Consider the following 55,314-nt stretch of genomic DNA (forward strand, 5'->3'; position numbering starts at 1 on the left):
GTTAATGAGAACTTTCGGAGTGAGGCCAAATCGTGTCATTTGTGCAACAACGTTCGGGGATAGCGTCCGGACTGGGCTTCTGCCGATACGATCATGGTTGAACGCCGCCGCCGCCTGGGTAAAGGTCACGTTCGAAGGAGCGGCGCGGTGCGCATCTTTTTCGGTAAGTGGGGATGGGGCAGGGAACGCTGTCCTTCAGCAAAAAATACCCAGACCCGTTTTTTAACTTTTGACTGGAGGTCAGAAAATGAACATCAAGAGCCTTCTTCTCGGCTCAGCTGCGGCCCTGATCGCAGTTTCCGGTGCTCGCGCCGCCGACGCGGTGACCGTCGCCGAGCCGGAACCGGCTGAATACGTCAAGATCTGCGACGTGTACGGTTCGGGCTACTTCTACATCCCCGGCACCGAGACCTGCCTGCGCATCGGCGGCTATGTCCGTTATGACATCGGCGCTGGTGATATCGGCTCATTCGACGGCGCTCAGGCGACCGATCACGAGGATGGCGACACTCAGGACACCTGGGCCAAGCAAGCCCGCTTCACGCTGAAGACCTGGACCGGCCAGGAAACCGAGCTCGGCACTTTGAAGACCTACACCGAGACCCGCTTCAACTTCGGCAACACCCGGTCGAGCGGTCTCGCTACTGCTTATTATGACCCCGCTGACGGCCTCTATCACGGTGTCGCCGGCGCTGGCGCTTTCAACAAGGGCGTCTCGCTGAACTTCGCGTGGATCCAGCTCGGTGGTCTCCGTGTCGGTAAGGACGAATCGGCCTTCGACACGTTCATCGGCTATGCCGGCAACGTCATCCAGGATACGCTGGTCCCATACGGTGGTTTCGACACCAATGTCGTGCAGTACTACTTCGACGCCGGCAACGGCTTCTCGGCGGTGGTCTCGCTCGAAGAAGGCTACGGTCCCTTCACAATCGATAGCTACGTCCCGCATGTCGTTGGTGGCGTGAAGTGGACGCAGGGTTGGGGTGCCATCACCGGCGTCATCGCTTACGACAGCAACTATGAAGAAGTCGCCGGCAAGGTCCGCTTGGACGTGAACGCCACCGACGCTCTGTCGCTGTTCATCATGGCCGGCTACGGCACCGACGACAACCTCAGCGACGACAGCTGGTTCATCCGTGGTAATGGCCGCGGCTTCTACAAGCTCTGGGGCGGCAACTGGGCAGTCTGGGGCGGCGGCACCTACAAGTTCAACGAGAAGACCTCGTTCAACCTCCAGGTGTCGGCTGACGAAGACAAGAACGTGGGCGTTGCTGCTAACATTGCCTATGACGTGGTTCCTGGCCTCACGGTCACGGCCGAAGTCGACTACGTCCATGCCGGCAGCTTCCCGGAATCCAACTGGACCGGCGCTGACAAGGAGAACAGCGTCGGTGGTATCCTCCGCTTCCAGCGCTCCTTCTAAGGGCTGGACTGCTACAACTGGAATCCGGCCCGGGCATATCTACGCCCGGGCCGTTTTGCTTTCGCGATGGATCAACGCAACGAAAGGATGGGGGTGAAAACGGTAAGCTGATCGGGTCTGTAGAGCGACTTTGTGGGATCCGCCGTGGCGGATGGGGTCGGAGGCCAGACTCGAAAACTCTTGAAAGGATGCTCCCGAGCGGTTAGGGCTGGTCCCTTAACCACAGGGGGTGTGGCTAAAAATGTCGAATGAAGCGATTCAAGAGGGGGAGCCCTCTGGTCATTTTGCGGTATTTTCTTCTCAGAATTCGAAGTTTAGGTACACCTATAACAAGATCCGGGAAGTAAAATCGTACAGGGTCAGTGAGCTCTTTACAGCATACCGGGATATACTCTGGGATGATGGGCGGCATAAATACAATGTCAGCTCATTCATTGGTGAAATAGACGAGATCCTTCTGGGAGAGCGTTTCAGCACCTTTGACCAGAACACCCTGGACAATCTTATCGGTACCTTGCGCCAGCGCGGGAACAGCAACGCAACCATCAATCGCAAGATGGCTGCACTCAGCAAGCTGCTGCGCAAGGCTCATAAGATGGGAGATATCCACAGCCTGCCCGAGTTCCGCCGCCAGAAGGAGCGGGCGGGACGGATTCGTTTCCTCGAAAGGGACGAAGAGACAAGGCTGTTCGCCGCCATCAAGAGCCGCAGCGAAGATGCTTACAGACTTTCCGTCTTCCTGGTCGACACCGGCTGCCGTCTCGGCGAGGCGCTCGGCCTGATCTGGAACGACATCCAGGAACACCGCGTCAGCTTCTGGATCACAAAGTCGGGCCGCAGCCGCACCATCCCGATGACCGAACGGGTCAAGGAGGTGATCAAGCTGCCGCCGACCACCGAAGGCCGCCGGCCAAAGGGTCCGTTCACCAAGCTCACCCAGGCGCAGTACCGCGCCATCTGGAACGAGGCGAAGGCCGAAGTCGGTCTTGGCGCCGATGAGCAGGTGGTGCCGCATATCCTGCGCCACACTTGCGCTTCGCGACTCGTCCAGGGCGGCATCGACATCCGGCGCGTGCAGATGTGGCTCGGTCACCAGACGCTGTCGATGACCATGCGTTACGCGCACCTCGCCACCAACGACCTCGATGGCTGCGTCGTCGTGCTCGAGAAGCCGCGCGCCGAAGAGGCGCCGCGCCCGGCGGAGAACTCGGTGTTTGCGTCCCCGTTGACCACGCCTTCATCCGCCAAAGCCGCCCGCAAGGAGAGCGGCTCGGAGCCGGCGAAGGCAGGCCGCAAGAGCTCGAAGGGCAAATAGGCGGCACGCCACGCGCCGGGAATCTATATCAAAAACAAGCCAGGGGCGGAGTTAGTCTCGGGCTTTACTTTGCGTGGACTTGGCTTCGGCGCGATCGAGGAAATCCGCAATCTTCTTCGGCAGGTTGCCGGTTTCCAGGAAGGGCGCGTGTCCCTGGCCTTCGACCGTGATGGTCTCCATGCCGGGATGACGCTCTGCCATCTCCTCGAGCGTCGCGGTGGAGAGAAGCGTCGAATTGCCGCCGCGTATGGCGAGCAACGGCACGGCGGCAAGCGCGTTGAACTGTGGCCACAGATCTGGCAGTGGCTTGCTGAAGTCGACTTTGGCCAGGGTCTCGACCAGGGCAGGATCGAAATCGGGCACCAGCCCGGCATCCGTGTCGCGGCAGATGGCGCCAACCATACGCGCCCAGTCGGCATCGGTGAGCGCAGGGAAGCCGGCACCATGCACGCGCCGCTGCATGTCGACCGCCTCGGCGAATGTCTTCGGCCTCGGCGCGCGATCGAGATATGAGCGGATATGGGCCAGACCTTCCGCCTCGATCACCGGGCCAATATCGTTGAGGACAATGGCTTTCAACGCAGCCGGCTTCAGCGCGCCGAGCACATGGATGATCAGTCCGCCGCGCGAGGTGCCGATGAAGCCAGCCTCTTCGATACCCAGCGCCAACAAACCAGCGAGCACGTCGCCGGCTTCGACCCCGACATTATAGTGGCTGATATCGGGATCGTAGTCGGATCGGCCACGGCCGCGATAGTCGAAAGCGACGACCTTGCGCCGCGTCTTCGCCTTGCTGGAGAGGTAAAGCGCGATCTCATGGAAGTCGCGCGCATTGCGGGTGAGGCCGGGCAGACAAACGACCGGCCAGCCACCGTTCGCCTCGCCATAAATCCGTGCATGCAGTTTCAGCCCATCGGGTGCGGCATAGAAGAAGTCGGAGAAACCGTCGTACGCCACCCGGTTGCTGCTCCTCGCTGAGGTGACCGACAGCTACAGGCGGGGGCGGCCGCGGTCAAATGATGGGAAGGCACGCTACACAACTTTGCCACGCTGGCGGGACAGCATCTCCTCTGTTCTGTCGGACATCTCCCCGCAAGGGGATTGACTGTCATCTAAGCTTTTACCCATCGCCAAAGCGGCATGAACGAGCCGGCAGCGAAACTGCCAATCTCCAAGTGCGGAGGCTGTCCGGCAGGACAGAGGGGGCGCGAAGGATCGCCAACCTGAGGCTTGCATACGCCCCTCGGCGATCAATTCCGCCCGTTCACCAGATCCCCGACGATGTCGTATTTGCCGGAAATACGCATCTTGTAGACTTCATAATTCTCCATCACGCGCTGCACGTAACTTCTTGTTTCCGTGTAGGGGATCCGCTCGACCCAGTCGACGACGGCGTCCACGTCCTTGCCGCGCGGATCACCGTATTTCGCCACCCACTGGGCGGCGCGGTTTGGGCCGGCATTGTACCCCGCGAAGGTCAGCACATAGGAGCCGTTGAAGCGGTCGAGCTGCTCGCCGAGAAAAGCTGACCCCAGCGTCGCGTTGTAACCGGCATCGGTCGTCAGCCGCGTTTGCGAGAAGGTCATGCCGGCCTTCTTCGCCAGTTGCTTGGCGGTACCCGGCATCAACTGCAAGAGGCCGCGCGCGCCCGCGCTGGAAATCGCCGCGACATTGAACTCGCTCTCCTGGCGGGCGATGGCATAGGCCAGCGCCTTGCCGGAGCCGGAGATATCGGCCGAATCGGGAATGACACCCAACGGATGCGAAAGCGCACCCACATCGATGCCGCGCTGGGCGGCGATCTTGCCGACCTTCAGCGCCATGAAATGGTTGCCCTGTTTTTCGGCAAGCCCCGCCAGCAGCGCAAGCTCGCCGGGGCTGGTCAGCTGCCCCGCGAGGTCGCGGTAGAGCGTCTCGGCATAGCGGTCATACCCTGCCTCCTGCAGCCGCTTGATCGCTTTCACCGCCTCGCGGCCCTCGAAGCTTTGGCGGTCGGCCGCGCTGGGCGTGGGATGGACGATGCTCAAGGTTCTGAGGCCCACACGCTCGCCGGCAAGCTGGCCGTAGAAGGTGGTGCCGTAGCTGGCGGCCCGGGTGAAATAGTCCTTGGCGCTGCCCGGGCCGCCGACTTCCGCGGCGCGGCCAAGCCAGTAATAGGCGCGCGACAGCGACACCGGTCCCTGGGCGAGCTCGGCGATGCGTGAAAAATGCGAGGCGGCTGCTGCCGGGTCGTTGAGACCGCGCAATGCATACCAGCCGGCATGGAACTCGGCTTCCGCGGCGCTGGCCGCGCTTTCGGCCGCATGCATGGAGGCAATCTTGTAGGCGGTCTTTATGTCGCCCTGATCGACCAGCTCGCGCGAAAGAACGCGCCGCTCCACCCACCAGGCATCGGGATCGACCAGCGCGTCGCGATTGGTCGGCGCCTTCATCACGACTGCCGCGGCATCGGCAAGTTTTTGCTGCTTGCGCAGATATTCTGCCTCGGCGAAGAAATAGCCGGCCGAACGCTGCGCCGCCGGCACCGCCTTCAACAGTTTCGCCGCGTTTTTTTCGCCTTTATCGACCGCCACCCAGGCATCCGCCAGTTGCTGGGCGCCGGCAATGCCGGCGACGCGCAGCGCCGAGGACGGCCGGTCGGCATAGAACATGCGCTCCATGCGATAGCGATGATCGGCCGCAGGGATCAGCGTGCCGAATTCCTTGATGATGGAAGTTTCGTCCTGGGCATCCAGCTTCTCCGTGCGCCAGAAGGGCACCAGCACCGCGCGCGCCGCCGCTTGATCGCCCAGCGCCACCTGCGAGCGGGCAAGGATGATCACGCCTTCCGGCGTCAGCGGCTGGCTGCGGCCGAAGGCCCGCACCACCACTTGCGGCGGCGGGTTCTCGCGATAGAGCGCGCGCTCGCTGTTCCTGCGCAGCGCGATCGTGCCCGGCCATCCAGGCAGCATCTTGGCGGCATCGGCGATTTCGCCGCTCGGCACCTGGTCGCCGCCATACAGCGCGATCGCCCAGGCCAGAATGTGCCGGTCGAGCGAAGTGGAGGGCAACGTGTCGCGGGCATTGCGCGCCGCGGCGATGTTGTTCACCGCGAGCGCGTCGAGTCCGCTCTTCAATTGCCCGATGCTGGACGGAGGCTGAAGCTGCTGCGCCTGGTCCGCGGCCGACGGCGAGCCCGGCGCGGCAATCGCCGCCGTCACGCGCACGTCGACGCTGCCGCCGATCGCCATACCCGGTATCAGCGCGACGGCCGCGCTCAAAAGCGCGAACAGATGAGGCCGACTTGTCGGCATTGTTCCACCCCGGCACATTGTCAGCAGGCAGGGCCTTCGAGGCCGACCCGGAGCCTAAACTTAGGTCGTGAAAGGCTCGTAAACAAAAGGTTATCGAGGCCGTTCGAATTACGCTTGCTGGCACTACAGCAATGCTTGCCGCTGAACCGTGTCGAGACTATGGTGCGCGGCTTCGCTTTCGATTAGAAGGCGCGGGAATTTACGCATCGACAAAACGCTGATGCATGTCGCCCAAAGTGGGCACCCGGCTTTGGGAGAACGACATGCTTGGACCAACAAAGTCCCAAGGAGTTTGGACAATATGCTGAGAGGCTCCATGACTGCGCTCGTGACACCGTTTGAAAAGAGCGGGCGTTTCGACGAGAAAGCCTTTCGCGCGTTTGTCGAATGGCAGATCGCCGAGGGCACCAAGGGCCTCGTGCCCGTCGGCACCACCGGCGAGTCGCCGACGTTGTCGCATGACGAGCACCGCAATGTCGTCAAGGTCTGCATCGAGGTCGCCAGGGGCAGGGTTCCAGTTGTGGCCGGTGCCGGCTCCAACAACACCGAGGAAGCCGTCGGCCTGGTGCAGTATGCCGAAAAGGCCGGCGCCGATGCAGCCCTGGTCGTCACGCCTTATTACAACAAGCCGACCCAGCGCGGCCTCTACGAGCATTTCGCAGCCGTTGCCAGGGCAACCAAGCTGCCGATCATCATCTACAACATCCCACCGCGCTCGGTGATCGACATGACCCCGGAGACGATGGGCAGGCTGCGCCACGACTTCAAGAACATCGCCGGCGTCAAGGATGCGACCGGCAAGGTCGAGCGCGTCTCGGAACAGCGCATGACCTGCGGCAAGGATTTCATCCAGCTTTCCGGTGAGGATGCGTCCGCGCTCGGCTTCAATGCGCATGGCGGCGTCGGCTGCATCTCGGTGACGTCGAATGTCGCGCCGCGCCTTTGCGCCGAGTTCCAGGAAGCCACGCTCTCCGGCGACAGCGCCAAGGCGCTAGAACTGCAGGATCGTCTCCTGCCGCTGCATAAAGCAATTTTCGTGGAGCCCGGCGTATCCGGCGCCAAATACGCCCTGTCGAAGCTGGGCAAGGTCGAGAACGTGGTCCGCTCGCCGCTGGTGACGGTCGAAGCTTCGACCGCCGAGAAGCTCGACGCGGCGCTGAAGCACGCCGGCTTGATTAATTAGGGATGAGGCGCCACCTCTCCGCATTATGAATCAAGTCAAGAAAGCCGACCCCAACAACAGGACGGTCGCCGAAAACCGCAAGGCGCGCTTTTCCTACGAGGTGCTCGACACGATCGAGACCGGCTTGGTGCTGACCGGCACCGAGGTCAAGTCGCTGCGCCAGGGCCAGGCGAACATCCAGGAAAGCTATGCCTCCGCCGAAGGCGGCGAGATCTGGCTGATCAATTCCTATCTGCCGGAATATCTGCAGGCCAACCGCTTCAACCATGAGCCGCGCCGGCGCCGTAAGCTGCTCGTCAGCAAGCGCGAGATGGCCAAGCTTGCCCAGAGCGTGGAGCGCGAAGGCATGACGCTGGTGCCGCTGAAAATCTATTTCAACGATCGAGGCCGCGCCAAGCTCCTGCTCGCCATCGCCCGCGGCAAGAAGCTGCACGACAAGCGCGAGACCGAAAAGCAGCGCGACTGGTCGCGCGAGAAGGGACGGCTCCTTAAGGAGCGCGGATAGAGCCACCGTCGATATGCGGGCAAGGCGAGCAGCGAGCCAAGGCTTGAGGAACGGCTTGATTGCCCTGGCCTTGGCTTTCGTGGTTCTGGCGCTTGCCACATGGGCAGAGGGCTTTTTCCGACCCCGTGCTTTCCCGCCGGATCGCAGCGAATTCCCCATAAGGGGCATCGATGTTTCGCATCACCAGGGCAGGATCGACTGGCCGCGCGTCGCGGCCGACGATGTCGTCTTCGCCATCATCAAGGCGACGGAAGGTGGTGACTATGTCGATGATGCCTTTGCCGAGAATTTGCGCCAGGCCCGCGCGGCTGGCCTCGCTGTCGGCGCCTATCATTTCTTCACCTTCTGCCGCCCGGGTGCCGACCAGGCCAGGAATTTCATCTCGGTCGTGCCGCGCGGCGAGCAGCTCTTGCCGCCGGTAGTCGACATCGAGTTCCACGGCAATTGTCCGCGACGCCCTTCGCCCGCCGAGCTGAATGCTCAACTGCTGGCATTCCTTGGCCCGGTCGAGGCGGCTTACGGCAAGCCGGCCATTCTCTATATTACCGATGAGACGGCACCGACCTATGCCGCTCATATCGCGGTTCGCCAGCGCTGGCTGCGCTCTGTGCGGGGGCCGCTGAACGACGACGACTGGGTCTATTGGCAATATCTCGACACAGGCCGTGTCGACGGCATCGACGGCGACGTGGACCTGAATGTGCTGAAGGGCGGGCCGGCGAGGCTGTCGGAGTTGTTTGCCGCGGCGCCGGACCCTAGCTCTTCAGGAAGGCTGCTATCTCCTTGAAGACATCGACGAACATCGCTTCCGTCAGGACACCGGTGTTGGTGTTGTAGCGCGAGCAGTGATAGCTGGAGAACAGCGTGATGCCGCCGGCCTGCTGGCGTCCGCCGTGGCGGAACGGAAGGGTGGCGACTCGCCCGCCCAGCGCCCGCACCGTCGATTGATGCGCGATCGAGCCCAGCGTCAGGATGGCCCGCAGGTTGGCAAAGCGCGCGATCGTCGGTTTGAGGAAGGTGCGGCAGGTGGCGATCTCGGCGCCCACCGGCTTGTTTTCCGGCGGCACGCATCGCACCGCATTGGTGATCGCGGTGCCGACGAGCTCCAGCCCGTCATCGGGCCTGGCCTTGAATTCCCCGCGCGCCAACCCTTGGGCGATCAAAGTTGCGTAGAGCAGGTCGCCGGCATAGTCGCCGGTGAAGGGACGCCCGGTGCGGTTGGCGCCGCGCAGGCCGGGCGCCAGCCCGACGATGAGGAGCCTGACCGAGTCCTCGCCCTCCGGCGGCAGGAAGGTCGGCACCGGTGCATTGAACCAGCCCGGCTCGCGCTGGCGCCAGGCGGCGATGAAGTCGTGCAGCCGCGGGCAAAGCGGACAATCGCGGTCAGGCTCGGGGGAGGGCGCGGCGCTCAAGGCTGCCGCGCTCAATAATCGTCCTCGTCGGCTTCAGCAGGCTCAGGCCGGCGGACCGGCCGTTCCGATGGATCGCGGCCGACTTCATTCTTCAGCGTCATGAGGTCGATGAAGTGGTCGGCCTGGCGGCGCAAGTCGTCGGAGATCATCGGCGGCTGCGAGGCCATGGTCGAGATGATCGACACCTTGCGGCCACGCCGCTGCAGCGCCTCGACCAGCGTGCGGAAGTCGCCGTCGCCGGAGAAGATGACATAGTGGTCGACGACATCGGCAAGCTCCAGCGCATCGACGGTGAGCTCGATGTCCATGTTGCCCTTGATCTTGCGCCGGCCGGTCGAGTCGGTGAACTCCTTGGCTGGCTTGGTCACCACCTTGAAGCCGTTATAGTCCAGCCAGTCGATCAGCGGCCGGATCGAGGAATATTCCTGATCCTCGACCAGCGCGGTGTAGTAATAGGCCCTGAGCAGGTAGCCGCGTTTCTGAAAGCTCGACAGAAGCTTGCGGTAGTCTATGTCGAAGCCCAGCGCCCGCGAGGTGGCGTAGAGGTTGGCGCCGTCGATGAAAAGAGCGATCTTTTCACGGGGATCGAACATTGAAAAATATCCCTTTTCAAAAATTTCTGTCGTCTAAAAGGACGTGACGGGTAGGCCCGATAATAGTCCCTCTTCCCGCCCCTTTCGAGATAACGCCAGATTTATGGATATCCAAGGGCAGGGCGCGCATTGCAAGCAATTGTGATCGGCACCAGGTAAGCAAGGCGAAGTCCGATATTGAGCCGGGCAGGGGCTCGTGCTTCGGCGGTGCCCGCCATAAAGCTTGTATTTCGGCGGCGTCCTTGTTATGGAGCCCGCCAGTTTTCCATCAAATCCACGCATGAAAGGGGCAGTCCATGGCCCGCGTAACCGTTGAAGATTGCATCGACAAGGTCGACAACCGTTTCGAGCTCGTGCTGCTCGCCGGCCACCGTGCCCGCCAGATCAGCCAGGGCGCGCAGATCACCGTTCCTCGCGACAATGACAAGAATCCGGTCATTGCGCTGCGCGAGATCGCCGACGAGACGCTGTCGCCGGACGACCTCAAGGAAGACCTGATCCACTCGCTGCAGAAGCATGTGGAGGTCGACGAGCCGGAGGCCGAGGGCGAGGCCATCGCCGACCAGACCGGCGCTGCCACCGCTGGTGCCGACACCGACGATGCCGAAGAGAACATCGCCTTCGACCGCATGAGCGAGGAAGACCTGCTCGCCGGCATCGAGGGTCTGGTGCCGCCGGAAAAGAGCGACGACTACTAAGCTCTTGGACACGGGCCTGGATCAAGCATCCGGGACTTCCGTATCGTCAGTTTCGTGGCTATCTATGGGATGCGTCGCACGCCGGTGCGGCGCATCAATCATTTCATCACCGCGAGATTTCGCCCATGATGCGTCAGTATGAGCTTGTCGAGCGCGTGCAGCGCTACAAGCCTGACGTCAACGAGGCGCTGCTCAACAAGGCCTATGTCTACGCCATGCAAAAGCATGGCCACCAGAAGCGCGCCTCGGGCGATCCCTATTTCTCGCATCCGCTGGAAGTGGCGGCCATCCTCACCGAGATGCATATGGATGAGGCGACCATCGCCGTTGCCCTGCTGCACGACACGATCGAGGACACGACCGCCACTAGGGCCGAGATCGATGAATTGTTCGGCCCCGAGATGGGCAAGCTGGTCGAGGGACTGACCAAGCTGAAGAAGCTCGACCTCGTCTCCAAGAAGGCCGAGCAGGCGGAGAACCTGCGCAAGCTGCTGCTGGCGATCTCCGAGGATATTCGCGTTCTGCTGGTCAAGCTCGCCGATCGCCTGCACAACATGCGCACGCTCGACCATATGCCCGAGTCCAAGCGCCTGCGCATCGCCGAGGAGACGATGGACATCTATGCGCCGCTCGCCGGCCGCATGGGCATGCAAGGCATGCGCGAGGAACTTGAGGAGATCGCCTTCCGCTACATCAATCCGGAAGCCTATCGCGCCGTCACCGCGCGGCTCGCCGAGATCTTCGAGCGCAACAAGGGGGTGCTGGACGAGATCGAGAAGGCGCTGTCCGGCCTGTTCGAAAAACACGCGATCAAAGCCGGCGTCAAGAGCCGGCAGAAAAAGCCGTGGTCGGTGTTCCGCAAGATGGAGGCCAAGGCGCTCTCCTTCGAGCAGCTCTCCGACATCTTCGGCTTCCGTGTGGTCGTCGACACCGTCGAGGACTGCTACCGCGCGCTTGGCGCCATCCACACCACCTGGTCGATGGTGCCTGGCCGCTTCAAGGATTACATCTCGACGCCGAAGCAGAACGACTACCGCTCGATCCACACCACCATTGTCGGCCCGTCGCGCCAGCGCGTCGAATTGCAGATCCGCACCCGCGAGATGAACAAGATCGCCGAATACGGCGTCGCCGCGCATTCGATCTACAAGGACAGCGGCGGCAAGCCGAACGGCGCAGCGCACGCGATCTCCAAGGAGACCAACGCCTATGCCTGGCTGCGCCGCACCATCGAGCAACTGGCCGAGGGCGACAATCCCGAGGATTTCCTGGAAAACACCAAGCTCGAGCTGTTCCAGGACCAGGTGTTCTGCTTCACGCCCAAGGGCATGCTGATCGCCCTGCCGCGCGGCGCCACCCCCATCGACTTCGCCTATGCCGTCCACACCGATGTCGGCGACACCTGTGTCGGCGCCAAGGTCAACGGCCGCATCATGCCGCTGATGACGGAGTTGAAGAACGGCGACGAGGTCGAGATCATCCGCTCCAAGGCGCAGGTGCCGCCGGCAGCCTGGGAATCGGTCGTCGTCACCGGCAAGGCGCGCGCCGCCATCCGCCGCGCCACCAAGAATGCCATCCGCAAGCAATATTCCGGGCTCGGCGCCCGCATCCTCGAACGCGCCTTCGAGCGCGCCGGCAAGAACTTCACCAAGGAAAGCCTGAAGCCGGTTCTGCATCGCCTGGCGCGCAAGGATATAGAGGACGTGCTGGCCTCTGTCGGCCGCGGCGAGCTTGCCTCGACCGATGTCATGAAAGCAGTCTTCCCCGACTACAAGGACGAGCGCGTCACGGTCGCGGCGCCCAAGCAGCGCGAGGAAGGCTGGTCCAAGATCCGCAACGCCGCGGGCATGCTGTTCCAGATGCCCGGCCGCGCCGCGCGCAAGGGCAAGGACCAGCAGCGCGACGGTGCGGTGCCCATCCGCGGCGTGCGCGGCGACCTGCCGGTGCGCTTCGCGCCGGAAGGGGCGGTGCCCGGCGACCGCATCGTCGGCATCATTCAGCCAGGAACCGGTATCACCATTTATCCTATCCAGTCGCCGGCCCTGCAGGCTTTCGACGACCAGCCCGAGCGCTGGATCGATGTGCGCTGGGACATCGACGAGCGCACCAAGGAGCGCTTCCCGGCCCGCATCTCGGTCACAGCCATCAATGCGCCGGGCTCGCTCGCCGACATCGCGCAGGTCGTCGCGTCTAACGATGCCAACATCCACACGCTGTCGATGGTGCGCACCGCGCCCGATTTCACCGAGATGCTGATCGACCTCGAGGTTTGGGACCTGAAGCACCTCAACCGGCTGCTGTCGCAGCTCAAGGATAATTCGAGCGTCAGCGACGCACGGCGTGTGAATGGGTGAATAGTAAATAGTGAATAGTGAATTAGGTTGCCTATCACTACCATTCACCATTCACTCATCGCTATTCTATTCACTACTCATTACTCACCACTCGCCAAGAGCATGGAGCGAACAATGAACACCGATGAAGTGCTGGGCATTTTCCGCGAGGCCGGCGCGGTTTTCGAGGGGCACTTCATCCTGACGTCCGGACTGCGCAGCCCGATCTTCCTGCAGAAGGCGCGCGTCTTCATGCATGCCGACAAGACCGAGCGCCTGTGCAAGGCGCTGGCCGAGAAGATTCGTGAGGCGGTGCCGGGCAGGATCGACTATGTCGTCGGCCCGGCGATCGGCGGCCTGATCCCGGCCTACGAGACCTCGCGCCATCTCGGCGCGCCGGCGGTCTGGGTCGAGCGGGAAGGGGGCGAGTTCCGACTGCGTCGCTTCGAGATCGCAAAGGGATCGCGCGTCGTCATTGTCGAGGACATCGTCACCACGGGTCTCTCGATTCGCGAGACCATCGACTGCCTGCGCCAGCTCGGCGCCGAGGTGGTGGCGGCCGCCTGCATCATCGACCGCTCGGCCGGCAAGACCGATGTCGGCGTGCCGCTGATTGCGCTCGCCGAATATGAGGTGCCGGCCTACCCGCCCGACCGCCTGCCGCCGGAACTTGCCGCCATCCCTGCCGTTAAGCCGGGAAGCCGAAATATCTGACCTGGCGATGAATGAAAACAAGCACCTGAGGGTGCCGGTTGAATCTCTTTGCCAGCGAAGCGCGCAGAGGCCCCATGATAGCCGGCATCGATCATTTCGTCCTGACGGTCCGGTCTGTCGAAGCGACTTGCGACTTCTATCAGCGCGTGCTGGGCATGGGGCGGCTGGACGAGCCGAGCCGGCCGACCGCGCTTCTGTTCGGATCGCAGAAGATCAATCTGCACGAGGTCGCTCGCACCTTTGAGCCGAAGGCGAAGGCGCCGACGCCGGGCTCCGGCGATTTCTGCCTCATTGCTGCGGTGCCTCTTGCCGACATCCGCGCCAGCCTCGAAGCCAACGGTGTGGCGGTCGAAGTCGGACCTGTCGAGCGCACCGGTGCTCGCGGCAGGATGATGTCGGTCTATTTCCGGGATCCCGACGACAACCTGGTCGAGGTCAGCGAATATCGAACTTAGCTGAAAAGCCCAGGCTGACCGCGTCCGATACCTCGGCGCCGCGGTCGCGCAAGGACGAATGGCCAAACATGCTTTGCCCAGTCTTCCTCAGTTTCGCCAGAATGGCGCTCATGTAAGAGCCTGCGGCAGACCATCGCGGCGACGTTTCGCTGTTCCGTGGTCTGGCAATCGCCGCTATAGCAAAGTTTTGTTGCCTTCCTGCGCCGGTGAAGCGCAAGATAATGTTGGCGCGACCCGGCTGGCAGGGAAGCGTGTGTTGGACCAGGAACCGAAACAGAGTGCTTTTTCGACGCCGAGAGCCTGATGGCCTCCTGGAGCGGGTGCGTACTTACCTATGGCCGCGCCGCTCGTTCTCGCGCTCCGTTCAGTATTTCTCCAAGCGCATTCTGCGGCTGAAAGCGACGCCCCATTCGGTGGCCGCCGGAGTCGCGGCAGGCGTTTTCGCCTCCTTCTTCCCGCTGGGCTTCCACTTCATCATCGCCGCCGTGCTCTGCTGGGTGATCGCCGGCAATCTGGTGGCGGCAGCCCTCGGTGCGGTGTTCTTCGGCAATCCGCTGTCCTTCCCGCTGCTCTGGGGCGCGTCCTGGGAGACTGGCAAGCTCATCCTGCATGAACATCTGCCCAGGCATGGGCCGCCGGAGCATCTCGGGGAAATGATGCACACGCTTTCCTTCGCCAAGCTGTGGCACCCGATCCTGGAGCCGATGCTTCTCGGCGCGGTGCCCCTCGGCTTGGTCTTTGGGCTCGTCTTCTATGGTGTCACGCGGTGGGGCATGACCGCTTTTCGCGCGCAACGGCAGCGGCGAATGACCGAGCGAGCCAGGAAGGCCCGGCAGGGCGGACGGGAAGTTCCCGCGGAATGATCATCGGCATCGGCAGTGACCTGATCGACATCAGACGTATCGAGAAGTCCCTGGAACGGCACGGCCAGCGCTTTATCCAGCGTATCTACACCGAGGTCGAGCAGGCCAAGTCGGAGAAGCGCGCGGCCCGTGCCGCTTCCTACGCCAAGCGCTTCGCCGCCAAGGAGGCCTGCGCCAAGGCGCTTGGCACCGGCATGGCCGAGGGCGTCTTCTGGCGCGACATGGGCGTGGTCAACCTGCCCAGCGGAGCGCCCACCATGGCGCTCACCGGCGGCGCTGCCGCCAGGCTGGAAAAAATCCTGCCCAAGGGCCACCATGCGCTGATCCACCTCACCATCACCGACGATTTTCCACTTGCTCAAGCCTTTGTGATCATCGAGGCAGTGCCCGCCGAACAAGCGCCACATTGATTCCATCTGACCACGGGCGGCATGACGTTGCCCAGCGCGCGCCGAGACTCTATACCAACCAACGCACAATCGAGGACGACATGAGCGTGGCTGAAAAATCGCAGAAGAAATCCGGCGGGCTTGGGGAAACCTTTTCCGTCATCATCCAGGCTCTGCTGCTCGCGCTTGTCATCCGCACGCTGCTGTTCCAGCCCTTCTCCATCCCCTCCGGCTCGATGCGGCCGACGCTGCTCGAAGGCGACTATCTGTTCGTCACCAAATGGGCCTATGGCTATTCGCGCTACTCGCTGCCCTTCGGCCCCAATATTTTCTCCGGCCGCATCTGGGGCTCTGAGCCCAAGCGCGGCGACGTGGTGGTGTTCAAGTTCCCGCCGGATCCGTCCGTCGACTACATCAAGCGCGTCGTCGGCCTGCCCGGCGACAAGATCCAGGTCAAGGACGGCCAGCTCTTCATCAACGGCACCGCCGTGCCGCGCGAAAAGGTCGGCCAGATCGACAATCCCGACATCACCGAGGTCGACCGTCCCGTCGACGTCTATCGCGAGACGCTGCCCAACGGCGTCACTTATCACACGCTCGATCTGACGCCCAATTCGATCGGCGACAACACGCGCGAGTTCGACGTGCCGCCCGGCCACTATTTCATGATGGGCGACAATCGCGACAATTCCTCCGACAGCCGCTTCACCGTCGGTTTCGTGCCGGCCGTGAACCTCGTCGGCCGCGCCAACGTCATCTTCTTCTCGATCGCCGACGGCGCAAGCCCGTTGGAAATCTGGAAGTGGCCGTCGCTGATGCGTGCCGGCCGCCTGTTCCATCTCGTCCACTAAGGTCATGGCGGCGACCAAGCGTTTGACCGCCGATGCCCTTGCCGAAGCGCTTGTCGAGCGCACCGGCCACGCCTTCGCCGACCGCCAGCGTCTGCAGCGCGCGCTGACCCATGCCAGCGCGCGTTCGACGCATGCCGGCGTCGACTACGAACGCTTCGAATTTTTGGGCGACCGCGTTCTCGGCCTGGTCGTGGCCGACATGCTGCTCGCTGCCTTTCCGGATGCCGCCGAGGGCGAGCTGTCGCTTCGCCTCAACGCGCTGGTCAATGCCGAGGCGCTCTCCGAGATCGCCGAGGAGATCGGCCTGCCGGAGCTGATCCGCGCCGGCTCCGACGTGCGCAATCTCGAAGGCCGCAAGCGAACCAATCTGCGTGCCGACGCGCTGGAGTCGCTGATCGCCGTGCTTTATCTGGATGGTGGCCTTGAGACTGCCCGCGCGTTTATCCATCGCTACTGGCAGCCGCGCTCGCAGGCGATCGGTGCTGCCCGCCGCGACGCCAAGACCGAGCTGCAGGAGTGGGCGCACCAGGCGGCGTCGGGCGCGGTGCCGGCCTACCGGGTGGATGCTCGCGAAGGGCCCGACCACGACCCGCTGTTCACCGTCAGCGTCAAGGTCGGCTCTTTCGCGCCGGCGATCGGCAGCGGCCGTTCCAAGCGGGAAGCGGAGCAGGCGGCGGCGGCCGCGTTGCTGCTGCGCGAAGGCGTATGGAGCGCTGCATGACCGCCACCGAAACCTCCGAAACGCCTCCTACGCGCTCAGGCTTCGTCGCCCTGATTGGCGCGCCCAATGCCGGCAAGTCGACGCTGGTCAATCAGCTGGTCGGCGCGAAAGTGTCGATCGTCACCCACAAAGTGCAGACCACGCGAGCCATCGTGCGCGGCATCGCCACGCATGACAACGCGCAGATCGTCTTCGTCGACACGCCCGGCATCTTCAAGCCGAGGCGGCGGCTGGACACGGCCATGGTCACCACCGCCTGGGGCGGCGCCAAGGATGCCGATGTCGTGGTGCTGCTGATCGATGCCGAACGCGGCATCAAAGGCGACGCCGACGCGATCCTCGACCGGCTGAAGGACGTCAAGCAGCCGATGCTGCTCGTCCTCAACAAGGTCGACCGGGTCAAGCCGGAGACGCTGCTTGCTTTGGCCGCGGCAGCGAACGAAAGAGTGCCGTTCAAGCGCACCTTCATGGTCTCGGCGCTCACCGGCTCCGGCTGCAAGGACCTGCTCGATTATCTTGCCGAGACCCTTCCAGCCGGTCCCTGGTACTATCCGGAAGACCAGATCTCCGATCTGCCGATGCGCCAGCTCGCGGCCGAGATCACGCGCGAAAAGCTTTATCTGAGGCTCCATCAGGAGCTTCCCTATTCCTCGCATATCGAGACCGAGAAGTGGGAGGAGAAGAAGGACGGCTCGGTGCGCATCGAGCAGGTCATCTATGTCGAGCGCGAGAGCCAGAAGAAGATCGTGCTTGGCCACAAGGGCGAGACGATCCGCGCCATCGGCCAGGCCGCGCGCGCCGAGATCGCCGAGATCCTCGAGCAGAAGGTGCATCTTTTCCTGTTCGTCAAGGTGCGCGAGAACTGGGGCGACGACCCCGAGCGCTATCGCGAGATGGGATTGGAGTTTCCCAACTGATGCATGTCGCCCCAAAGCGACGCGGTTTTGGGATAACGACATGCACAGCCCGAAGATGGATATCGACACCGCTCTCGTGCGGCGGCTCGTCGACGCGCAGTTTCCCGAATGGCGGCATCTGCCTGTGAAGCCGGTCGCGTTCGGCGGCTGGGACAACCGCACCTTCCATCTCGGCGACACGATGGCGGTCAGGCTGCCAAGTGCTGCTCCCTATGCGCTGCAGGTCGAGAAGGAGCATCGCTGGCTGCCCAAGCTCGCGCCGCTTCTGCCGCTGCCGATTCCCGAGCCGCTCGCCATGGGCGAGCCGGCGGCGGGCTATCCCTGGCACTGGTCCGTCTACCGCTGGATCGAAGGCGAGACGGCGAAAACCGGGCACATCGCCGACCTTCGCGCGTTCGCGGTCTCCCTGGCTGAGTTCCTCGTTGCCCTGAAACGGATTGATCCGACCGCCGGCCCGGCACCTGACCAGCACAATTTTTATCGCGGCGGCCCGCTGGCCGTCTATGACGGCGAGGCGAGACAGGCCATCGCCGCGCTTGAAGGCCGGATCGATACGCAAGCCGCCACTGCCGTCTGGAAGGCGGCGCTTGCTGCCGGCTGGCACGGCTCGCCCGTCTGGTTCCACGGCGATGTCGCCTCAGGCAACGTGCTGGTCGAGGGCGGCCGTCTGAGCGCTGTCATCGACTTCGGCACGTCGGGCGTCGGCGATCCCTCCTGCGATCTGGCGATTGCCTGGACGCTGTTCGAGGGCGAGAGCCGCGAGGCATTCCGCGCGCGCATCGCCGTCGATGACGCGACCTGGGCGCGCGGACGCGGCTGGACGCTGTGGAAGGCGCTCATCACCGTTGCCGGTCACGACGCCAACCAGGCCGAGGTCGGGAGGCAGCGCCGGGTGATCGACGAAGTGCTCGCCGATCATCGCAAATGGGGATGACGGCGCCGAGCAGGCGCTCTCACCGGTCGAGTATCCATGCAGTGGCAAGTCGCTTCGCAGGCCGCCGTACAAAGCTTTCCGTGCCGTAATAGGCAACGATCGCGACCGCGATGACCGCCCAGATCGCGACGCCGAGCCATTGCTGCTGGATATAGTCGCCGTCGACGAACGCCTTGGCGAGGAAGCGTACGCTGTTCTGGTGTGAGACATGCATCAGGATGGCCAGCAATACGCTGCCCGTGTTCTGGTAAAGCCAGGTGAAGACGATCCCGGCCAGCACGACGTTGATCGTGCTGTAGAGGCTGAGATCGCCGAGCAGGCCGAGCGGCAAGTGCCAGATTGCCCATATCACGCCGAGGATCAGGCTGCCGGCGAGCGCGGGGCGACGGCCAAGAAGATGCGGGGTCGCGAAGCCGCGCCAGCCGGGTTCCTCGCCCAGCGGACCGCTGAATACGGCATAGAGCGCGATCATGGGCGCCACCTCGGAGAAGGTAGGAATGTTCCCCCACGACGGCTCCGCCGAACCGAGGAACGGATTGATCAGGATCGAGGCGAGCTGTGTCCCGAACGGCAGGCCGACCGCCACCAGATACCAGATCGGGCGAACGCGCCATTTCACCATCGAGGCGAGGATGGTCTTCACCGCGCCCCAGCCGCCGGCGAGTGCCGCGACGGTGAAGCCCGAGATTGCCGGTCCGAAGGTGAACCAGGGAATGCTCTCGCCATGCGACAGATAGAAGGGAATGAACGCCAGCCATGTCAGGCCGAGCGCCAGCGAAAAGAAGATGGTCAACTGGTGCCCGCGCACCACGCCCAGGAAGGAGCTCATATCGATCCTCTCATCGGGCCATTGTAGCGAGAGGTCGCCTGCCCGAGAGGTCGACGCTTCGGGAAATAGCCAGCCGAGCCGCTCGGCGGTCTGCGCCGGTTCACCCGGTCAACGCGCCGATATTTGGCGCTGGCGCGGCCGAAAAATCCCGAACGGTTTCTGAGAATTTTCCGATATTGCCGCCGCGGCGGCAGCGGCGGATGTTGCCTGCCATCACTGTCAGGACAGATTATGGGTCACGGGCGGCAATCTTGATTTCGCCGCCCAACAGGTGAAAAGCTCGACGTATGGAATGGCGCGACGAGGGAATCATTCTCGGCACCCGCAGGCATGGCGAAACCAGCGCCATCCTCGAGGTGATGACGCGCGCCCATGGCCGGCATCTCGGCCTGGTGCGGGGCGGCCGCTCGCGCAAGCAGCAGCCGGTGCTGCAGCCCGGCAATCGCGTCGACCTTTTGTGGCGGGCACGTCTCGACGAGCATCTCGGCATCTTCCAGGCCGAGGCGATCGAGATGAACGCCGCCCGGCTGATGGACAGCGCAGTCGCCGTCTACGGCCTGCAGACCATGGCCGCGCATCTCAGGCTTCTGCCCGAACGCGATGCCCATGGCGGCCTCTACGAGGCTCTTGCGGTGATGATCTCCCATCTGGGCGATGCCGATGCCGCGGGCGAGTTGGTGGCGCGCTTCGAATTGCTGATCCTGGATGAACTCGGCTTCGGCCTCGACCTCAGCCAGTGCGCGGCGACCGGATCACGGCAGGATCTCGCCTATGTCTCGCCGAAATCCGGACGCGCCGTCTCGCGCGCCGCGGGCGCGGCTTGGCACGACAAGATGCTGGCGCTGCCGGCCTTCCTGCAGCGCGGCACCGGCGTGCGCGCCGATGCCGCGGCGCTCGAGGACGCCTTCCGGCTGACCGGCTTCTTCTTCACCCGCCACGTTTATGAGCCGCGCGGCATCGAGCCGCCCGACGCCCGCGCTGGATTCCTCGCGGCGCTGCGCCGGCATCAGGTGGCGGTGAAGGTGATTGCCGCGAATGAGGCGAGGATCTAATCGGCTCGCCGTCGTTCCAGAAAATCGTCGAGGATGGGACGCTGGCCTTCCAGGATCTTGAGACCTGCCTCTGGGAGCGAGAACCAGCCGGCTTTGTCCACTTCGGGAAATTCCTTCATGGCGCCCGACCTTGGCGGCCATTCCATGGTGAACATGTTGCTCCTGACGGCATTCACATCGATGTCCGCTTCGACGCTCCAGGCGATCACGATTTTACCGCCCGGCTGCTTGTAGCTGCCGACTGGCTGGAAATCGCCGTCGATCGCGACGCCTAGCTCCTCCTCGGCCTCACGCCGAGCGGCCACGAGATCGTCCTCGCCATCGTCGATCAGCCCCTTCGGGATCGACCAGGCCCCTTCATCTTTCCTTGCCCAGAACGGTCCGCCGGGATGGACCAGCAGGAACTCGAACACACCGGCGGTTTGCTTGAAGATCAGCAGGCCCGCGCTTCGTTGCGGCATCGGTCATCCTCTTGTTAATTCCCGCTAGCGTTCGAGGATAGCACGAGTGGTCCGCGGCGAGCGGCCGGCAATTTGCGGCCCGAGCCTCAGCCGCTTCGACGTATCGCCGTTGGATAAAGCCTGCGGTCGCTGGCAATCGGCGCCGAAACATGCTCGATCTTGCAGGCCGGCAGGGCGCTGATTGGGTAGCCGTCTCATCGCCGCATTTGTCGGCCACGACTGGCACGGTTTTGAGGGAAAACCGCCATGTTTTTCGGCCTGATCGCCATTGCCGCCGTCATCGCTCTATTCGTCATCATTTCACGCCAGCAAACGCGCCTCGGACTGATCGAGCGCGAGCTTGGCGCGCTGCGCAGCTTGGTGCTTTCGGGCATCCCGCAGCCCGCGCCCCGGCCTGGCGAGGTCGCGGAAGCTGCTGCAGGCGAAGCTACCGCCGTGATTGCCGCAGCGGCCGCGCCGTCGGCAGGTGAAGCAGCCCCGCAGGCCACAGCCGCCGCGACGCCCGACGAACCAAAAGCCGAAGCGCCAGCCCAAGCGGGCGAGGGGAGTCCGTCCGAACCCGCCGGAGAGGGACAATTGACGCAACCTGCCGCGCCGGCCGAAGCGGCAGTACCTGCAAGGGCCGCCCGCGATGTCGAGACGGCCCTCGGCACGCGTTGGGCGGTCTGGGTCGGCGGCATCGCGCTGGCGCTGGGTGGCCTGTTCCTGATCCGCTACACGATCGAGGCCGGCATTTTCGGCCCCGGCGTGCGACTGACCATGGCCGGCGTTCTCGGCCTTGTGCTGCTTGCCGGCGCCGAGTTCATCCGCCGCACCGGCTTCCGGGTGCCGGTGCAGGGAGCTGCCGGCGCCTACATCCCGGCGATTCTGACGGGCGCCGGCGCCTTCATCCTGTTCGGCACCGTCTATGCAGCCTATGGCATCTACGGCTTTATCGGCCCCGCGCTCGCCTTCACGCTGCTCGGCGCGATCGGCGTCGCCACCATTGCCGTCTCGCTGGTCCACGGCCTGGCGCTGGCCGGCATCGGCCTCGTCGGTGCCATGGTGACGCCGGCCCTCGTCGCCTCGGAGGCGCCGAACCCGTGGGCGCTGTTCGTCTACCTGGCGATCGTGCTTGCCGCCACGGCGGCTATCGCCCGCATCCGCGATTGGAAGGCGCTTGTCGCGGCAGCCTTCGCCGGCACCGGCATCTGGACCATCGTCTACATGACCGATGCACCGGAGGTGAATCTCTCGACGGTGCTGTTCATCAGCCTGGCCTCGCTTGCCGTGCTCGGCTTCGTCTGGCTAGCCGATTTCTTGACTGCTGGCCGCGACGACGCGGAGCCCTGCTTCGACTGGCCATCAATCGCGCCCGGCTTCTTCGTTGCGCTGACCGCGCTCGGGCTGTCGGTCGATCCGGTGTTTGCCAAGGCGGGTTATGCCTCGCACGGCGCGGTGCTGCTCGCCGCGCTGCTGGCAGTGGCGCTCTACCGGCCGCGCGCCTTGCCGCTCCTCTTCGCCGCCGGCCTGGCGACGGCGCTGATCTATCTCGGCATCATCCCGCCCGCCACCATCGGCGCCGATGCGCTGGATGTCGGCCTGGGCGCCGAGCCGCTGGCCGCATCCGACACGCTGACCTTCCGCCTCGGCATCGCGCTTGCCCTGGTCTTCGTCGCAGCCGGGTTCTGGGCCGCGCGCCGCTTTGCGGCTGCTGCGCCCATCCGCGCCGCGTCCTGGGCGGCATGGGGTGGCATTGTGCCGCTGGTCGTGCTCACCGCGCTCTGGCTCACCTTCGGCGACATCGACCGCGATTTTGGCTACGCGCTGCCGGCCCTGCTTCTGGTGCTCGTCTTTGCCGCCGGCGGCGAGTGGATCGCGCGCGCCGAGGAACCGCCGCTCCGCGGCGGCCCCGCCGTCTCCTTCGCGCTCGGCGGCGGCGGCGTCGCAGGCTTGTTGATGCTGCACATGGCCTTCGGCTCCGACTGGACGACGGTGCTGCTCGGCGCCGCCGCCGTCGTGCCGGCGCTCGCGACGCGCTGGCGCAGCTTCCCGGTGCTGGGCTGGATCGCAGTCGGCGCGGCGGTCGCCGTGCTCGGCCGCGTCGCCTTCGATCCAACCATCGTGGGCGCGGCGGCACTGTCGAGGACGCCGGTCTTCAATTGGCTCTTGCCGGGCTATGGCGTTCCGGCGCTCGCCTTCGGTTTCGCCGCCTGGCAACTCGCGCGCACCACCAACGGACGGCCGCGTCTTGCCATGGAAGCGGCCTCGGCGCTGTTCGGCCTGCTCACCATTGCGATGCTGGTGCGCCATGCCATGCATGGCGGCGTCATCGACACCGGCCCCGTCACCCTTGCCGAGCAGGCGATCTACACGCTGATCGCGCTCGGCGCCGGCGCCATACTGGTCGCCATCGACCTGCGCTCGCCGAGCCCGGTGCTGCGCTATGGCTCGATGGCCGCCGGCGTGCTCTCGGTCGCCTTCATCGCGATCCGGCATTTCGTGGTGCTGAACCCGCTGCTGACGGATGAATCGACCGGCGCCGTCCCGTTCTTCAACCTGTTGTTGCTCGCCTATCTGCTGCCGGCGGTCGCAGCAGGAGCATTGGCGCTTTACGTCCGCGACAGCCGCCCGAGATGGTATGCCGCGATGCTGGCGCTGGTCGCTTCGCTGCTTGGCTTCGCCTACGCCACGCTGTCGGTCCGACGCCTGTTCAAGGGCGAGTTCATCGGCCTGTGGAGCGGCCTCGGCCAGCTCGAGACCTATACCTATTCGGCGCTCTGGCTGATCATCGGCGTGGCGCTGCTGACAGCCGGCGTCTGGCTGAGGTCGCAGGTGCTGCGCATTGCCTCGGCCGTGCTGATCGCGGTCGCCGTGCTGAAGGTCTTCCTCTTCGACATGTCGGAGCTGGAAGGCGTGCTGCGCGCGCTCTCCTTCATCGGTCTGGGCGCCGTGCTGATCGGTATCGGACTTTTCTATCAGCGTCTGCTGACAAGGGCGGCGAGGTTAGGAGCCGACTAAAGGTCAGGCCAGATCGGTCTGCGAGAAGTCGTTGCCTTTGTAGAGCAGAGGTACGCGATAGGCTTTGGCGCATGCGTAGCTGAAGCAGTCGCCGAAATTCAGTTTGGCTGGGTGGCCCACATATCGACCATAATCTTGCGCGGCCCTTACAGCGAGTTCTCGGATCCGCGTGTCCAGCGGGACCTCAACGGCCTTGAGTTCGGCCAGGAAACCCAAGACGATCATTTGACATCGTTCGATCAGGGCGGGTGGCGTCGGAAGCTGGTCGCCGTTTTCCGCTACGGATTTCCTGCGAGCTATCCCAACAATCGCCTCGAATGCGGAACTCGGCGAGAAATAAAGCTTCTCGGCGGCTTCCATTTTCCTAAGAAGGCGGTTCGCACCCGGCTCTTCCGATATGATAGCGATGATAGCGGAAGCATCGAGAAACATCAGAGGTCATCCCATCCTTCGTCCATGAATTTCTTCATGTCGAAGTCCAGGTCGTCCGGACCGAGCGCCCTCGCTGCGTCCTGATACTTTCTAATGCGCTCGCTTAGTGGGAGGACGGCATGTGCCCGTTCGAGCTCACGCTTGAGCGCGATCCGCACGGCTTCAGTCTTCGTGGGCGCCTTGATCGCGGACTGCAGCTGACGAGCCAGCGCGTCAACCTCGTCATCGCGGATATACAAAGACATTGTCGAATTCCTCCGGCGTATATTCTAAGATGAATATGCAAGATATTCAATGACGAATATACAATGGCAAGAACCGGTATTCAACCTTGGTTCCGGTTCCGCTCGCGCCGGGAATAAACCGGCATCCGCCGGCGTTATCCAGGTGCTTGGGTACCGGAGCGGGTGGTCCGCTTCGTGCTGGCTGCTTGCGCCGCGCCGGGAAGGCGCGTTCAATCGAATGGAAGACGACGACGAAACAAGCGGTCATGGACGACAAGAAGGCAGCGATCCTGAGCGAGATACCGCGTCTGCGCCGCTACGCGCGCTCGTTGCTGCGCGACCGCGATTCCGCCGACGATCTCGTCCAGGACTGCCTCGAGCGGGCGCTTGTGCGGCTCGACAACTGGCAAACTGGAGAAAGCCCCAGGAGGTGGCTGTTTACGATCATGCATCATCTGTTCATCGACCAGATGCGCAAGGTTAACCGGCGAGGCGAGGCGGCAATGTTGCCTCTGGAAGCCGGCGAAGCCCAGGCCGCGCCCGCCGATCAGGTCGAAAGCATAGCCTCGCGCGAGATCATGGATGCCCTGCAGGCGATCGGCCCCGATCGGCGCGCGGCATTGGTCATGGTCGCTATCGAAGGCTTTTCCTATGCCGAGGCCGCCAACATCCTGGGTGTGCCGGCCGGCACGCTGATGTCGCGCATCGCGCGCGGCCGCGAGGAACTGCGCGGCCTGCTGGACGACTCCTCGCGCCGCCGCTCGATAAGGATCGTCGAGCGATGACCCGGCGCGATTTCACCGAACGCGATATCCACATGGCCCTCGATGGCGAGCTGCCGGGCGAGGAGCGCATGGCCTATGACGCCTGGCTCGAAGCCAATCCCGAAATGAAGGCGAAGAGCGCCCGTTACATAGCCGACCGTGCGGCGCTCCGCGCCGCCCTGGCCGGCGTGATGGACGAACCGGTGCCGGCAAGGCTACGGCACGCGGTGCTTGGCGAAGCGCCGGCGCGGACGCCTGCCTGGCGCTCGCGCTGGTGGCTTTCGGCGGCGGCGGCAGCCGTGCTGATGGTCGGCGGGTTCGGTGGCTATCTCGCCGGCATCGACGGCATTGGCCGCAGCGGTGAGAGCGACGACCAACTCGCGGAGCAGGCGATTTCCGCCCATCTCATCTACGCCGCCGAGAAGCGTCACGCGGTCGAGGTGCCGGCAAGCGACAAGGACCATCTGCAGACCTGGCTGTCCAACCGGGTAGGGCTGAAGCTGGTGGCGCCCGATCTCGCGGCCGAGGGCTTCGCACTCGTCGGCGGCCGGCTGTTGCCGGCGGGCGAGCGTGGCAAGGCCGCGATGTTGCTTTACGAGGACGCCAAGGGCGAGCGCATCTCGCTCTTCGTCACCGCCGAATCATCGCAGACCACCAAGGGAACCTATACGGCCGAGGCTGACGGTCCGGAAGCGGTGTATTGGCTGGACAAGGGCTATGGCTGCGCCGTCGTCGGCACATTGCCGCCGGAGCGTCTGTCGGAGGTCGCCAAGAGCGCCTATGGCCAGCTTCTGGCCGGTATTTCGAGCTGAGGAGGCGGCTGTTTTCAACGGCCTACGCTGTTTCGAATTAGTGGTTCAGTTCAAAGCCGTGGTGCTTTTCTGCCGCCGCGGAACCTGTCACAATTCGGCCCTAATCAAGGAGCGATAGCGCTTGATGAAGACCGGCGCTTCGGCCGGGGTGCTGCTTTTGACCGGGGCCGTTTCCTTTAATCCAATCGAGGTTCTCCCAAACCCCGCATGCCTGCCGAGATCCGCAAGGCCCGCGCGTCGGACGTCGATGACCTCGCCGCCATCGAGAAGGCTGTTTTCTCAAGCGATCGCCTGTCGCGCCGCTCTTTTCGCCAGTTGATCGAGCGTGAGACCGCCGAGATGCTGGTGGCCGAGAATGACGGCCATGTCGCCGGCTACGCGGTGGTCTTGTTTCGCAAGGGCAGCGGCGTGGCCCGGCTCTATTCCATCGCCGTCGGTCCGTTCTTCGGCAATCTCGGCATCGGCCGCCAACTGCTGGCCGCGGCCGAAGAGGCGGCTTATGAACACGATCGCATGATGCTGCGGCTCGAGGTTCGCGAGGACAATCAGCGCGCCATCGGCATCTACGAGCAGGCAGGCTACCGAAAAATCGGCCGCGAGCCCGACTATTACGAGGACGGCGCCACCGCGCTGCGTTACGAAAAGACGCTGCGCGGCGATGTCCCGACCAGCACCGGGGTGCCGTTTTACCAGCAGACCTGCGAGTTCACCTGCGGTCCGTGCTGCCTGATGATGGCAATGGCCAATTTCGATTCCGGCTTCGTGCCCGATCCGGTCATGGAAATACGCCTGTGGCGCGAGGCGACCACGGTATTCATGATGTCGGGGCCGGGCGGCTGCGAGCCTTTCGGCCTGGCCGTGGCCGGCTATGAAAGCGGGCTTGCCGCCGAGATCTTCGTATCCTTTCACGGCGCGCTGTTCCTGCAGTCGGTGCGCAGCGAGGAAAAGCGCCGGGTGATGGAGCTCGCCCAGGTCGACTTCCGCCGGCGAGCGGAACTTTACGGCATCCCGGTGAATTACCGTTCGTTCGGCATCGACGACATCCGCGCCGCCCTTGCCGAGGGCAAGCTGGTGCTGGTGTTGATCAGCGGCTTCCTGATGTTCGGCAAGAAGGTGCCGCATTGGGTGCTGGCCATCGGCGACGACGGCGACCATATCCTCATCCACGATCCTTGGGTCGAAGACGAAAGGCAGGAAACCATCCTCGACGCCGCCAACATTCCCGTGCCCTATGGCATCTTCATGAACATGGCTCAGTTCGGCCGCGACGGGTTGCGCGCCGCCATCAACCTGGGAAAACGCTGACACAATGACCTGGGTCATCCTTACAGGCAGGCAGAACGATCTCGACCAGGTGGCGACGCCGCACAAGATCATCACCAACCGCGACTATCTCGCGCATCCGGCGCTGTTTCGCGGCCAGCGCCCTAAGGTGATCAACCTGTCGAACAACTATGGCTATCAGAGCCGCGGCTATTATGCCTCGCTGCTCGCCGGATCGCGCGGCCACAAAGTGATCCCGACCGTCGAGACCATGATTGATCTGTCGGAGCGCAAGCTCTATGAGCATGCGCTGCCGGAACTCGAGCTCGCGCTCAACAAATGCCGCAAGGATCTCGACGGAACCTTTCCGACGAAGGTCGCCGTCTTTTTCGGCATCGGGCCCTCGAAAGTTTGGGACCGGTTCACCAAGCTCTTGTTCGACTGGTTTCGCGCGCCGGCGCTCGAGGTCCACATCAAGGACAGCGCCGAATGGGCTTCGATCCGCAAGATCGGCTTCCTGCCGCTCGCGCGCATGAGCGAGGAGCAGGAAGAAGTCTTCCTGCAATGCCTGGAGACCTACACCAACCGCGAGTGGCGCGACACCAAGGGGCGCACGCCGGCGCGCTACACGTTCGCGACGCTCGTCGATCCGCATGAGGAATTGCCGCCTTCGGAGATTTCGTCCCTGCGCTACTGGGCGAGGATCGCGGAGAAGATGGGCGTCGAGGTCGAGCCGATCACCAGGAAGGATTTGGCCAAGCTCGCCAATTACGACGCGCTGTTCATCCGTGAGACGACATCCATCTCCAACCACACCTACCGTTTCGCGCGCCGCGCCCAGCAGGAGGGCATGCCGGTGATCGACGACCCGCTGTCCATGATCCGCTGCACCAACAAGGTCTATCTCAACGAGCTGATGACCTACAACAAGGTGCCGGTACCGCCGACGGTGATGATTGCCGGCACCTCCGATCTGGAGCTCGCCGCCCAGACGCTGGGCTTTCCGCTGGTGCTAAAAATCCCGGACTCATCCTTCTCGCGCGGGGTCAAGAAATGCGAGAACCTTGCCGATCTGACAAAGCTGGCGACCGAGTGGCTGGAGGATTCCGATCTCCTCATCGCGCAGAAATTCATCCCCACAGAATATGATTGGCGCGTCGGTGTGCTCGGCGGCCAACCGCTGTTTGCCGTGCATTACCTGATGGCCAAAAAACACTGGCAGATCGTCAACCACAAGGCTAACGGCAAGCCCGATCAGGGCGGCATCAAGACCTTCACGCTGAAGCAGACGCCGCCGCACGTGGTCGAGACGGCGGTCAAGGCGGCGCGCTGCATCGGCGACGGGCTCTACGGCGTCGACCTCAAGGAAACCAAGGACGGCGTCTTCGTTATCGAGGTCAACGATAACCCCAATCTCGACCATGGCTGGGAGGATTCCGGCGAGAAGGACGAGCTCTGGGTGCGGCTTACGCAATGGTTCCTGGAGCGGCTGGAGCGCACTGGCCGCTAAAGCATTTTGCAGCCGGACGGGATCACCTGGCGTCGCTGAATACGGCTAAGACAATCAACTGAATGGGGGCAAGATGCTGTTTTTCGTTGTCGAGGATTTTCGCGGCTGCGACCGCAAGGAAATCTACCGGCGGTTCCGCGATCGGGGCCGGCTGAAACCGGACGCGCTTGTCGTTCACCATAGCTGGATCGCAGGCGACATGAGCCGCTGTTTCCTGCTGGTCGAAGCCGATGACGTCACGCTGCTGCAGCGTTGGGTCATCGAATGGGCCGATCTGGTGGAGTTCGAGATCGTTCCGGTAGCCACCAGCAAGGACATGGTCGCGGCCCTGGCCGGGCATCTCTGACTGCTAGGCAATGAGCGCTGGTGATCTGACCGCGCGCACGCATTCCGCGATCAGCCACTCGCGAAACACCGCCACCACATCGCGCCTTGCGCTGCGTTCAGGGATCGTCAGGCAATAAGGCTGGCGCAATTCCAGCGCTCGGGCAACCGGCCGGACCAGCCTGCCGTCTTCCAGCGCTCGAGCGCAGTAGATGCCTTGCGCCAGCGCCACGCCAAGTCCCGACATGGCGAGATCGAGTGCGGCCCGCGACGAGTTGGCCGAAAGCCCGCGCTGGGCCGACCGGCCCGGCGCGATGCCCCCCGCCTCGAGCCAGTTGCGCCAGGACGGAAAGGCGGCACCGGTCGGGCCCCAGTCGGTGTGGATCAACGGCAGGCCGGCGAGAGTTTCCGGCTTGGCTGCGCCGGCAAGGCTGGGCGCGCAGACGGGATAGACCGCATCCCGGGCGATCTCCTCGGTCGGATGCTCGCGATAGTGCGGGCCGTAGGATAGCCGGATGTCGACCATCTCATGGTCGAACGGCACAGGGTCGTCCTCGCCTCTCAGCGAAATATCCGCGGCGCCGTGGCTGGCGACAAAGCCGGCGAGGCGTTCGGAAAGCCAGCCCATCGCCATCGAAGGCGGCACCGAGATGACGAGCCTCGGCCGGAACGCATCGCCGCCTACATCCCGCGCGACGCTGCCGATTTCCTGGAAGGCCATGGTAAGCCTCGGCAACATCTCGACGCCGGCTTCGGTGAGCAGGACGCGCCGGTTGACGCGGTGGAACAACTTGCGGCCCATCTGTTCTTCCACGGTGCGGATGAGCTGGCTGACCGCCGCCGCCGAAATCGACAGCTCTTCCGCCGCTGCGGCAAAGCTGCCGCTGCGCGCCGCCGCCTCGAAGGCTTGAAGTCCGCGCAGGGAGGGAAGTGCGACCATGGCGACCCGAAAAGATAAGCTAAGCTTATCTATTTTGCAGAATTCCTCGTTTTTCGAAAGCTTTCTTTCTGCAGTACGGTAGCCTCATGAGCGCCATCGACCACACCATCGACCACCGCGACGTCATCGCCTCGCTGACCAATGAGGAGCGCAGCCGGCTGACCGGCAAGTCCGATCTGCCGGGCATCATCCAATTCGCCGTCCATCTCGGCGCCATCGTCGCTCTCGGCGCGCTGATCGCGGCCAAGGTGCCGTACTGGCCGGTTCTGATGCTGCCGCAGGGCATCCTGATCGTGTTCCTGTTCACGCTGCTGCATGAGACCGTGCATAGGACGGCCTTCGAAACGCAGTGGCTGAACGATGCCGTCGCGCGGCTCTGCAGCCTGGCGATCGCGCTGCCGGCCGACTGGTTCCGCTATTTCCATTTCGCCCATCATCGCTTCACTCAGGACCCGCAGAACGATCCGGAGCTGGCTTTCCCGAAGCCCGAGACCTTGCGACAGTACATCGTCCATGTGTCTGGCCTGCCGGTGTGGTGGGGTCATTTCAAGACGCTCTACAGAAATGCCAGCGGCCGCTGCCGGGACAGCTATGTGCCGTCGAAAGGCTTGCCGAAAGTCCAGGCCGAAGCGCGGGCGATGATCGCCTTCTACCTCGTCGTGCTGACGCTTGCGATCTCGCTCAAGGCGACAGTGCTCCTCTACATCTGGCTCGTACCGGCGCTGCTCGGGCAGCCCTTTCTCAGGCTTTATCTGTTGGCCGAGCATGGCCGCTGCCCCTTCGTCGCCAATATGCTGGAAAACACCAGGACGACGCTGACCAACTGGCTCGTGCGCAAGCTCGCCTGGAACATGCCCTACCATGCCGAGCACCACGCCTATCCGGGTGTGCCGTTCCATCAATTGCCGGCTTTTCATCGGCTGATCGCGCGGCATCTCAAAGTGGTAGAACCCGGCTATGTGAGCTTCCACGAGAAATATTTCGAGACGCTGCGCTGACCGGTGCCTGGCATCAACCGGATCGGCGAAGCTTTTCCTGCGAGCGCAGCAGGCGGCTCATCTCCGAGGCCCTGGCCGGCGCGCCGATCAGAAAACCTTGCGCCTCGCCGCAGCCGGCCTTGCGCAGCATGTCGAGCTGCGCTTCGGCCTCGACGCCTTCGGCGGTGACGGTGATGCCGAGCTCGGCGCCGAGCCCGATAACCGTGCGCACGATCGCCGCCGTGTCGCGCTTGTCGAGATCGTGGATGAAGGAGCGGTCGATCTTGATCTTGTCGACCGGGAAGCGCCGCAGATAACCGAGCGAAGAATAGCCGGTGCCGAAATCGTCGAGCGCGATGCGCACGCCGAGCCCGCGCAATTGCCCGAGCGTCCTCAGCACGCTGTCGCTCTCGTCCATCATCACCGTTTCGGTGATTTCGAGTTCCAGCCGGCTTGCTGGCAGGCCGGAAAAGGCGAGCGCCGCAATCACGCTGCGGGCGAAGCCGCCGCTCTTGATCTGGGCCGCCGAGACGTTGACCGCCATGCGCACGTCCTGCGGCCAGCCTGCCGCCACGCCGCAGGCCTTGCGCAGCGCCCAGTCGCCGAGCTGCACGATCAGCCCGGTTTCTTCGGCCGCGGCGATGAAGTCTTGCGGCGGCACCAGCCCGCGCGACGGCGAGCGCCAGCGCATCAGCGCTTCGGCGCCGACGATCTCACCGGAGGCGATGTCGAGAATCGGCTGGAAATCCAGTTCGAACTCGCGCCTCGGGAGTGCAGCTTCGAGGTCGGCCTCGAGCGCCAGGCGCTCCCGCACCATGGCATCCATGCCCGGCTCGAAGAAACGGTAGATGTTGCGCCCCTCGCTCTTGCCCCGGTAGAGCGCCATGTCGGCATTGGTGAGCAGCGTATCCGCATCCTGCCCGTCGCTGGGATAAAGCGCGATGCCGAGGCTCACCCCGACATGCATTTCGCGGCCCTTGTCGCGATAAGGCTTGCCGATCACCTCGATAATGCGCTTGGCCAGCTTTTCGGCGTCGACCGCGTTTCTGATATTGGATTGAATGATGGCGAATTCGTCGCCGCCGAAACGCGCCACCACGTCCTTGTCGCTGCGCAGGCAGCGCTGCAGGCGCTCGGCCACCCTTTTCAGCAGCCAGTCGCCGGCCGGATGCCCGAACGTATCGTTGACGGCCTTGAAGCGGTCGAGGTCGAGCGAGAAGATCGCCACCGGCGCGGCCTTGGCCTCGCTCAATGCCTGGTCCAGGCGCTCGCGGAACATCGAGCGGTTGGGCAGGTTGGTCAGCGTGTCGTGATGCGCAAGATGCGTCATGCGCTCTTCGGCGCGGCGACGCTCGGTAACATCGTCGAAGGTCACGACCCAGCCGCCGCCGCTCATCGGCTGCCGAACCACCAGAAAAGTCCTGCCGTCGGCAAGATAGCGGTAAGCCGACTGCATTTTCCCTGCTCGCAGGCAGGCTTCGGTCCTGGTGACTTCGCTGTCGACGTCGATCTTGGTGTAGATGCCGAGTTCCAGCAGTCGTTTGAGCGCGTCGCGGTGTGTCGTTCCAAAAGGGAAATCTGTCGCGGCGACGTTGTAGAGCTCGAGAAAGCGCTGATTGCGCACGATCATCTTGCCGTCGGCGTCATACATCAGCAGGCCTTGCGACATGTTGGCCAAAGCGGCGTCGAAGCGGCGATGCTGCTCCTTCAGTTCCTCTTCGGAGCGCCGCTGCACGGTCACGTCCTCGTAGATCGACACCCAGCCGCCGGAGGCCAGCGGCCGATGCGAGATGACGATGATGCGCCCGTCCGCCAGCGTCTCCTCATAAGTCGAGGGCTTGGCGCCGTCGATATAGGGTTTGCGGACGGCGTAGAGCTGCTCGGCGGTTTGCGAGGCGATGCCGATTTCGACGCTGTGCTGCAAGATGTCGAAGAAGCGAATGCCGGGCTTCGTGACTTTGGCGTCGAGGCGGAAGAGGTCGATGTAGTTTCGGTTGCAGATGATCATGCGCTCGTCGGCGTCGAACATGCACAGGCCATGCGACATGTTCTCGACGGCGGCCGAAAAGCGCTCGTTTTGTGCGCGAAGTTCCTCCGCTATTCGTCGAACCGGGCCAATACCGGTTGCCTTCCGCCTGACTGCGGCCGAACCAGCCTTGACATGAGCAACGGGCATGAGCGCGCCTGCCGACCGTGACTGAACAGTTTACTGTCGTGGCCGCCGGTTAATTTAGCGTTCTTTTATTTGACGGAATTGGCAGCAAGAAAAGGCTGGCGTTTAGCTTCCAGCGTCGCGAATCGTTTCAGAAATGCCGCCTGCGCCCAGGTCACCGAGCGTGGAGTGAAGTCGAAATGGTCGGCGGAAAAGCTGCGCGGCCGGCCGAAATACTCCGTCGCCTCCGCGGTCGAGAAGCCGGCAAGCAGCGTCGCTTCGTAATAGGCGGCGATCTGGTCGGCGCGCTTGATGTCCTTGCGCAAGGTGGAACCGAGCTCGGCCGGCAGCGAGAAACGTTGATGGATGGCGCGCTGCAGCCTGAGCTCGCAGTCCTTGTAGGAGCCGCCCATCACCGATTTGAAGGGGGAGATCATGTCGCCGATGACATATTCGGGCGCGTCGTGCAGCAGCGCCGCGAGCCGCGCCTCGGCGGAGGCGGCCGGCACCAGCTCACCATAGAGTGCCTCGACCAGCAGCGAATGCTGAGCCACCGAAAAGGCGTGCTCGCCGCTGGTCTGGCCGTTCCAGCGGGCGACGCGGGCGAGGCCATGCGCGATGTCGGCGATCTCGATGTCGAGCGGCGAGGGGTCGAGCAGGTCGAGCCGCCGGCCGGACAGCATGCGCTGCCAGGCGCGCGGCGGCGCTCCCGCCCTGTCGGCCGCCATCAGGCCTCCTCCGCGCTGACGGTGTCTTGCGGGAAGGAGAATTTCGCCCAGCCCGGGATGGCGAGCGTCACCGGGACGTCGCCGGCCATGATCGGGTCACGGGCATCGAGCGCTGCCTTGACGCGGTCGATGCGGGCAATGACGAGGCCGCGTCCGCCGCTTACCGAACCCAGCGTTCCGACCGGGCGGCCTGCGACGGTGAGCTCGGTACCGGACGCAGGCAGGGAACCCCCGGCTGTGGCGATCAGCACGCGGCGTCGCGCGGTGCCGCGATGCTGCATGCGCGAGACGACTTCCTGGCCGACATAGCAGCCTTTCTTGAAGCCGACGCCGCCGGTCTCGTCGAGGAGAACGTCATGTGGGAAAGCGTCACCGAGCTGATAATCGCTGCCGCTTTCGGCGATGCCGTTGGCGATACGCAGGGCCCGCCATGCGCCGGCATCGCCGCTGTCCTGAACTGCGCCGTCATATGTGCGCCTGACCTCCACCTCGCGGAAGCGCGTGTCGGCGAGCGAAGTTGAATCGGCAAATGAGGCGGTTGAATCATCATCCCACGCAACCGTGACAAGCGCCTGATCCTGCTTGGCAATCTCGGCCTTTGCCCTCAGCCGGTAAAGCATCAGCCGGCGCACGAAGTCATCGGCTATGTCGGTCCGGCATTCCAGCCGGAAGCCGTTCTCGCCGGCGCGAGAGATGAGAAAATCGAACAGGATCTTGCCTTGCGGCGAAAGCAGCGCGCCAGGCTTTGCCTCGCCGGCGCCGAGCGCATCGAGATCGGTGGTGAGGATGTTTTGCAAAAAATGTTCGGCATCCTGGCCTGACACGGAAATGAGCGCGCGGTCTTTCAGCAGGGCAAAGGGCATGGGCGTGAAGTCGGCCTGATCTTGCAAAAATGATGGTCATTACGTAAGCCGGCCACACTCCCCCCGCAAGAGATTGGACCAGTCCATGGCAACCACCTTCGACCTCATCCTGACAGGCGGCACGGTAGTCAACCATGACGGTGAAGGCCGGCGCGATGTCGGCGTGAAGGCCGGGCGTATTGCCGCGATAGGGGATCTCGGCCAAGCGTCGGCCGGCGAGACGATCGATTGCACGGGCCTGCACATCCTGCCCGGCGTCGTCGACAGCCAGGTGCATTTCCGCGAGCCGGGACTGGAGCACAAGGAAGATCTGGAAACCGGGTCTCGCGCCGCGGTTTTGGGCGGCGTCACCGCGGTCTTCGAGATGCCCAACACCAATCCGCTGACCACCAGCGAGGCGGCCCTTGCCGACAAGGTGCGGCGCGCCACCGGCCGCATGCATTGCGACTTCGCTTTCTGGGTTGGCGGCACGCGCGACAATGCCGGCGATGTCAGCGAGCTCGAGCGGCTGCCAGGAGCTGCCGGCATAAAAGTCTTCATGGGCTCGTCCACCGGCGACCTGCTGGTCGAGGACGACGAAGGCGTCGCCTCCATCCTGCGCAACACCCGCCGCCGCGCCGCTTTCCACTCCGAGGACGAGTTCCGTCTGCGCGAGCGGCTCGGTCTGCGCGTCGAGGGCGATCCCTCGTCGCATCCTGTCTGGCGCGACGAGATCGCGGCGCTGCGCTGCACCGAGCGCCTGGTGCGCATCGCGAGACAGACGCGCGCGCGCATCCATGTGCTGCACATCTCGACGGCCGAGGAGATCGTTTTCCTCGAGCAGCATAAAGACGTCGCTACATGCGAGGCGACGCCGCATCACCTGACGCTCTCAGCTGACGACTATGCGCGGCTCGGCACGCTGATCCAGATGAACCCGCCGGTGCGCGCGGCGCGCCACCGCGACGGCGTCTGGCACGGCATTGCGCAAGGGATCGTCGATGTGCTGGGGTCCGACCACGCGCCGCACACGCTGGCCGAGAAGGCGAAGCCTTATCCTGCCTCGCCTTCGGGCATGACGGGCGTGCAGACGCTGGTGCCGATCATGCTCGACCATGTCAACGCCGGCCGGCTCACTTTGCAGCGTTTCGTCGATCTCTCCAGTCACGGTCCGCAGCGCATCTTCGGCATGGCGGGAAAGGGCCGCATCGCCGCCGGCTACGACGCCGATTTCACCGTCGTAGACCTGAAGCGCCGCGAGACCATCACCAACGCGCAGGCTGGCTCCAAGGCGGGCTGGACGCCCTATGACGGCAAAGAGGTCACCGGCTGGCCGGTCGGCACCATCGTGCGCGGCAACCGGGTAATGTGGGACGGCGAGATCGTCACGCCCGGCCAGGGCAGGGCGGTGGAGTTTTCCGAGGCGCTGGCGGCTTAGGCCACGTTGGATTTCTTAAGCGCGCCCTGCATTATGAGTGCCTGCAGCTGCGGGAATTTGCCCTCGTCGATTTTCTTGTCGAAATGCCGACGGTGGGAGCCAATGCGATTCCGGCTCTGCGAGAGGAGGCAAACCGCATATGGCCGCAGACCAAAATTGGCAAGGGATGAGCTTCTGGCTCAATCCCCGGCGACGAAGAACAGCCACTGGCCGGCGGGCGTGATGCCGACGCGATAGAAGATATAGGCGCCGAACTGCTTCATGTCGTCATAGTCGCTTGCGGTGACGAGCTTGAACAGCTCGACGCGCTGCCTGGGATCCAGCTTGTCGAGCGGCAGCGCGAAGAAATACGGCCAGACATAGAGCTCCTGCGGCGTGCCGGTGTCGACATGGACATAGCCGGCGCTGAGCACCTCTTCCAAAATGGCGAGAATCTCTTGGCCGTCGCCGTCGCCGGAGAGTCCCTTGAGGAAAGCGACCGGGTCGCCCTCGATGTCGCCGAGCGATAGCTGCGTCATGGATTCGCCCGAGCCGATCAGCGGCCGAAGTTTCTCGATATCGCCGCTCTTGCAGGCCTCGATGATCAGGCCGTGCATGCGTTTGACCGGCTCGGGAAGCTTGTCGAGGTCGTAGACGACGGGCGGCGGCGGCGAATCCGGGTCGGTGCGCGGGCTGGTGATGCCGCCGCTGCCGGTTGGCGCTTCGGGCGCGCTCTTGTCCGTCTCGTCGGCCGGCTGGCTGTTGTCGGAGGGTTTGGTGCCGGGCGCGGCCGGCATTGGCACGGTGGTCCCCGGAGCGGTCGTTTCGTCACTGGTGGACGGAGTGACCGGCGAAGGCAACTCCTCGCGTTGGATCTCGCTTAGCGCATAGCAAGGCGTGCTGGCGAGGCAGATTGCCAATGGCCCGGCGCAGGAAGCAGTGATCCAGATGCCGAGGGCCAGCCCGCGCGGCCTGCCTGCCAACGAAAATCTCACCCCTTGCCTCTCCATGGTTCCGGGCTCGCTAGGGCAATTCCAGAAAACTGTGCAATGGTTTCCGTCCGGAATTGCGAAAAACTAATGGCTAGGCGGCGGGTATGATGCCCAAACGGCGCGTCGCCGTCAAAAGCAGCCAAAGCGGGCGGGCTAGTGCCTGAGCCGTTCCGGCTCGAACGCGCCGGAGATCACCTTTTCGCGCATGCGGTCGAGCAGGGCCAGCGCTGAGGTCTCACCATTGGCGCGCAGCATCTCGCCGAAGGCGGTTTCCAGCGCAGCCTCGGCGATGATTTCGGGCTCGATGCCGGCCGACAATCCTTCCGCCCAGGCTTCGCTGTGGCTCTCCACGGCGGTCAGGCGCTTTTCTTCCCTGACCAACGCGTCGATGTCGCTGACGCCATGTTCCATTGCGATGTCCACCTTTTCAAGCGTCGGTCCGGCAAGGCACCGGGCTTGACTTGCCAGTTCATGCGCTGCTCGTACAAGTGCTTGTAAATACGACATTTCTGCAGTCGCAATCTACATATCGAGCAAGGCTGCGATCAATTCCGACCGAGCTTAGCCGATTAGACCAGCTTGCGGCATTAAAACCTTCAGTTTGAGTTAATTCCGCATTTGTCCACTAACGTTTCATTAACATTGTTGCACAAGCGCAACAGATGATTGCACCAAGGCGCAGCCTGATACAATAAGGCCCGGCCACATTGGAGCGATTTGTCGGTGGATAGTCGCGATCGATGCCGGTCCTCAATTCCCGTAGCGGGAAGCGATATCGCGCGACAGCGTCTCGCCTTCCTTCATGTAGCGGGCAATGGCCTCGGTGGCCGAAGGCGTGCACTGCGTGTAGGTGCCGCTGAAGGAGCGGTAGCCGCGATTGAAGGAGGCGATGAAGCGGGCGCGCCGGTTGGGATCGGGATTTTCCGACTCGAGCAGCTTTTCCATCTCCAGCCGCCACTGGTCGCCTTTCTCGCCGCAGAGGTTGCGCAGGAAATGCAGCGAACCCAGCACCTCGGCGAGGCGCATCAGCCCGGGCTCGAACGGCGCCTCGGCCGGCGATGCCGGCTGCACCGTGACGGCCATGCTGATAGCGAGGCTTGCGGCGAGAAAGGGGGAGGCGCGGGTCATCAGGGCCTTGCGATGGAAGAGCAAGGCTTTGTGGCGAAACATTTTGTCGCCCGCAAGGCCATTCTGGGGTCACCGCTCGGCGGCTTGCACAGGGCCAAGCAACTCCTCGGCAACTTCAAACACATCGCCCGCCAGCGGCATCGCCGCCATTTCCGCCAGCGTGTAGAACGCCGCCGTCTCGGCGTCATCGCTCGCTGCCGGCTCGCCGCCGACATAGGCCGCGGCGAACACCGTCAGCAGATAGTCGACCGCGTGGTGCTCAGCGCGGCCGTCGATATGGATGTCGCGCAGCGGGTGGGAATCCTTCGCCTGGAGCCCGGTTTCCTCCTTGAGTTCGCGCGCCGCGGCTTGCGCCAGCGTCTCGCCCGGCTCGACCTTGCCGCCGGGATACGCGTAGAGCCCTTGCGAAGGCGGCCGCGCCCGCTTGACAAGCAGCACCGTCTTGCCGCGCACGACGGCGACGGAGACTGCCGGGATAATCTTGCGAACCTTGTTCATGCGTTGCGAATCGCGCCGGCTGCCGGCTTGGTTGTGGACCGGACAGCTTTAGCGGTTGCGGCGCGGCGGTTCCATCGCCACTTTCATGGCGATCCCGACCGAAGAGCCAATCCATGTGCGGACGCTTTGCCCTGACCGCCTCGCCGGACCAGACCGCCGCCATTCTTGGCCTGGCGGAGTTGGAGGCGTTTCCGGCCCGCTACAATATCGCTCCGACGCAGCCGGTGCTGATGGCGCTCGCCGGTCCGCCAAGAGCGCCAGGCTCCAACCTGCCTGACCGCCAGGCGATGCTGGTGCGCTGGGGCCTGATCCCGACTTGGGTCAAGGATACGAAGGAATTTCCGCTGCTCTTCAACGCGCGCTCGGAAGGCGTGCTGCAGAAGGCCTCGTTCAAGACCGCCATGCGCCATCGCCGGGCCCTTGTGCCGGCCTCCGGCTTTTATGAATGCCAGCAGTCGGGTAGCGCCAAGGGCCAGCCCTACTGGATCCAGCCGCGGCGGGGCGGGGTGATCGCCTTCGCCGGTCTGATCGAGACCTATGCCGAGCCGGGCGGTTCCGAGATGGACACCGGCGCGATCCTCACCACGCGGGCCAACGCCGGCACCGCCCATATCCACGACCGCGTACCGGTGGTGATCGAGGAACGCGATTTCGCCCGCTGGTTGGATTGCCGCACGCAGGAGCCGCGCGACGTGCTCGACCTCCTCAAGCCCGCCGAGCCCGATTTCTTCGAGGCGATTCCGGTTTCCGACCTCGTCAACAAGGTCGCCAACACCGGGCCGGAGATTCAGGAGAGGGGCATGGTCGGGCCTCACCCCGACAGGGTCAGGCGCCAGAAACCCGGCGCGGACGAAAACCAGATGACCCTGTTTTAGCGAAGGCTGCTAGCGGAGGCCTTCCATCTCCAGGACGAGCATTGGCGTCGCCCTCATTGCCGGCACCCCGATCATCGGGGCTGCGCCGGTCCTGCCGTTTCAGGCGGCGCGCGGCGAGATGATCTTCTGCGCCGGCTTCTTCTTCTTCGCGGTGTGAAGAAGGGCTGCGACGATGGCCGCAGGGCCGATCGCGCGGTAGTGGCTGGCGAGCGGCTGTTGCGCCGGTCGGCTTTGTTCTTGCTTACTTCGAGGCATTGTTCTCTTCCCTGGTAACGTTTTCGTGTCTGGGTTTGGTGGTCGATTCGGACCAAATCGTGACGTTTGGCGGTCTAGTCCGATAATGTTTCATCACTGTGCCGAGATGCTTAATAAAATGTTTCGGCCCGTTTTTACCTGTGATGGAACGACAGCTTTCCCGAGTTGAGCGACTTGACGGCAACACCTGCGGACGCGATAAAGCCGGGCATGAAAACGTCTTTCGCCATTTGTGGCATTTGCATTATTGGCTAGCCTCGCGCTGGTCCGGACGTTTTCGCCTTATCTTCCCCTAGATTGGACAAACGCCCCGGCCAGCAGGCTGGAGCCCGATTTGCGCCCGCGCGCGGAGGCTCCGTCCAAGATAAGGGATCGGAAGGGCACGCATGTCTGACGCATCGAAGGGCCTCAGCCTTTACAACACGCTGACGCGGACAAAGGAGCGTTTCGTTCCGATCGATCCGCAAAACGTGCGCATGTATGTTTGCGGCCCGACCGTCTACGACTTTGCCCATATCGGCAACGCGCGGCCGGCGATCGTCTTCGACGTGCTGTTCCGTTTGCTGCGCCAACTCTATGGCGAAAAGCACGTCACGTATGTGCGCAACATCACGGATGTCGACGACAAGATAAATGCGCGCGCCCTGCGCGATTTCGGCACCGAGATCGAAGCCGGGACGCTTTCGCTGAACGACGCGATCCGGCGCGTCACCGAAAAGACCGCCGACCAGTACCACAAGGATGTCGCGGCACTCGGCTGCCTGGAGCCGACCCACGAGCCGCGGGCGACCGAGTTCGTCGCGCCCCGCGCCGACGGCAAGGCCGACATGCTGTCGCTGATCGCGCAGCTGATCAAGCGCGGCCACGCCTACGTCGCCGGCGGCGAGGTGCTCTTCGACACCGCCTCGATGCCCGATTATGGCGAGCTTTCGAAGCGCAATCTCGACGAGCAGCAGGCCGGCGCCCGCATCGCCGTCGACGCCCACAAGAAGAACCCCGGCGATTTCGTTTTATGGAAACTCTCGACGCCGGAAGAGCCCGGCTGGGAAAGCCCGTGGGGCAGGGGCCGTCCGGGCTGGCACATCGAATGCTCGGCCATGTCGGCCGCCTATCTCGGCGAGGTCTTCGACATCCATGGCGGCGGCCTCGACCTGATCTTCCCGCATCACGAGAACGAGATCGCCCAGTCGCGCTGCGCCCACGGCACCAAGGTCATGGCCAATGTCTGGATGCACAACGGCTTCCTTCAGGTCGAGGGCCAGAAAATGTCGAAGAGCCTCGGCAATTTCTATTCGATCCATGAGCTCTTGGAGACCGAGACTTTCGGCGGCAGGAAATGGCCGGGCGAGGTGCTGCGGCTGGCGATGCTGATGACGCATTACCGCGAGCCGATCGACTTTTCCGTGCGCAAGTTGGAAGAGGCGGAAAACACGCTGCGCAAATGGAAACGAGCGGCCGATCTAGCGCCCGCGGCGGCGGGGGACCTGCCGTCCGACGTGCTGGAGGCGCTGTCCGACGACCTCGCCACCTACGCTGCCTTTCAGCGATTGACGCAGCTTGCCGGCGAAGCGGTGGAGTTCACTGGCGCCGGCGAGGACGCCGCCGCGGCTTCGCTGAAAGCGGCGCTTGTCTTCCTCGGCTTCGACGCCGGCGCAGCGAAGGTGGACGAAACCGTGATCGCTGAGGCGATCGCCAGGCGCCTGAAGTTCATCGCCGACAAGAATTGGGCTGAGGCCGACCGCATCCGCGACGAGCTTCTGGCGCAAGGCGTTCAGCTCAAGGACGGCAAGGATCCTCTCACCGGCCAGCGGGTGACGACCTGGGAGATCAAGCGGTGAGGGTGGCGCAGGGGATCGTCTCAGGACTGGCGGAGGCGCTGGTGACGTCCAATCTCCCCCCTTGCGGGGGAGATGTCCGGCAGGACAGAGGGGGGTGCGAAGGAACTCCAGGGTTTGAGTTTTCCCACTCACACACCCGCTATTTCCTAGGAGGGCAGCACTCTCTCGTTGCTACGTCGGCGGGACAGCACCCCCCTCTGTCCTGCCGGACATCTCCCCCGCAAGGGGGGAGATTAGCTCGGGCGTGCGATTTCGTTAATCGCAAACGTGAGGGCGTGTAGCTATGGGCCACGACCTCGTTCCATCCCGTCAGCGCAATAACGCCAAGTCCATGCGGCGTGCCATGACGGATGCCGAGCTGAAACTTTGGAACGAGTTGCGTGCCCACCGCTTGACGGGCATGAGCTTCCGGCGGCAGGTGCCGATCGGACCTTATATCGTTGATTTCGCGTGCTCGGCCCATCGCCTCATAGTCGAGGTCGATGGCAGCCAGCATGGCGATGCGGAACACTTAAACCGTGACGAGGCAAGAAGTGGCTATCTAGCTGCAAGCGGCTGGACCATCCTGCGCTTCTGGAACGACGACGTGATCCGCGATATCGACAATGTCTGCCAGCACATCGTCATTGCGGCCGGCCTGGCCGGCGCCGAAGTGCCTGAGACCGCAACGCAGGAGCTCGTTCCATGATCGATCATCTCGGCATCAGCGTTTCCGATTTCGAAAAGTCCAAGGCGTTCTACGCCAAGGTGATGGCGCCGCTTGGCGCTTCGCTGCTCTACATGGTGCCGGAGGAATATACCGGCGGCGCCAAGGTCGGCGGCTATGGCCGCGACCGGCCGGTGTTCTGGCTGAGCGCGGGCAAGGAGAAGCCGAAGGACCATCAGCATGTCGCCTTCACCGCGCGCAGCCGCGCCGAGGTCGACGCCTTCCATGCCGCGGCCCTTGCGGCCGGCGGCAAGGACAATGGCGGGCCGGGGCTGCGTCCGCATTACCACCCCAATTATTACGGCGCCTTCGTCTTCGATCCCGACGGCAACAATGTCGAGGCGGTCTGCCATGATCCGGAGTGAGCTCGATGGGAGGGATCGATGAGCCTTGATAACCGGCCGGTCTATACGGGCGGGTGCCAGTGCGGCGCCGTGCGTTTCCGCGTTGAGGGCGCCCTGGGCGATGCCTCGGTCTGCCATTGCCGCATGTGTCAGAAGGCGAGCGGCAATTTCTATCTGCCGCTGGTCTCGGTGCGCGGCGCCAGGCTGGACTGGACGCGCGGCGAGCCGAAGCGCTTCCGCTCGTCCAGCGCGGCATGGCGCGGCTTCTGCGCCGAATGCGGCACGCCGCTGACCTTCGAGGCGCCGGACGGCGTGGCGCTGGCGATCGCCGCCTTCGACGACCCGGCCGGCATCGCGCCAACCATCCAGTGGGGCGTCGAAGCGAAGCTTCCCTATGTCGACGGCGTTTCGAAACTGCCCTCCGAGGAGACGATGGGCGATATTTCGTCGGCGCCTTATCTCGCCGAGCTCGTCTCCTATCAACATCCCGATCACGACACGGACCAATGGCCGCCGGAGGAAAAATCATGACCGATGAAATTCGAACCGGCGGCTGCCAGTGCGGCGCCGTGCGCTTCCGCGTCCACGGCAAGCTCGGGCGCCCGTCCATCTGCCATTGCCGCATGTGCCAGAAACAGTTCGGCAATTTCTTCGGCGCCCTGGTGACGGTGCCGAAGGATGGCGTCGAATGGACCCATGAGGAGCCGAGCTATTTCCAGTCCTCGGTCAACATCGATCGCGGCTTCTGCCGCCGCTGCGGCACGCCGCTCACCTACCGCCAGCCGGGCGGGCTGGAGATCGCCATCGGTGCCTTCGACCATCGTTCGGACCTGGCGCCGCAGATCCAGGTCAACTACGCGGTGCGGCTGCCCTGGGTGGAGAAGATCTTCGAGGCGCCGGTCCACGACGACCCCGACTACTATCGACGGCAGGAGCAGATCATCTCCTTCCAGCATCCCGATCACGAGACGGCCAACTGGCCGCAGCAGGGACTGAAACTATGACGATCCACAGCAGCTCCTTGCGCACGCTCTATCCCGAGATCGAGCCGTTCGAAACAGGCATGCTCGATGTCGGTGATGGCCACACCATCTATTGGGAGCGCTGCGGCACCAAAGGCGCCAAGCCAGCCGTGTTCCTGCATGGCGGCCCTGGAGGCACGATCTCGCCCAAACACCGGCGGCTGTTCGACCCGAAACTCTACGACGTCATCCTGTTCGACCAGCGCGGCTGCGGCAAGTCGACGCCCAACGCCTCGCTGGAAGCCAACACCACCTGGCATCTCGTCACCGACATCGAACGCCTGCGCGAGATGGCGGGCTTCGACAAATGGCTGGTGTTCGGCGGCTCGTGGGGCTCGACGCTGGCGCTCGCCTATGCCGAAACGCATCCCGAGCGCGTCAGCGAGCTCGTCGTGCGCGGCATCTATACGCTCACCCGCGCCGAGCTCGAATGGTACTATCAGTTCGGCGTCTCCGAGATGTTTCCCGACAAGTGGGAGCGTTTTCTCGCGCCGATCCCCGAGGCCGAGCGCGGCGACATGATGGCCGCCTACCGCAAGCGGCTGGTGGGCACCGACCGCAAGGCGAAGGTCGAGGCGGCGCTTGCCTGGAGTCTGTGGGAAGGCGAGACGATCACGCTTTTGCCGGAGCCGGAAACCAGCACGCCTTTCGGCCAGGACGACTATGCCATCGCCTTCGCCCGCATCGAGAACCACTATTTCGTCCATGCCGGCTGGCTGGAAGAAGGACAGCTGCTGCGCGATGCCTGGAAGCTGAAGGACATCCCCGGCACCATCGTCCACGGCCGCTACGACATGCCGTGCCCGGCGCGCTATGCCTGGGCGCTGCACAAGGCCTGGCCGAAGGCGGATTTCCACCTCATCGAAGGCGCCGGCCACTCGTATTCGGAGCCGGGGATTCTGGACCGGCTGATCCGGGCGACGGATAAATACGCAGGCAAATAACCATGCAGGTTTGTGCTCTACGGCGCCCCCGGCGCGAAGGATCTCGACTTTTCGAGCTACAGCCATGATGAAGCAACGCCTCTACCTCTTCGACACCACGCTGCGCGACGGCCAGCAGACGCCGGGCATCGACTTTTCCGTCGAGGACAAGATCGCGATCGCCAAGCTGCTTGACGAATTCGGCATCGACTATGTCGAGGGCGGCTATCCCGGCGCCAACCCGACCGACACCGCCTTCTTCCATCAGAAGCGCACGGAAAGCGCGAAATTCGTCGCCTTCGGCATGACCAAGCGGGCAGGGGTTTCGGCCTCCAACGATCCGGGGCTGGCGGCGCTGGTGCAATCGAAGTCGGACGCGATCTGCGTCGTCGCCAAGAGCTGGGACTATCACGTGCGCGTGGCGCTCGGCTGCACCAACGAGGAGAACCTTGAGTCGATAAAGGTCTCGGTCCAGGCGGCGGTCGCCGCCGGCAAGGAGGCGATGGTCGACTGCGAGCATTTCTTCGACGGCTTCAAGGCCAATCCGGCTTACGCGCTGGCCTGCGCCAAGACGGCCTATGATGCCGGGGCGCGCTGGGTGGTGCTATGCGACACCAATGGCGGCACGCAGCCTTCGGAAGTGCGGGCCATCGTCGAGAAGGTGATCGCGGGCGGCATCCCTGGCGACCATCTCGGCATTCATGCCCATGACGACACCGGCCAGGCGGTGGCGAATTCCCTTGCCGCCGTTGAGGCCGGTGTGCGCCAGATCCAGGGCACGCTGAACGGCATCGGTGAGCGCTGCGGCAACGCCAATCTGGTCACAATCATCCCGACGCTCGCGCTCAAGCCGGCCTTCGCCGATCGCTTCGAGACAGGCATTTCGGCCGAAGCACTGACCGGCATTTCGCGGCTCTCCCGCGCTTTCGACGAGTTGCTCAACCGCGCGCCGGAAGCTCAGGCGCCCTATGTCGGCTCATCCGCCTTCGCCACCAAGGCGGGTATCCATGCCTCGGCGCTGGCCAAAGAGCCGGCGACTTACGAGCATGTGCCGCCGGAAGCCGTGGGCAACCGCCGCCGTGTCATGGTCTCCGACCAGGGCGGCAAGGCCAATTTCCTCGCCGAATTGAAGCGGCGCGGCATCGACGTGCCGAAGGACGACAGCCGGCTCGACGCGCTCATCGCCATCGTCAAGGAGCGCGAGGCCGAAGGCTACGCCTATGAGGGCGCCGACGCCTCCTTCGAGCTCTTGGCCCGCAAGACGCTGCACGGCCTGCCGGAGTTCTTCAACGTCACCTCGTTCCGCTGCATGGTCGAGCGCCGCTTCGATGCCAATGGCAACCTGAAGACCGTGTCCGAGGCGATCGTGAAGGTGATGGTCGACGGCGAGGAGAAGATGTCGGTGGCCGAAGGCCACGGCCCGGTCAACGCGCTCGACATCGCGCTGCGCAAGGATCTCGGCAAGTATCAGAACGAGATCGTCGACCTCGAGCTCGCCGACTTCAAGGTGCGCATTCTCAACGGCGGCACCGAAGCCATCACCCGAGTGCTGATCGAATCGCACGATTCCACCGGCGCCCGCTGGTGGACGGTCGGCGTATCGGAAAACATCATCGACGCCTCCTTCCAGGCGCTGATGGATTCGATCATCTACAAGCTGATGAAGAACCGTGATATGGCTGGCTTAGTCGCGGCGGAGTAGGTTGAACCATCACCAAAAGTCCATTGATCCATCAGAATTTTGCGATGGTCTTGGACGGTCCCCTGGGCCATAGCGTTGGGCCATGGTCACCGCAACAGCCGATCTCGATCAAGACGCCAAGGCCCGCCGCGGCTTCCTTTTGGCCCTCGGCGCCTATTTCCTCTGGGGGCTGTTGCCCTTCTACATGAAAGCGGTGGCGCACCTGCCTCTGATCGAGGTGATCTCGCACCGGATCGTTTGGTCGGTACCGATCGCCGCTGCCGTGCTGGTCTGGGCCGGCCGCACCGCCGACTTCAAGGCCGCGATCCGCTCGCCAAAAAGCCTCGCCATGGCGGCGCTGACGGCGACGCTCATCTCGGTCAACTGGGGCATCTATGTCTGGGCGATCGCAGTCGACCGCACGGTCGAGACGGCGCTCGGCTACTATATCAACCCGCTGGTCAGCGTGGTGGTCGGCGCCGTTCTCCTCGGCGAACGGCTCGACCGGCTGCAGATCGCGGCGGTGGCGCTGGCCGCCATTGCGGTGACCGTGCTTACTGTCGAGGCCGGCAAATTACCCTGGGTATCGCTGGCATTGGCCTTCTCCTTCGCCGCCTACGGCTTCTTCCGCAAGACGCTGCCGATCGGGCCGAGCCAGGGCTTTCTGCTTGAAGTTCTTTTGCTGTCGGTGCCGGCGCTTTTCTACATTGCCTACCTGATCGCCGCGGGACAGGACCATTTCATCTCCAGCACCGGCGCCGACACCGCGCTGCTGATCGGCTGCGGCCCGGTGACCGCGGTGCCGCTTCTGCTCTTTGCCTTCGGCGCCAGGCTTTTGCGCCTCTCCACCATCGGCATCATGCAATATATCGCGCCGACGATGGTGTTCCTGATCGCCGTCCTGATCTTCGATGAGCCGTTCGGCACCACGCAGGCCATAGCTTTCGCCCTTATCTGGACTGCGCTGGCCATGTACAGCTGGTCGATGTTCAGAGGGCGCGAGGTTCGCCAGGCGGGTCCCGCGACGAGGTGAGGGCGGCAAATGTACCAGCTTTATATCGGCAACAAGAACTATTCGTCCTGGTCGCTGCGGACTTGGCTGCTGATGCGGACCGTCGACATTCGCTTCGAGGAGCGGCTGACGCCGTTCCCAACCGGTTCAAGTTTCAGCCTCTTCCGGTCATTCTCGCCGAATGGGCGCGTGCCCTGCCTGGTCGACGATGGCTGGGCGGTGTGGGATTCGCTCTCGATCGTCGAATATCTGGCAGAGCGTCATCGAGGCGTCTGGCCGGCCGATGCGAAAGCGCGCGCCTGGGCGCGCTCCGCCGCTGCCGAAATGCATTCGAGCTTTACCGCGCTGCGCAATGACTGCCCGATGAGCTGTGGGGTGCGCGTCAAGCTGGCATCGATGTCCGATGCGCTGAAGCACGATCTCTTCCGCCTGGGCGACTTGTGGAACGACGGCCTTGCGCGCTTCGGCGGACCGTTCCTTGACGGAGACCACTTCACCGCGGTCGATGCTTTCTTCGCTCCGGTCGCTTTCCGGGCACAGTCCTATGGACTGGCATTCGAGGGCGCTGCCGCTGCTTATCCCAAGCGGTTGCTCGATCTGCCTGCCATGCGCGAATGGTATGCGGCCGGTCTCGCCGAGACATGGCGCGAGCCGGACCATGAGGCGGAAGTCCGCGCTGCCGGTACCGTCGTCGAGGATCTGCGCGCAAGCGCATAGGACGCTAAACCCGGCCCAGCCGCCGCACGACCATGTAGACGATGCCGGCGACGACGACCGCTATCGCCGTCACCACCCAGAAGCCGAGCGCCGTGTCGACCAGCGGGAGCCCGCCGACATTCATGCCGAACAGGCCGGAGATGATGGTCATCGGCAGCAGCACCGCGGTCATGACGGAGAGGATGTAGAGCAGCTGGTTCAACCGCTCAGTCAGCTTCGCCATCAGTTCGTCCTGCAAAAAGCCGGGTTCGCGCCTGCAGCTGCTCGCCGTCGTGATGCAGCGTATGCGCGCGGTGCGAGAGCCTTGCCGCCATGTCGCCGGTCGCTTCCGCTATAAAAACACGACTGAACAGTCCTACTCCTGCTGTCCCGCCAACGCCGCCTGAACGGCCGCCATTCCGGGATCGCGACCCTTGAGCAGATCGTCGATCGACCATGGCGCGGCAATGTCGGGCTCCAGCGTCTTGAGCGCAACCGGCTTGCGGCCCTTGCCTTTGTCGATGGTGGCGACAAGCACGGGCGTCGTGCCCGTGGCGGAACTCGGTTGCGCCATGCCGACGAAACAATCGGCGTAGGCCTTGCAGCCGTTTTGAAGGTCATAGCGCTGCGTCGCGGACTGCAGCACGACGCCCGAATGCGGCAGCGTCACCTGCTGCTGATCGGCGAAGAACATCATGCGGTCGCCGGGCGCTTCGCCGACCAGTGTGACCCTGTCCCCGCCAGCCTGCTTGAGATAGGCGACGTCGACAATTCCCGCCGAAAAGGTAATCGGGCTTTCCAGCACGAACAGCCGTCCCGGTGGGCTGACGCGGGACGGCCAGGAACTGAGGACATCGCGGGTCAGCATCAAGTTGCCGCCGGTGTTGAAGCGCATGTCGAGGACGAGGTTCTTGCGGCCGAGGCGGACCCGGGCGGCTTCGACCTCAGCCAGGAAATCGGCGATCTTCCCGGTCTTGCCGTCGACGTTGCGCCTGATCTCGGCGACGACGCCATCGAGTTCGGGCGCATCGCGCCAGCGGAAAGGCTGTTCCTGATCCTGCAGCGGCCAGGGCGCGCGGCCCTTGGGAAAAATCTTCACCCAGTCGCGGCGCTGCGGCTTCGGGGCGAGCTTGCGGTCGATGATGCGGCCGTCGGGCGTCTGGAAGCGAAAGGTCGCGTCGCCGGCGGCATTGGCGAGCCCGAGCGCATGCAGCAGATCGGGCCGGACGATCGCGTCGGTCGCCTCGATGTCGCGCCATGCCGCCACGCCGCCATGCAGGCTGCGCAGCGCCGAGGAGACTTCAGCAGCCGGATGGCCGTCGATGCCGGCGAGTCGGCTGCCCAGCAGATCGCCGTTTTGCGGACTGGCCGCTATGACGTAGAAGGCGCCGCCGATCGGCAGCAAAGACATCGCCACACCATTGGCGCGCGGCAGCTTGCAGGTCGTGTGACCATTGTCGGCCAGCGCCGCGATCTGGCAGAGATGAACGGTGAACATCGCCGCATCGATCGAGCCCGCAGCTGCGTCCAGGGCCTGCAGGCGAAGTTCCGCTTCCGCGCGGGCGGCTTGCGAGTAGGATCGGTCGACCTCGAGAAAGTCATGGCGGAAGACTTTCAGATCCTCGACCTGTGCGTCATGCGAGGTGACCCCGTCCGGACTTTGCGCGGTCGCGTGGCCGAGCGCCAACAGGCTGAGCAGGGGCAAGGCGAGCAGCCGGGCAAAGGTCATGGCTTCCCTCTCGATCGCGATCCGGCCCGCTGCCGATAAAGCTGAGGAATAGGGCAGCTTCGCACGTCGCTGCGTTCACATCTTTGCGAGCGGGCTGGAGTGGGGTCCCGCTCGGAGGCTGCGGTTTTGCGCCGGGACGGGAACGACGTCCGACCGTCGAAAGGCGGTCCGCCGCGCGGGCCGGGTTCACCCCGTTAAAGCCTTGTCATCATTGGCCGGCGCGGCGCGGCCGGTCACTCTCACGCGATGGGGGCACGGTCCCCGAACAGTTCGCCCGGGCGCGCATTTTTGAGTGTGGTCTTCAACCTAACCCATTCAATTCTTACGGGAATTTAATGTCGGGCGCAATTGCATGGCCAGGTTCCGGCGTTATGTTCCCGGCCGGATTGCGTCTTGGGCCAGTGACGCTGGCCAAGGACGTGGTCGACCTGGCCGCTTGCGGTTCGATGGATAGGTGACAAAGTGGACGACGAAGTCGCCAGCCGGTTACAGCCGCTCCGTGAGCCGATGGCAGACATCAAGCCGGTGGTCGTGCGTCGCCGGCGCCGCGGCTGGATGGTCGCGCTGCTGCTGGTGGCGGCTGGAGCGGGCGTCGCCTTCTGGCTCCATCCAGCACCGGTGCACCAGCAAGGCGCGCGCGGCGGCCAACGATTCCGGGGCGGCGATCTCGGCGCGCAGCCGGTCGCAGTCGCCTCGGTGACGCAGGCCGACATCCCGATCACGCTGGAGGCGCTGGGCACGGTCACCTCACTGTCGACGGTGACGGTGCGCCCGCAGGTCAGCGGGCAGATCACCGCGATCGCCTTCACCGAAGGGGAGATGGTGAAGAAGGGCGATTTTCTTGCCCAGGTCGACGACCGCACTCTCCAAGCCTCGCTGCATCAGCTGCAGGGCCAATTGAAGCACGATCAGGCGCTGCTGAGCGATGCCAGGCTCGACCTCGACCGCGATCTGAAGCTGACCTCCAACGCCATCACGCAGCAGGCGGTCGACCTGCAGCGCGCGACCGTGCAATCCGACGAGGGCACGGTCATGTCCGACCAGGCGCAGATCGAGGCCGTCGAGGTCAATATCGCCAACAGCCATATCGTTGCACCTGCCGACGGCCGCATCGGCCTCAGGCTGGTCGATCAGGGCAATTACGTCACGCCTTCCGACAGCACCGGCATTGCGGTGATCACCGAGATGCAGCCGATTTCGGTGCTGTTCTCGCTGCCCGAAGACACCCTCGCCGAAGTGCTGGAACAGACGCATGGTAATGCCGGGCTCAAGGCCACCTTGTTCGACCGCAACGACACCAAGCAGATCGCCGAAGGCACGCTGCAGACGATCGACAACCAGATCGATCCGACCACCGGCACCGTGAAGCTGCGCGCCGTGTTTGCTAACGCCGACGGCGGGCTTTATCCCAACCAGTTCGTCAACGTGCATCTCCTGGTGCGCACCCTGACCGGCGTGACGGTGCTGCCCAACGCCGCCATCCAGCACGGCGCCCCAGGCACTTTCGTCTATCAACTCAACGACGACAGCACTGTCTCGGTGAAGACCGTTTCCCTTGGCCCGGGCGACGCCTCGGTGACGCAATTGCTGTCGGGCCTTCCGCCGGGCGCCAAGGTGGTCGTCGATGGCGTCGACCGGCTGAAGGACGGCGCCAAGGTGACCGTGCCTGACAACAGCGCCGCGCCGACCGCCGGCGCTGGATCTCCCGCGCAGCCGCAAGCGGAGGGTAGGGGCAGCGGGGCCGCCGCGACCAGCAATACGTCTGCCGTCAACCCCGGCAACGCGCCCGCGATCTCAAGCAGCCAGGGCCAAGGCTCGGCAGGCGGCGGCGCGGACGCATCGGGCGATGCCGGCCGCAAGCACCACCGCCACCATCGTCGCGACGGCAACGGCAATACCGGCAGCAGCGGAAATGGTGGCGACAGCGGCGAAGCCCAATGAGCACGCCGAGCGGTCTCGTCTCCGGCTGGCTGAACCCGTCGCGGCCCTTCATCCTGCGGCCGGTGGCCACCACGCTGATCATGGCGACCATCCTGGTGGTCGGCATGATCGCCTATCTTTTCCTGCCGCTCTCGGCCTTGCCTGAGGTCGACTACCCGACGATCCAGGTGCAGACCTTCTATCCCGGCGCCAGCCCGGAGGTGATGACGACTTCAGTCACGGCGCCCCTGGAGCGCCAGTTCGGCCAGATGCCGGGGCTGGAGCAGATGTCGTCGGGGAGTTCGGCCGGCGCCTCGGTCATCACGCTGCGCTTCAGCCTCGACCTCAGCCTGGATATTGCCGAGCAGGAGGTGCAGGCGGCGATCAACGCGGCCGGCAACCTTCTGCCCGCCGACCTGCCGGCGCCGCCGATCTACGCCAAGGTGAATCCGGCCGATGCGCCGATCCTGACGCTGGCGATCACCTCGAAGACGCTGCCCCTGACCGAAGTCGAGAACTATGGCGAGACGCGGCTGGCCCAAAAGATCTCGCAGCTTCCGGGCGTCGGGCTGGTCAGCATCTCCGGCGGCGAGCGGCCGGCCGTGCGCATCCGCGTAAAGCTCAAGGCGCTGGCCGCCATGGGGCTCAACATCGACGATCTGCGCACCACCATCGGCACGCTCAACGTCAACACGCCGAAAGGCAGCTTCGACGGGCCGGCGCGTTCCTACACCATCAACGCCAACGACCAGATCAGCGACCCCAAGACCTATGCGGATATGGTCGTCGCTTACCGCAACGGCGCGCCGGTCAGGCTGGGCGAGGTCTCCGATATCATAGAGGGGCCGGAGAACTCGAAGCTGGGCGCTTGGGAAAACCGCTCGCCGGCGATCCTGCTCAACATCCAGCGCCAGCCCGGAGCCAATGTCATCCGCGTCGTCGACTCGGTGAAGGCGCTGCTGCCGCAGCTTCGCGCCGGCTTGCCGGCGGCGGTCACCGTCGAGCCGCTGACCGACCGCACGACCACCATCCGTGCCTCAGTCCATGACGTCGAGTTCGAGCTGGCGACGGCGGCGGTTCTGGTCGTGCTCGTCACCTTCCTGTTCCTGCGCAACATTCCGGCGACGATCATTCCGAGCCTGTCGGTGCCGCTGTCGCTGATCGGCACGTTCGCGGTCATGTATCTTTGGGGCTTCAGCCTCGACAATCTGTCGCTGATGGCGCTGACCATCGCCTCCGGCTTCGTCATCGACGACGCCATCGTCATGATCGAAAACATCTCGCGTTTCATCGAGCATGGCGACGATCCGGTCACCGCCGCGCTCGAAGGCTCGGCCCAGATCGGCTTCACCATCATCTCGCTCACCGTCTCGCTGATCGCGGTGCTGATCCCGCTTCTGTTCATGGGCGACGTCGTCGGCCGCCTGTTCCACGAATTCGCCATCACGCTTGCGATCGCCATCGTCATTTCGGCCATCGTCTCGTTGACGCTGGTGCCGATGATGTGCGCCAGGCTGCTCAAGCCGCCGTCCGAACGCAGGCAGGGCGCGCTGGCGCGCGGCGCCGAGGCCGGCTTCGACGCTGTCGCGAATGGCTATGCCGCCGCCTTGCGGTGGGTGCTCGACCGTCAGGCGCTGACGCTGCTGGTCGCCGCAGCCACGCTTGCGCTCACCGTTTATCTCTATGTTGTCATCCCGAAAGGCTTCTTCCCGGTTCAGGACACCGGCGCGATTTCGGCGGTCACCGAGGCCGCGGGCTCGGCCTCCTACGCCGACATGGCAGCGCACCAGCAGGCGCTCGCCGATGTCATCCTGAAGGACCCGGATGTCGCGAGCCTGTCGTCCTTCATCGGCGTCGACGGCCAAAACATGACCGCCAACAGCGGCCACATGCTGATCAATCTCAAGCCGCGCGACGGGCGCGCGGCCGATGCCAGCGCGATCATCCGGCGGCTGGCTCGGGAGACTGACGTCGTGACCGGCATCGCGCTGCACATGCAGCCGGTGCAGGACCTGAGCGTGGACTCCACCTCCAGCGCGTCGCAGTACCAATACGTTCTGCAGGATTCGGATCCGGCCGAGCTGGCGACGTGGACATCAAAGCTCACCGATAGGCTGGTGGCACTTCCCGAACTCGCCGACGTAGCCAGCGACAGCCAGCAGAGCGGGCTTGCGGTCGACATCACCATCGACCGAGCGACGGCGGCACGCTTCGGGATTACGCCAGCGACCGTCGACAACGCGCTCTACGATGCCTTCGGCCAGCGCATCATCTCGACGATCTTCACCCAGTCGAACGAATACCGCGTCATCATTGAAGCCGACCCCTCGGTGGGACAGACGCCGGCTTCGCTGGGCTCGATCTACCTGCCGTCCTCCGGTTCCGGCCAGGTGCCGCTATCGGCGATCGCCAATATCAGTGTCCGGCAGGCGCCGCTGCTGGTGAACCACCTTGCCCAGTTCCCGGCCGCGACCATCTCCTTCAACCTCGCCCCGGGCGTGTCGCTCGGCGACGCCACCGCGGCGATCAGCAAGGCGGAACATGACATGCAGCCGCCCGCCGGCCTGGTCACCGGCTTCCAGGGCGCCGCGCTTGCCTTGCAAAGCTCGCTCTCCAACGAGCTGCTGCTGGTGCTCGCGGCAGTCGCCACCGTCTATGTCGTGCTTGGCGTGCTTTATGAGAGCTTCATCCACCCGCTGACGATCCTCTCGACGCTGCCCTCGGCAACCGTGGGCGCGCTGGTGGCGCTGATGCTCGCCGGCCACGATCTCGACGTGATCGGCATCATCGGCATCGTGCTCTTGGTCGGCATCGTCAAGAAGAACGCCATCATGATGATCGACTTTGCCCTGCAGGCCGAGCGCCTGCAGGGGCTGGATCCGCGCGAGGCGATTTACGAAGCCTGCTTGCTGCGGTTGCGGCCGATCCTGATGACGACGATGGCCGCGCTGTTCGGGGCGCTCCCGCTCCTGCTCGGCGGCCTTGCCGGCTCGGAATTGCACCAGCCGCTCGGCATCACCATCGTTGGCGGGCTGATCGTCAGCCAGGTGCTGACGCTCTTCACCACGCCAGTGATCTACCTTGCCTTCGATAGACTGACGCGGTCGGGGGCGCGTGAAGCGAGAGCGCCGGCCGGCGGGCTCACGCCGTGAATCTCTCCGCGCCCTTCATCGCCAGGCCGGTCGCCACGACGCTGCTGGCCATCGGATTGGCGGCGGCGGGCCTGATCGCATACGTCAATCTTCCCGTCGCGCCGCTGCCCAAGGTGGATTTCCCGACCATCTCGGTGCAGGCTTCGATGCCGGGCGCCAGCCCCGACACGATGTCGACCGATGTCGCGGCGCCGCTCGAACGGCATCTCGGCCAGAT

At 64.1% G+C, this 55,314-nt stretch carries 57 protein-coding genes (1 of these 57 running past the window's edge); 37 read left to right on the forward strand and 20 right to left on the reverse strand.

Features of this window, described 5'->3' with window-relative positions:
• Positions 1–247 precede the first annotated feature (247 nt).
• Both A9K66_RS05995 and A9K66_RS06000 read left to right on the forward strand, forming a co-directional pair.
• Positions 248–1,423, forward strand: coding sequence for a porin (locus A9K66_RS05995; RefSeq protein WP_067321071.1), 1,176 nt, complete (start codon positions 248–250; stop codon positions 1,421–1,423).
• A gap of 241 nt (positions 1,424–1,664) precedes the next feature.
• Positions 1,665–2,738, forward strand: a complete 1,074-nt coding sequence (locus A9K66_RS06000; RefSeq protein WP_067321074.1) for a site-specific integrase — start codon at positions 1,665–1,667, stop codon at positions 2,736–2,738.
• 51 nt (positions 2,739–2,789) lie between these two features.
• Here the strand turns inward: A9K66_RS06000 and A9K66_RS06005 are convergent, their stop codons facing one another.
• Positions 2,790–3,695: an alpha/beta hydrolase gene (locus A9K66_RS06005; protein ID WP_067321077.1), complete on the reverse strand. Its 906-nt coding sequence runs from the start codon at positions 3,693–3,695 to the stop codon at positions 2,790–2,792.
• Between the two features lie 293 nt (positions 3,696–3,988).
• Positions 3,989–6,031: a lytic transglycosylase domain-containing protein gene (locus A9K66_RS06010; RefSeq protein WP_067321080.1), complete on the reverse strand. Its 2,043-nt coding sequence runs from the start codon at positions 6,029–6,031 to the stop codon at positions 3,989–3,991.
• A gap of 301 nt (positions 6,032–6,332) precedes the next feature.
• Here A9K66_RS06010 and dapA point away from each other — a divergent pair, with 301 nt between their 5' ends.
• From dapA to A9K66_RS06025, 3 genes are read left to right on the forward strand one after another with little or no spacing between them, the layout of a single operon-like run.
• Positions 6,333–7,214, forward strand: a complete 882-nt coding sequence (gene dapA, locus A9K66_RS06015) for a 4-hydroxy-tetrahydrodipicolinate synthase (protein ID WP_067321083.1) — start codon at positions 6,333–6,335, stop codon at positions 7,212–7,214.
• A 25-nt stretch (positions 7,215–7,239) separates the two neighbouring features.
• On the forward strand, positions 7,240–7,719 hold the full coding sequence (gene smpB / locus A9K66_RS06020) for an SsrA-binding protein SmpB (RefSeq protein WP_067321086.1): 480 nt from the start codon (positions 7,240–7,242) through the stop codon (positions 7,717–7,719).
• Between the two features lie 43 nt (positions 7,720–7,762).
• Positions 7,763–8,506, forward strand: a complete 744-nt coding sequence (locus A9K66_RS06025; RefSeq protein ID WP_067321090.1) for a GH25 family lysozyme — start codon at positions 7,763–7,765, stop codon at positions 8,504–8,506.
• Here the strand turns inward: A9K66_RS06025 and A9K66_RS06030 are convergent.
• Complete coding sequence (locus tag A9K66_RS06030) at positions 8,475–9,146, reverse strand: uracil-DNA glycosylase (RefSeq protein ID WP_164747319.1); 672 nt, start codon at positions 9,144–9,146, stop codon at positions 8,475–8,477. The two genes, A9K66_RS06025 and A9K66_RS06030, sit on opposite strands and share 32 nt — an antisense overlap.
• A complete protein-coding gene (locus A9K66_RS06035) occupies positions 9,143–9,724 on the reverse strand; it encodes an NYN domain-containing protein (RefSeq protein ID WP_066997475.1) in 582 nt (193 codons plus the stop codon). Before A9K66_RS06035 ends, A9K66_RS06030 begins: the two co-directional genes overlap by 4 nt.
• A gap of 296 nt (positions 9,725–10,020) precedes the next feature.
• Between A9K66_RS06035 and rpoZ the strand changes: the two genes are divergently transcribed.
• From rpoZ to A9K66_RS06055, 4 genes are all read left to right on the forward strand, one after another.
• The gene (rpoZ, locus tag A9K66_RS06040; RefSeq protein WP_067321093.1) at positions 10,021–10,422 is read left to right on the forward strand and encodes a DNA-directed RNA polymerase subunit omega; all 402 of its coding nucleotides are present in this window, start codon (positions 10,021–10,023) and stop codon (positions 10,420–10,422) included.
• Between the two features lie 125 nt (positions 10,423–10,547).
• Complete coding sequence (locus A9K66_RS06045; RefSeq protein WP_066997471.1) at positions 10,548–12,776, forward strand: bifunctional (p)ppGpp synthetase/guanosine-3',5'-bis(diphosphate) 3'-pyrophosphohydrolase; 2,229 nt, start codon at positions 10,548–10,550, stop codon at positions 12,774–12,776.
• A gap of 114 nt (positions 12,777–12,890) precedes the next feature.
• The gene (pyrE, locus tag A9K66_RS06050; protein WP_067321097.1) at positions 12,891–13,469 is read left to right on the forward strand and encodes an orotate phosphoribosyltransferase; all 579 of its coding nucleotides are present in this window, start codon (positions 12,891–12,893) and stop codon (positions 13,467–13,469) included.
• A gap of 74 nt (positions 13,470–13,543) precedes the next feature.
• Positions 13,544–13,924 carry a VOC family protein gene (locus tag A9K66_RS06055; RefSeq protein ID WP_066997467.1) on the forward strand — a complete coding sequence of 127 codons (381 nt, stop codon included), beginning with the start codon at positions 13,544–13,546 and terminating at the stop codon, positions 13,922–13,924.
• On the opposite strand, the gene A9K66_RS31430 is transcribed toward A9K66_RS06055, so the two are convergent.
• Positions 13,905–14,036: a hypothetical protein gene (locus A9K66_RS31430; protein WP_259979799.1), complete on the reverse strand. Its 132-nt coding sequence runs from the start codon at positions 14,034–14,036 to the stop codon at positions 13,905–13,907. The genes A9K66_RS06055 and A9K66_RS31430 overlap by 20 nt on opposite strands.
• A gap of 166 nt (positions 14,037–14,202) precedes the next feature.
• Here A9K66_RS31430 and A9K66_RS06060 point away from each other — a divergent pair, with 166 nt between their 5' ends.
• From A9K66_RS06060 to A9K66_RS06085, 6 genes are all read left to right on the forward strand, one after another.
• Positions 14,203–14,787, forward strand: coding sequence for a DUF2062 domain-containing protein (locus A9K66_RS06060; protein WP_067321101.1), 585 nt, complete (start codon positions 14,203–14,205; stop codon positions 14,785–14,787).
• Entirely contained in the window at positions 14,784–15,197 is a 414-nt protein-coding gene (gene acpS, locus A9K66_RS06065) for a holo-ACP synthase (RefSeq protein ID WP_067321104.1), read from the forward strand. Before A9K66_RS06060 ends, acpS begins: the two co-directional genes overlap by 4 nt.
• Before the next feature lie 80 nt (positions 15,198–15,277).
• The gene (lepB, locus tag A9K66_RS06070; RefSeq protein WP_067321107.1) at positions 15,278–16,027 is read left to right on the forward strand and encodes a signal peptidase I; all 750 of its coding nucleotides are present in this window, start codon (positions 15,278–15,280) and stop codon (positions 16,025–16,027) included.
• 4 nt (positions 16,028–16,031) lie between these two features.
• Positions 16,032–16,748 (forward strand): ribonuclease III, encoded by a 717-nt coding sequence (gene rnc, locus A9K66_RS06075; protein WP_066997455.1) that lies wholly within the window; start codon positions 16,032–16,034, stop codon positions 16,746–16,748.
• A complete protein-coding gene (gene era / locus A9K66_RS06080; protein WP_197504240.1) occupies positions 16,733–17,665 on the forward strand; it encodes a GTPase Era in 933 nt (310 codons plus the stop codon). The genes rnc and era overlap by 16 nt, the downstream gene beginning before the upstream one ends.
• Positions 17,666–17,705: 40 nt before the next feature.
• On the forward strand, positions 17,706–18,599 hold the full coding sequence (locus A9K66_RS06085; protein ID WP_067321110.1) for an aminoglycoside phosphotransferase family protein: 894 nt from the start codon (positions 17,706–17,708) through the stop codon (positions 18,597–18,599).
• Between the two features lie 19 nt (positions 18,600–18,618).
• Here the strand turns inward: A9K66_RS06085 and A9K66_RS06090 are convergent, their stop codons facing one another.
• Positions 18,619–19,428 carry a type II CAAX endopeptidase family protein gene (locus tag A9K66_RS06090; RefSeq protein ID WP_067321113.1) on the reverse strand — a complete coding sequence of 270 codons (810 nt, stop codon included), beginning with the start codon at positions 19,426–19,428 and terminating at the stop codon, positions 18,619–18,621.
• A gap of 287 nt (positions 19,429–19,715) precedes the next feature.
• On the opposite strand from A9K66_RS06090, the gene recO reads away from it, so the two are divergent.
• Positions 19,716–20,480, forward strand: coding sequence for a DNA repair protein RecO (gene recO, locus A9K66_RS06095; protein ID WP_067321116.1), 765 nt, complete (start codon positions 19,716–19,718; stop codon positions 20,478–20,480).
• On the opposite strand, the gene A9K66_RS06100 is transcribed toward recO, so the two are convergent.
• Positions 20,477–20,941, reverse strand: coding sequence for an NUDIX domain-containing protein (locus A9K66_RS06100; RefSeq protein WP_067321120.1), 465 nt, complete (start codon positions 20,939–20,941; stop codon positions 20,477–20,479). The genes recO and A9K66_RS06100 overlap by 4 nt on opposite strands.
• 246 nt (positions 20,942–21,187) lie before the next feature.
• On the opposite strand from A9K66_RS06100, the gene A9K66_RS06105 reads away from it, so the two are divergent.
• Positions 21,188–23,941, forward strand: coding sequence for a DUF2339 domain-containing protein (locus tag A9K66_RS06105; RefSeq protein WP_067321123.1), 2,754 nt, complete (start codon positions 21,188–21,190; stop codon positions 23,939–23,941).
• 3 nt (positions 23,942–23,944) lie between these two features.
• On the opposite strand, the gene A9K66_RS06110 is transcribed toward A9K66_RS06105, so the two are convergent.
• Both A9K66_RS06110 and A9K66_RS06115 read right to left on the reverse strand, forming a co-directional pair.
• Complete coding sequence (locus tag A9K66_RS06110; RefSeq protein ID WP_066997437.1) at positions 23,945–24,373, reverse strand: type II toxin-antitoxin system VapC family toxin; 429 nt, start codon at positions 24,371–24,373, stop codon at positions 23,945–23,947.
• On the reverse strand, positions 24,373–24,618 hold the full coding sequence (locus tag A9K66_RS06115; protein WP_066997434.1) for a type II toxin-antitoxin system VapB family antitoxin: 246 nt from the start codon (positions 24,616–24,618) through the stop codon (positions 24,373–24,375). The genes A9K66_RS06110 and A9K66_RS06115 overlap by 1 nt, the downstream gene beginning before the upstream one ends.
• Positions 24,619–24,863: 245 nt before the next feature.
• On the opposite strand from A9K66_RS06115, the gene A9K66_RS06120 reads away from it, so the two are divergent.
• The 5 genes from A9K66_RS06120 (at position 24,864) to A9K66_RS06140 (ending at position 29,292) form a co-directional block, all read left to right on the forward strand.
• On the forward strand, positions 24,864–25,382 hold the full coding sequence (locus tag A9K66_RS06120; protein ID WP_066998131.1) for an RNA polymerase sigma factor: 519 nt from the start codon (positions 24,864–24,866) through the stop codon (positions 25,380–25,382).
• Entirely contained in the window at positions 25,379–26,173 is a 795-nt protein-coding gene (locus A9K66_RS06125; RefSeq protein ID WP_067321126.1) for an anti-sigma factor, read from the forward strand. The genes A9K66_RS06120 and A9K66_RS06125 overlap by 4 nt, the downstream gene beginning before the upstream one ends.
• Before the next feature lie 207 nt (positions 26,174–26,380).
• Positions 26,381–27,478, forward strand: a complete 1,098-nt coding sequence (locus tag A9K66_RS06130; RefSeq protein ID WP_067321130.1) for a GNAT family N-acetyltransferase/peptidase C39 family protein — start codon at positions 26,381–26,383, stop codon at positions 27,476–27,478.
• Positions 27,479–27,482: 4 nt separating this feature from the next.
• Positions 27,483–28,946 (forward strand): RimK family protein, encoded by a 1,464-nt coding sequence (locus A9K66_RS06135; protein WP_067321133.1) that lies wholly within the window; start codon positions 27,483–27,485, stop codon positions 28,944–28,946.
• 73 nt (positions 28,947–29,019) lie between these two features.
• Positions 29,020–29,292 carry a DUF3303 family protein gene (locus tag A9K66_RS06140; RefSeq protein WP_067321136.1) on the forward strand — a complete coding sequence of 91 codons (273 nt, stop codon included), beginning with the start codon at positions 29,020–29,022 and terminating at the stop codon, positions 29,290–29,292.
• A gap of 3 nt (positions 29,293–29,295) precedes the next feature.
• On the opposite strand, the gene A9K66_RS06145 is transcribed toward A9K66_RS06140, so the two are convergent.
• Entirely contained in the window at positions 29,296–30,210 is a 915-nt protein-coding gene (locus tag A9K66_RS06145) for a LysR substrate-binding domain-containing protein (RefSeq protein WP_067321140.1), read from the reverse strand.
• Between the two features lie 107 nt (positions 30,211–30,317).
• On the opposite strand from A9K66_RS06145, the gene A9K66_RS06150 reads away from it, so the two are divergent.
• On the forward strand, positions 30,318–31,208 hold the full coding sequence (locus A9K66_RS06150; protein ID WP_067321245.1) for a fatty acid desaturase family protein: 891 nt from the start codon (positions 30,318–30,320) through the stop codon (positions 31,206–31,208).
• Positions 31,209–31,221: 13 nt separating this feature from the next.
• Here the strand turns inward: A9K66_RS06150 and A9K66_RS06155 are convergent, their stop codons facing one another.
• The 3 genes from A9K66_RS06155 to A9K66_RS06165 all read right to left on the reverse strand — a co-directional run bounded on the left by A9K66_RS06155 (position 31,222) and on the right by A9K66_RS06165 (position 34,930).
• On the reverse strand, positions 31,222–33,234 hold the full coding sequence (locus A9K66_RS06155) for an EAL domain-containing protein (protein ID WP_245307405.1): 2,013 nt from the start codon (positions 33,232–33,234) through the stop codon (positions 31,222–31,224).
• 194 nt (positions 33,235–33,428) lie between these two features.
• Entirely contained in the window at positions 33,429–34,067 is a 639-nt protein-coding gene (locus A9K66_RS06160; RefSeq protein ID WP_067321146.1) for an HD family hydrolase, read from the reverse strand.
• Positions 34,067–34,930: a folate-binding protein YgfZ gene (locus A9K66_RS06165; protein WP_067321148.1), complete on the reverse strand. Its 864-nt coding sequence runs from the start codon at positions 34,928–34,930 to the stop codon at positions 34,067–34,069. The genes A9K66_RS06160 and A9K66_RS06165 overlap by 1 nt, the downstream gene beginning before the upstream one ends.
• 85 nt (positions 34,931–35,015) lie before the next feature.
• On the opposite strand from A9K66_RS06165, the gene A9K66_RS06170 reads away from it, so the two are divergent.
• Positions 35,016–36,347 (forward strand): dihydroorotase, encoded by a 1,332-nt coding sequence (locus A9K66_RS06170; protein WP_067321151.1) that lies wholly within the window; start codon positions 35,016–35,018, stop codon positions 36,345–36,347.
• Between the two features lie 179 nt (positions 36,348–36,526).
• On the opposite strand, the gene A9K66_RS06175 is transcribed toward A9K66_RS06170, so the two are convergent.
• The 4 genes from A9K66_RS06175 to A9K66_RS06190 form a co-directional block, all read right to left on the reverse strand.
• Entirely contained in the window at positions 36,527–37,321 is a 795-nt protein-coding gene (locus A9K66_RS06175; RefSeq protein ID WP_067321248.1) for a hypothetical protein, read from the reverse strand.
• Between the two features lie 150 nt (positions 37,322–37,471).
• The gene (locus tag A9K66_RS06180) at positions 37,472–37,729 is read right to left on the reverse strand and encodes a hypothetical protein (RefSeq protein ID WP_066997401.1); all 258 of its coding nucleotides are present in this window, start codon (positions 37,727–37,729) and stop codon (positions 37,472–37,474) included.
• 339 nt (positions 37,730–38,068) lie between these two features.
• On the reverse strand, positions 38,069–38,446 hold the full coding sequence (locus A9K66_RS06185; RefSeq protein ID WP_066998125.1) for a TIGR02301 family protein: 378 nt from the start codon (positions 38,444–38,446) through the stop codon (positions 38,069–38,071).
• 69 nt (positions 38,447–38,515) lie between these two features.
• Complete coding sequence (locus tag A9K66_RS06190; protein ID WP_067321154.1) at positions 38,516–38,944, reverse strand: NUDIX hydrolase; 429 nt, start codon at positions 38,942–38,944, stop codon at positions 38,516–38,518.
• Positions 38,945–39,057: 113 nt separating this feature from the next.
• On the opposite strand from A9K66_RS06190, the gene A9K66_RS06195 reads away from it, so the two are divergent.
• A complete protein-coding gene (locus tag A9K66_RS06195; protein ID WP_067321157.1) occupies positions 39,058–39,819 on the forward strand; it encodes an SOS response-associated peptidase in 762 nt (253 codons plus the stop codon).
• Positions 39,820–39,918: 99 nt separating this feature from the next.
• Here the strand turns inward: A9K66_RS06195 and A9K66_RS29145 are convergent, their stop codons facing one another.
• Entirely contained in the window at positions 39,919–40,074 is a 156-nt protein-coding gene (locus A9K66_RS29145) for a hypothetical protein (RefSeq protein WP_082953737.1), read from the reverse strand.
• A gap of 386 nt (positions 40,075–40,460) precedes the next feature.
• Here A9K66_RS29145 and cysS point away from each other — a divergent pair, with 386 nt between their 5' ends.
• The 9 genes from cysS (at position 40,461) to A9K66_RS06240 (ending at position 48,317) form a co-directional block, all read left to right on the forward strand.
• Complete coding sequence (gene cysS / locus A9K66_RS06200) at positions 40,461–41,912, forward strand: cysteine--tRNA ligase (RefSeq protein WP_067321160.1); 1,452 nt, start codon at positions 40,461–40,463, stop codon at positions 41,910–41,912.
• A 283-nt stretch (positions 41,913–42,195) separates the two neighbouring features.
• On the forward strand, positions 42,196–42,600 hold the full coding sequence (locus A9K66_RS06205; protein WP_067321164.1) for a DUF559 domain-containing protein: 405 nt from the start codon (positions 42,196–42,198) through the stop codon (positions 42,598–42,600).
• The gene (locus tag A9K66_RS06210; protein WP_067321167.1) at positions 42,597–42,983 is read left to right on the forward strand and encodes a VOC family protein; all 387 of its coding nucleotides are present in this window, start codon (positions 42,597–42,599) and stop codon (positions 42,981–42,983) included. Before A9K66_RS06205 ends, A9K66_RS06210 begins: the two co-directional genes overlap by 4 nt.
• Positions 42,984–43,001: 18 nt before the next feature.
• Complete coding sequence (locus tag A9K66_RS06215; RefSeq protein WP_067321170.1) at positions 43,002–43,493, forward strand: GFA family protein; 492 nt, start codon at positions 43,002–43,004, stop codon at positions 43,491–43,493.
• On the forward strand, positions 43,490–43,966 hold the full coding sequence (locus tag A9K66_RS06220) for a GFA family protein (protein ID WP_082953738.1): 477 nt from the start codon (positions 43,490–43,492) through the stop codon (positions 43,964–43,966). Before A9K66_RS06215 ends, A9K66_RS06220 begins: the two co-directional genes overlap by 4 nt.
• Entirely contained in the window at positions 43,963–44,928 is a 966-nt protein-coding gene (gene pip / locus A9K66_RS06225; protein WP_067321175.1) for a prolyl aminopeptidase, read from the forward strand. The genes A9K66_RS06220 and pip overlap by 4 nt, the downstream gene beginning before the upstream one ends.
• Positions 44,929–44,992: 64 nt before the next feature.
• Positions 44,993–46,609, forward strand: a complete 1,617-nt coding sequence (gene cimA, locus A9K66_RS06230) for a citramalate synthase (protein ID WP_067321178.1) — start codon at positions 44,993–44,995, stop codon at positions 46,607–46,609.
• Positions 46,610–46,691: 82 nt separating this feature from the next.
• Positions 46,692–47,621 (forward strand): EamA family transporter RarD, encoded by a 930-nt coding sequence (gene rarD, locus A9K66_RS06235; protein ID WP_067321180.1) that lies wholly within the window; start codon positions 46,692–46,694, stop codon positions 47,619–47,621.
• A gap of 9 nt (positions 47,622–47,630) precedes the next feature.
• A complete protein-coding gene (locus A9K66_RS06240; RefSeq protein WP_067321183.1) occupies positions 47,631–48,317 on the forward strand; it encodes a glutathione S-transferase family protein in 687 nt (228 codons plus the stop codon).
• A gap of 4 nt (positions 48,318–48,321) precedes the next feature.
• On the opposite strand, the gene A9K66_RS06245 is transcribed toward A9K66_RS06240, so the two are convergent.
• Entirely contained in the window at positions 48,322–48,540 is a 219-nt protein-coding gene (locus A9K66_RS06245; protein ID WP_067321186.1) for a CorA family divalent cation transporter, read from the reverse strand.
• 132 nt (positions 48,541–48,672) lie between these two features.
• A complete protein-coding gene (locus tag A9K66_RS06250; protein ID WP_067321188.1) occupies positions 48,673–50,025 on the reverse strand; it encodes a hypothetical protein in 1,353 nt (450 codons plus the stop codon).
• A gap of 462 nt (positions 50,026–50,487) precedes the next feature.
• On the opposite strand from A9K66_RS06250, the gene A9K66_RS06255 reads away from it, so the two are divergent.
• The 3 genes in view from A9K66_RS06255 to A9K66_RS06265 are tightly spaced (at most 29 nt apart) and all read left to right on the forward strand, a layout consistent with a single transcriptional unit that may run on beyond the window.
• Positions 50,488–51,966, forward strand: a complete 1,479-nt coding sequence (locus A9K66_RS06255; RefSeq protein ID WP_067321191.1) for an efflux RND transporter periplasmic adaptor subunit — start codon at positions 50,488–50,490, stop codon at positions 51,964–51,966.
• A gap of 29 nt (positions 51,967–51,995) precedes the next feature.
• Positions 51,996–55,097: a multidrug efflux RND transporter permease subunit gene (locus tag A9K66_RS06260; RefSeq protein ID WP_067321252.1), complete on the forward strand. Its 3,102-nt coding sequence runs from the start codon at positions 51,996–51,998 to the stop codon at positions 55,095–55,097.
• Positions 55,094–55,314, forward strand: partial view of an efflux RND transporter permease subunit gene (locus tag A9K66_RS06265; RefSeq protein WP_067321194.1) — the start only. The gene runs 2,998 nt beyond the window's last position; 221 of the gene's 3,219 nt are visible here — the first part of the coding sequence; its start codon is at positions 55,094–55,096; its stop codon lies off the right edge, out of view. The genes A9K66_RS06260 and A9K66_RS06265 overlap by 4 nt, the downstream gene beginning before the upstream one ends.

It is taken from the genome of Mesorhizobium sp. AA23, assembly GCF_001672435.1.
Classification (GTDB): Bacteria; Pseudomonadota; Alphaproteobacteria; order Rhizobiales; family Rhizobiaceae; genus Mesorhizobium.

Bases quoted from the DNA above. Each gene is read 5' to 3' on its own strand.
- A9K66_RS06160 (WP_067321146.1), bottom strand. From the start codon at position 34,067: ATGGCGGCCGACAGGGCGGGAGCGCCGCCGCGCGCCTGGCAGCGCATG.
- A9K66_RS06055 (WP_066997467.1), top strand. From the start codon at position 13,544: ATGATAGCCGGCATCGATCATTTCGTCCTGACGGTCCGGTCTGTCGAA.
- A9K66_RS06240 (WP_067321183.1), top strand. From the start codon at position 47,631: ATGTACCAGCTTTATATCGGCAACAAGAACTATTCGTCCTGGTCGCTG.
- A9K66_RS06195 (WP_067321157.1), top strand. From the start codon at position 39,058: ATGTGCGGACGCTTTGCCCTGACCGCCTCGCCGGACCAGACCGCCGCC.
- cysS (WP_067321160.1), top strand. From the start codon at position 40,461: ATGTCTGACGCATCGAAGGGCCTCAGCCTTTACAACACGCTGACGCGG.
- A9K66_RS06130 (WP_067321130.1), top strand. From the start codon at position 26,381: ATGCCTGCCGAGATCCGCAAGGCCCGCGCGTCGGACGTCGATGACCTC.
- A9K66_RS06145 (WP_067321140.1), bottom strand. From the start codon at position 30,210: ATGGTCGCACTTCCCTCCCTGCGCGGACTTCAAGCCTTCGAGGCGGCG.
- A9K66_RS06120 (WP_066998131.1), top strand. From the start codon at position 24,864: ATGGACGACAAGAAGGCAGCGATCCTGAGCGAGATACCGCGTCTGCGC.
- A9K66_RS06190 (WP_067321154.1), bottom strand. From the start codon at position 38,944: ATGAACAAGGTTCGCAAGATTATCCCGGCAGTCTCCGTCGCCGTCGTG.
- A9K66_RS06245 (WP_067321186.1), bottom strand. From the start codon at position 48,540: ATGGCGAAGCTGACTGAGCGGTTGAACCAGCTGCTCTACATCCTCTCC.
- A9K66_RS06250 (WP_067321188.1), bottom strand. From the start codon at position 50,025: ATGACCTTTGCCCGGCTGCTCGCCTTGCCCCTGCTCAGCCTGTTGGCG.
- rpoZ (WP_067321093.1), top strand. From the start codon at position 10,021: ATGGCCCGCGTAACCGTTGAAGATTGCATCGACAAGGTCGACAACCGT.
- A9K66_RS06090 (WP_067321113.1), bottom strand. From the start codon at position 19,428: ATGAGCTCCTTCCTGGGCGTGGTGCGCGGGCACCAGTTGACCATCTTC.
- A9K66_RS06000 (WP_067321074.1), top strand. From the start codon at position 1,665: ATGTCGAATGAAGCGATTCAAGAGGGGGAGCCCTCTGGTCATTTTGCG.
- A9K66_RS06220 (WP_082953738.1), top strand. From the start codon at position 43,490: ATGACCGATGAAATTCGAACCGGCGGCTGCCAGTGCGGCGCCGTGCGC.
- recO (WP_067321116.1), top strand. From the start codon at position 19,716: ATGGAATGGCGCGACGAGGGAATCATTCTCGGCACCCGCAGGCATGGC.
- A9K66_RS06140 (WP_067321136.1), top strand. From the start codon at position 29,020: ATGCTGTTTTTCGTTGTCGAGGATTTTCGCGGCTGCGACCGCAAGGAA.
- cimA (WP_067321178.1), top strand. From the start codon at position 44,993: ATGATGAAGCAACGCCTCTACCTCTTCGACACCACGCTGCGCGACGGC.
- acpS (WP_067321104.1), top strand. From the start codon at position 14,784: ATGATCATCGGCATCGGCAGTGACCTGATCGACATCAGACGTATCGAG.
- A9K66_RS06210 (WP_067321167.1), top strand. From the start codon at position 42,597: ATGATCGATCATCTCGGCATCAGCGTTTCCGATTTCGAAAAGTCCAAG.
- A9K66_RS29145 (WP_082953737.1), bottom strand. From the start codon at position 40,074: ATGCCTCGAAGTAAGCAAGAACAAAGCCGACCGGCGCAACAGCCGCTC.
- A9K66_RS06215 (WP_067321170.1), top strand. From the start codon at position 43,002: ATGAGCCTTGATAACCGGCCGGTCTATACGGGCGGGTGCCAGTGCGGC.
- A9K66_RS06105 (WP_067321123.1), top strand. From the start codon at position 21,188: ATGTTTTTCGGCCTGATCGCCATTGCCGCCGTCATCGCTCTATTCGTC.
- pip (WP_067321175.1), top strand. From the start codon at position 43,963: ATGACGATCCACAGCAGCTCCTTGCGCACGCTCTATCCCGAGATCGAG.
- lepB (WP_067321107.1), top strand. From the start codon at position 15,278: ATGAGCGTGGCTGAAAAATCGCAGAAGAAATCCGGCGGGCTTGGGGAA.
- A9K66_RS06110 (WP_066997437.1), bottom strand. From the start codon at position 24,373: ATGTTTCTCGATGCTTCCGCTATCATCGCTATCATATCGGAAGAGCCG.
- rnc (WP_066997455.1), top strand. From the start codon at position 16,032: ATGGCGGCGACCAAGCGTTTGACCGCCGATGCCCTTGCCGAAGCGCTT.
- era (WP_197504240.1), top strand. From the start codon at position 16,733: ATGGAGCGCTGCATGACCGCCACCGAAACCTCCGAAACGCCTCCTACG.
- A9K66_RS31430 (WP_259979799.1), bottom strand. From the start codon at position 14,036: ATGAGCGCCATTCTGGCGAAACTGAGGAAGACTGGGCAAAGCATGTTT.
- A9K66_RS06115 (WP_066997434.1), bottom strand. From the start codon at position 24,618: ATGTCTTTGTATATCCGCGATGACGAGGTTGACGCGCTGGCTCGTCAG.
- pyrE (WP_067321097.1), top strand. From the start codon at position 12,891: ATGAACACCGATGAAGTGCTGGGCATTTTCCGCGAGGCCGGCGCGGTT.
- A9K66_RS06100 (WP_067321120.1), bottom strand. From the start codon at position 20,941: ATGCCGCAACGAAGCGCGGGCCTGCTGATCTTCAAGCAAACCGCCGGT.
- A9K66_RS06135 (WP_067321133.1), top strand. From the start codon at position 27,483: ATGACCTGGGTCATCCTTACAGGCAGGCAGAACGATCTCGACCAGGTG.
- dapA (WP_067321083.1), top strand. From the start codon at position 6,333: ATGCTGAGAGGCTCCATGACTGCGCTCGTGACACCGTTTGAAAAGAGC.
- A9K66_RS06165 (WP_067321148.1), bottom strand. From the start codon at position 34,930: ATGCCCTTTGCCCTGCTGAAAGACCGCGCGCTCATTTCCGTGTCAGGC.
- A9K66_RS06180 (WP_066997401.1), bottom strand. From the start codon at position 37,729: ATGGAACATGGCGTCAGCGACATCGACGCGTTGGTCAGGGAAGAAAAG.
- A9K66_RS06010 (WP_067321080.1), bottom strand. From the start codon at position 6,031: ATGCCGACAAGTCGGCCTCATCTGTTCGCGCTTTTGAGCGCGGCCGTC.
- A9K66_RS06035 (WP_066997475.1), bottom strand. From the start codon at position 9,724: ATGTTCGATCCCCGTGAAAAGATCGCTCTTTTCATCGACGGCGCCAAC.
- smpB (WP_067321086.1), top strand. From the start codon at position 7,240: ATGAATCAAGTCAAGAAAGCCGACCCCAACAACAGGACGGTCGCCGAA.
- A9K66_RS05995 (WP_067321071.1), top strand. From the start codon at position 248: ATGAACATCAAGAGCCTTCTTCTCGGCTCAGCTGCGGCCCTGATCGCA.
- A9K66_RS06125 (WP_067321126.1), top strand. From the start codon at position 25,379: ATGACCCGGCGCGATTTCACCGAACGCGATATCCACATGGCCCTCGAT.
- A9K66_RS06155 (WP_245307405.1), bottom strand. From the start codon at position 33,234: ATGTCGCATGGCCTGTGCATGTTCGACGCCGACGAGCGCATGATCATC.
- A9K66_RS06205 (WP_067321164.1), top strand. From the start codon at position 42,196: ATGGGCCACGACCTCGTTCCATCCCGTCAGCGCAATAACGCCAAGTCC.
- A9K66_RS06045 (WP_066997471.1), top strand. From the start codon at position 10,548: ATGATGCGTCAGTATGAGCTTGTCGAGCGCGTGCAGCGCTACAAGCCT.
- A9K66_RS06085 (WP_067321110.1), top strand. From the start codon at position 17,706: ATGCACAGCCCGAAGATGGATATCGACACCGCTCTCGTGCGGCGGCTC.
- A9K66_RS06185 (WP_066998125.1), bottom strand. From the start codon at position 38,446: ATGACCCGCGCCTCCCCCTTTCTCGCCGCAAGCCTCGCTATCAGCATG.
- A9K66_RS06170 (WP_067321151.1), top strand. From the start codon at position 35,016: ATGGCAACCACCTTCGACCTCATCCTGACAGGCGGCACGGTAGTCAAC.
- rarD (WP_067321180.1), top strand. From the start codon at position 46,692: ATGGTCACCGCAACAGCCGATCTCGATCAAGACGCCAAGGCCCGCCGC.